The sequence below is a fragment of the Streptomyces sp. NPDC060027 genome (assembly GCF_042737005.1).
Classification (GTDB): domain Bacteria; phylum Actinomycetota; class Actinomycetes; order Streptomycetales; family Streptomycetaceae; genus Streptomyces.
In genome coordinates this window covers 1-57,671 of the sequence record NZ_JBHWVI010000027.1, presented here as the reverse complement: position 1 = coordinate 57,671, position 57,671 = coordinate 1, and the positions used below count along the sequence as shown (strand labels likewise).

46 protein-coding genes and 1 pseudogene (1 of these 47 running past the window's edge) are annotated in these 57,671 nt (G+C 71.5%); 28 read left to right on the top strand and 19 right to left on the bottom strand.

Features of this window, described 5'->3' with window-relative positions; all coding sequences use genetic code 11:
- Window positions 1–2,308, top strand: the 3' portion of a protein-coding gene (locus ACFWBT_RS09960) for an ABC transporter ATP-binding protein (RefSeq protein ID WP_385697835.1). 1,421 nt of this gene lie to the left of the window's left edge; 2,308 of the gene's 3,729 nt are visible here — the last part of the coding sequence; its start codon lies off the left edge, out of view; its stop codon occupies window positions 2,306–2,308.
- Here the strand turns inward: ACFWBT_RS09960 and ACFWBT_RS09955 are convergent.
- Window positions 2,292–2,768 carry a hypothetical protein gene (locus tag ACFWBT_RS09955; protein ID WP_385697833.1) on the bottom strand — a complete coding sequence of 159 codons (477 nt, stop codon included), beginning with the start codon at window positions 2,766–2,768 and terminating at the stop codon, window positions 2,292–2,294. The two genes, ACFWBT_RS09960 and ACFWBT_RS09955, sit on opposite strands and share 17 nt — an antisense overlap.
- A gap of 185 nt (window positions 2,769–2,953) precedes the next feature.
- Between ACFWBT_RS09955 and ACFWBT_RS09950 the strand changes: the two genes are divergently transcribed.
- Together ACFWBT_RS09950 and ACFWBT_RS09945 are read left to right on the top strand one after the other, a co-directional pair.
- Window positions 2,954–3,343, top strand: coding sequence for a hypothetical protein (locus tag ACFWBT_RS09950; RefSeq protein ID WP_385697845.1), 390 nt, complete (start codon window positions 2,954–2,956; stop codon window positions 3,341–3,343).
- Window positions 3,344–3,506: 163 nt separating this feature from the next.
- Entirely contained in the window at window positions 3,507–4,973 is a 1,467-nt protein-coding gene (locus ACFWBT_RS09945) for a S28 family serine protease (protein ID WP_385697831.1), read from the top strand.
- A 25-nt stretch (window positions 4,974–4,998) separates the two neighbouring features.
- On the opposite strand, the gene ACFWBT_RS09940 is transcribed toward ACFWBT_RS09945, so the two are convergent.
- Both ACFWBT_RS09940 and ACFWBT_RS09935 read right to left on the bottom strand, forming a co-directional pair.
- The gene (locus ACFWBT_RS09940; RefSeq protein ID WP_385697830.1) at window positions 4,999–5,628 is read right to left on the bottom strand and encodes a hypothetical protein; all 630 of its coding nucleotides are present in this window, start codon (window positions 5,626–5,628) and stop codon (window positions 4,999–5,001) included.
- Between the two features lie 110 nt (window positions 5,629–5,738).
- The gene (locus tag ACFWBT_RS09935) at window positions 5,739–7,607 is read right to left on the bottom strand and encodes a glycoside hydrolase family 3 protein (protein WP_385697828.1); all 1,869 of its coding nucleotides are present in this window, start codon (window positions 7,605–7,607) and stop codon (window positions 5,739–5,741) included.
- Window positions 7,608–8,411: 804 nt separating this feature from the next.
- Here ACFWBT_RS09935 and ACFWBT_RS09930 point away from each other — a divergent pair.
- Window positions 8,412–8,609: a DUF397 domain-containing protein gene (locus tag ACFWBT_RS09930; protein ID WP_385697827.1), complete on the top strand. Its 198-nt coding sequence runs from the start codon at window positions 8,412–8,414 to the stop codon at window positions 8,607–8,609.
- Here the strand turns inward: ACFWBT_RS09930 and ACFWBT_RS09925 are convergent.
- Together ACFWBT_RS09925 and ACFWBT_RS09920 are read right to left on the bottom strand one after the other, a co-directional pair.
- Window positions 8,566–9,450, bottom strand: a complete 885-nt coding sequence (locus ACFWBT_RS09925) for a helix-turn-helix domain-containing protein (protein ID WP_385697825.1) — start codon at window positions 9,448–9,450, stop codon at window positions 8,566–8,568. The two genes, ACFWBT_RS09930 and ACFWBT_RS09925, sit on opposite strands and share 44 nt — an antisense overlap.
- Before the next feature lie 383 nt (window positions 9,451–9,833).
- Complete coding sequence (locus tag ACFWBT_RS09920) at window positions 9,834–10,757, bottom strand: LysR family transcriptional regulator (RefSeq protein ID WP_385697823.1); 924 nt, start codon at window positions 10,755–10,757, stop codon at window positions 9,834–9,836.
- Window positions 10,758–10,873: 116 nt separating this feature from the next.
- Here ACFWBT_RS09920 and ACFWBT_RS09915 point away from each other — a divergent pair, with 116 nt between their 5' ends.
- The 3 genes from ACFWBT_RS09915 (at window position 10,874) to ACFWBT_RS09905 (ending at window position 14,401) form a co-directional block, all read left to right on the top strand.
- Complete coding sequence (locus ACFWBT_RS09915; protein ID WP_385697821.1) at window positions 10,874–11,779, top strand: EamA family transporter; 906 nt, start codon at window positions 10,874–10,876, stop codon at window positions 11,777–11,779.
- A 4-nt stretch (window positions 11,780–11,783) separates the two neighbouring features.
- Window positions 11,784–13,031, top strand: a complete 1,248-nt coding sequence (gene aroA, locus ACFWBT_RS09910; protein ID WP_385697820.1) for a 3-phosphoshikimate 1-carboxyvinyltransferase — start codon at window positions 11,784–11,786, stop codon at window positions 13,029–13,031.
- A gap of 110 nt (window positions 13,032–13,141) precedes the next feature.
- On the top strand, window positions 13,142–14,401 hold the full coding sequence (locus tag ACFWBT_RS09905) for a Gfo/Idh/MocA family protein (protein WP_385697818.1): 1,260 nt from the start codon (window positions 13,142–13,144) through the stop codon (window positions 14,399–14,401).
- Window positions 14,402–14,447: 46 nt separating this feature from the next.
- Here ACFWBT_RS09905 and ACFWBT_RS09900 read toward each other — a convergent pair whose 3' ends face one another.
- Entirely contained in the window at window positions 14,448–15,383 is a 936-nt protein-coding gene (locus ACFWBT_RS09900) for a LysR substrate-binding domain-containing protein (protein ID WP_385697816.1), read from the bottom strand.
- A gap of 74 nt (window positions 15,384–15,457) precedes the next feature.
- Between ACFWBT_RS09900 and ACFWBT_RS09895 the strand changes: the two genes are divergently transcribed.
- Window positions 15,458–16,072: an RBBP9/YdeN family alpha/beta hydrolase gene (locus tag ACFWBT_RS09895; RefSeq protein ID WP_385697843.1), complete on the top strand. Its 615-nt coding sequence runs from the start codon at window positions 15,458–15,460 to the stop codon at window positions 16,070–16,072.
- Window positions 16,073–16,124: 52 nt separating this feature from the next.
- Here ACFWBT_RS09895 and ACFWBT_RS09890 read toward each other — a convergent pair.
- The 3 genes and pseudogenes from ACFWBT_RS09890 to ACFWBT_RS09880 form a co-directional block, all read right to left on the bottom strand.
- Window positions 16,125–16,445 (bottom strand): annotated as a pseudogene (locus ACFWBT_RS09890) (sugar phosphate isomerase/epimerase family protein); the annotation flags it as partial.
- Between the two features lie 9 nt (window positions 16,446–16,454).
- Window positions 16,455–17,390 (bottom strand): GNAT family N-acetyltransferase, encoded by a 936-nt coding sequence (locus ACFWBT_RS09885; protein ID WP_385697814.1) that lies wholly within the window; start codon window positions 17,388–17,390, stop codon window positions 16,455–16,457.
- A 328-nt stretch (window positions 17,391–17,718) separates the two neighbouring features.
- Complete coding sequence (locus tag ACFWBT_RS09880) at window positions 17,719–18,768, bottom strand: LacI family DNA-binding transcriptional regulator (RefSeq protein ID WP_266758980.1); 1,050 nt, start codon at window positions 18,766–18,768, stop codon at window positions 17,719–17,721.
- Between the two features lie 309 nt (window positions 18,769–19,077).
- Here ACFWBT_RS09880 and ACFWBT_RS09875 point away from each other — a divergent pair, with 309 nt between their 5' ends.
- The 5 genes from ACFWBT_RS09875 to ACFWBT_RS09855 all read left to right on the top strand — a co-directional run bounded on the left by ACFWBT_RS09875 (window position 19,078) and on the right by ACFWBT_RS09855 (window position 26,293).
- On the top strand, window positions 19,078–20,229 hold the full coding sequence (locus tag ACFWBT_RS09875) for a Gfo/Idh/MocA family protein (RefSeq protein WP_385697812.1): 1,152 nt from the start codon (window positions 19,078–19,080) through the stop codon (window positions 20,227–20,229).
- Complete coding sequence (locus tag ACFWBT_RS09870; protein WP_385697810.1) at window positions 20,226–21,383, top strand: dihydrodipicolinate synthase family protein; 1,158 nt, start codon at window positions 20,226–20,228, stop codon at window positions 21,381–21,383. The genes ACFWBT_RS09875 and ACFWBT_RS09870 overlap by 4 nt, the downstream gene beginning before the upstream one ends.
- Window positions 21,380–22,210, top strand: coding sequence for a sugar phosphate isomerase/epimerase family protein (locus ACFWBT_RS09865; protein ID WP_385697808.1), 831 nt, complete (start codon window positions 21,380–21,382; stop codon window positions 22,208–22,210). The genes ACFWBT_RS09870 and ACFWBT_RS09865 overlap by 4 nt, the downstream gene beginning before the upstream one ends.
- A gap of 252 nt (window positions 22,211–22,462) precedes the next feature.
- Window positions 22,463–24,718, top strand: a complete 2,256-nt coding sequence (locus tag ACFWBT_RS09860) for an ATP-dependent RecD-like DNA helicase (RefSeq protein ID WP_385697806.1) — start codon at window positions 22,463–22,465, stop codon at window positions 24,716–24,718.
- A gap of 285 nt (window positions 24,719–25,003) precedes the next feature.
- Window positions 25,004–26,293, top strand: coding sequence for a citrate synthase (locus ACFWBT_RS09855; RefSeq protein ID WP_266758971.1), 1,290 nt, complete (start codon window positions 25,004–25,006; stop codon window positions 26,291–26,293).
- 585 nt (window positions 26,294–26,878) lie between these two features.
- On the opposite strand, the gene ACFWBT_RS09850 is transcribed toward ACFWBT_RS09855, so the two are convergent.
- The 3 genes from ACFWBT_RS09850 to ACFWBT_RS09840 all read right to left on the bottom strand — a co-directional run bounded on the left by ACFWBT_RS09850 (window position 26,879) and on the right by ACFWBT_RS09840 (window position 30,420).
- The gene (locus ACFWBT_RS09850) at window positions 26,879–29,131 is read right to left on the bottom strand and encodes a heavy metal translocating P-type ATPase (protein WP_385697804.1); all 2,253 of its coding nucleotides are present in this window, start codon (window positions 29,129–29,131) and stop codon (window positions 26,879–26,881) included.
- A gap of 92 nt (window positions 29,132–29,223) precedes the next feature.
- Entirely contained in the window at window positions 29,224–29,463 is a 240-nt protein-coding gene (locus tag ACFWBT_RS09845) for a heavy-metal-associated domain-containing protein (protein ID WP_385697802.1), read from the bottom strand.
- A gap of 282 nt (window positions 29,464–29,745) precedes the next feature.
- A complete protein-coding gene (locus tag ACFWBT_RS09840) occupies window positions 29,746–30,420 on the bottom strand; it encodes a TetR/AcrR family transcriptional regulator (protein WP_385697800.1) in 675 nt (224 codons plus the stop codon).
- A 166-nt stretch (window positions 30,421–30,586) separates the two neighbouring features.
- On the opposite strand from ACFWBT_RS09840, the gene ACFWBT_RS09835 reads away from it, so the two are divergent.
- Window positions 30,587–32,848, top strand: a complete 2,262-nt coding sequence (locus ACFWBT_RS09835) for an MMPL family transporter (RefSeq protein ID WP_385697798.1) — start codon at window positions 30,587–30,589, stop codon at window positions 32,846–32,848.
- Between the two features lie 42 nt (window positions 32,849–32,890).
- Window positions 32,891–33,934: a zinc-dependent alcohol dehydrogenase family protein gene (locus ACFWBT_RS09830; protein WP_385697797.1), complete on the top strand. Its 1,044-nt coding sequence runs from the start codon at window positions 32,891–32,893 to the stop codon at window positions 33,932–33,934.
- Window positions 33,935–33,967: 33 nt separating this feature from the next.
- Here ACFWBT_RS09830 and ACFWBT_RS09825 read toward each other — a convergent pair whose 3' ends face one another.
- From ACFWBT_RS09825 to ACFWBT_RS09810, 4 genes are all read right to left on the bottom strand, one after another.
- On the bottom strand, window positions 33,968–34,546 hold the full coding sequence (locus ACFWBT_RS09825) for a GNAT family N-acetyltransferase (protein ID WP_385697795.1): 579 nt from the start codon (window positions 34,544–34,546) through the stop codon (window positions 33,968–33,970).
- 176 nt (window positions 34,547–34,722) lie between these two features.
- Window positions 34,723–34,923, bottom strand: a complete 201-nt coding sequence (locus ACFWBT_RS09820; RefSeq protein ID WP_385697793.1) for a helix-turn-helix transcriptional regulator — start codon at window positions 34,921–34,923, stop codon at window positions 34,723–34,725.
- Between the two features lie 552 nt (window positions 34,924–35,475).
- On the bottom strand, window positions 35,476–36,378 hold the full coding sequence (locus ACFWBT_RS09815; RefSeq protein WP_385697841.1) for a helix-turn-helix domain-containing protein: 903 nt from the start codon (window positions 36,376–36,378) through the stop codon (window positions 35,476–35,478).
- A gap of 257 nt (window positions 36,379–36,635) precedes the next feature.
- A complete protein-coding gene (locus ACFWBT_RS09810; protein WP_385697791.1) occupies window positions 36,636–37,613 on the bottom strand; it encodes a sugar phosphate isomerase/epimerase family protein in 978 nt (325 codons plus the stop codon).
- Window positions 37,614–37,734: 121 nt separating this feature from the next.
- Here ACFWBT_RS09810 and iolC point away from each other — a divergent pair, with 121 nt between their 5' ends.
- From iolC to ACFWBT_RS09780, 6 genes are all read left to right on the top strand, one after another.
- Window positions 37,735–38,763, top strand: coding sequence for a 5-dehydro-2-deoxygluconokinase (iolC, locus tag ACFWBT_RS09805; protein ID WP_385697789.1), 1,029 nt, complete (start codon window positions 37,735–37,737; stop codon window positions 38,761–38,763).
- Between the two features lie 170 nt (window positions 38,764–38,933).
- Complete coding sequence (locus ACFWBT_RS09800; protein ID WP_385697840.1) at window positions 38,934–39,830, top strand: deoxyribose-phosphate aldolase; 897 nt, start codon at window positions 38,934–38,936, stop codon at window positions 39,828–39,830.
- A 7-nt stretch (window positions 39,831–39,837) separates the two neighbouring features.
- Window positions 39,838–40,680, top strand: a complete 843-nt coding sequence (gene iolB, locus ACFWBT_RS09795; RefSeq protein ID WP_385697787.1) for a 5-deoxy-glucuronate isomerase — start codon at window positions 39,838–39,840, stop codon at window positions 40,678–40,680.
- Window positions 40,677–42,560, top strand: a complete 1,884-nt coding sequence (gene iolD / locus ACFWBT_RS09790) for a 3D-(3,5/4)-trihydroxycyclohexane-1,2-dione acylhydrolase (decyclizing) (protein ID WP_385697785.1) — start codon at window positions 40,677–40,679, stop codon at window positions 42,558–42,560. Before iolB ends, iolD begins: the two co-directional genes overlap by 4 nt.
- Window positions 42,561–42,574: 14 nt before the next feature.
- Window positions 42,575–44,077: a CoA-acylating methylmalonate-semialdehyde dehydrogenase gene (gene mmsA / locus ACFWBT_RS09785; protein WP_385697784.1), complete on the top strand. Its 1,503-nt coding sequence runs from the start codon at window positions 42,575–42,577 to the stop codon at window positions 44,075–44,077.
- A gap of 466 nt (window positions 44,078–44,543) precedes the next feature.
- Complete coding sequence (locus ACFWBT_RS09780; RefSeq protein WP_385697782.1) at window positions 44,544–45,953, top strand: APC family permease; 1,410 nt, start codon at window positions 44,544–44,546, stop codon at window positions 45,951–45,953.
- Between the two features lie 43 nt (window positions 45,954–45,996).
- Here the strand turns inward: ACFWBT_RS09780 and ACFWBT_RS09775 are convergent, their stop codons facing one another.
- A complete protein-coding gene (locus tag ACFWBT_RS09775) occupies window positions 45,997–46,407 on the bottom strand; it encodes a GNAT family N-acetyltransferase (RefSeq protein ID WP_266758947.1) in 411 nt (136 codons plus the stop codon).
- A 116-nt stretch (window positions 46,408–46,523) separates the two neighbouring features.
- On the opposite strand from ACFWBT_RS09775, the gene ACFWBT_RS09770 reads away from it, so the two are divergent.
- The 4 genes from ACFWBT_RS09770 to ACFWBT_RS09755 all read left to right on the top strand — a co-directional run bounded on the left by ACFWBT_RS09770 (window position 46,524) and on the right by ACFWBT_RS09755 (window position 54,129).
- On the top strand, window positions 46,524–49,208 hold the full coding sequence (locus tag ACFWBT_RS09770; RefSeq protein WP_385697780.1) for an alpha/beta fold hydrolase: 2,685 nt from the start codon (window positions 46,524–46,526) through the stop codon (window positions 49,206–49,208).
- The gene (locus ACFWBT_RS09765; RefSeq protein ID WP_385697778.1) at window positions 49,205–50,068 is read left to right on the top strand and encodes an ABC transporter permease; all 864 of its coding nucleotides are present in this window, start codon (window positions 49,205–49,207) and stop codon (window positions 50,066–50,068) included. Before ACFWBT_RS09770 ends, ACFWBT_RS09765 begins: the two co-directional genes overlap by 4 nt.
- Window positions 50,069–50,227: 159 nt before the next feature.
- A complete protein-coding gene (locus ACFWBT_RS09760; RefSeq protein WP_385697776.1) occupies window positions 50,228–51,850 on the top strand; it encodes a von Willebrand factor type A domain-containing protein in 1,623 nt (540 codons plus the stop codon).
- A gap of 359 nt (window positions 51,851–52,209) precedes the next feature.
- Window positions 52,210–54,129, top strand: coding sequence for an AMP-dependent synthetase/ligase (locus tag ACFWBT_RS09755; RefSeq protein ID WP_385697774.1), 1,920 nt, complete (start codon window positions 52,210–52,212; stop codon window positions 54,127–54,129).
- 99 nt (window positions 54,130–54,228) lie between these two features.
- Here the strand turns inward: ACFWBT_RS09755 and ACFWBT_RS09750 are convergent, their stop codons facing one another.
- Window positions 54,229–54,633: a rodlin gene (locus ACFWBT_RS09750; protein WP_385697772.1), complete on the bottom strand. Its 405-nt coding sequence runs from the start codon at window positions 54,631–54,633 to the stop codon at window positions 54,229–54,231.
- Window positions 54,634–54,833: 200 nt separating this feature from the next.
- Window positions 54,834–55,244 carry a rodlin gene (locus ACFWBT_RS09745; protein ID WP_385697770.1) on the bottom strand — a complete coding sequence of 137 codons (411 nt, stop codon included), beginning with the start codon at window positions 55,242–55,244 and terminating at the stop codon, window positions 54,834–54,836.
- Between the two features lie 252 nt (window positions 55,245–55,496).
- On the opposite strand from ACFWBT_RS09745, the gene ACFWBT_RS09740 reads away from it, so the two are divergent.
- From ACFWBT_RS09740 to ACFWBT_RS09730, 3 genes are all read left to right on the top strand, one after another.
- Window positions 55,497–55,910 carry a rodlin gene (locus ACFWBT_RS09740; RefSeq protein ID WP_385697768.1) on the top strand — a complete coding sequence of 138 codons (414 nt, stop codon included), beginning with the start codon at window positions 55,497–55,499 and terminating at the stop codon, window positions 55,908–55,910.
- A 314-nt stretch (window positions 55,911–56,224) separates the two neighbouring features.
- Window positions 56,225–56,482: a chaplin gene (locus ACFWBT_RS09735; RefSeq protein WP_385697767.1), complete on the top strand. Its 258-nt coding sequence runs from the start codon at window positions 56,225–56,227 to the stop codon at window positions 56,480–56,482.
- Window positions 56,483–56,587: 105 nt separating this feature from the next.
- A complete protein-coding gene (locus ACFWBT_RS09730) occupies window positions 56,588–57,655 on the top strand; it encodes a chaplin (RefSeq protein ID WP_385697765.1) in 1,068 nt (355 codons plus the stop codon).
- Window positions 57,656–57,671 lie beyond the last annotated feature (16 nt).

The following is a 57,671-nucleotide window of genomic DNA, read 5'->3' as shown; positions in this document are numbered from 1 at the left end:
CGGAGGGCAGCGCCAGCGCGTCGCGCTCGCCCGCGCGATCCTCACCGACCCGCGGCTGCTCGTCCTCGACGACGCCACCTCCGCCGTGGACGCCCGGGTCGAGCACGAGATCCACGAGGCGCTGAAGCACGTCATGGAGGGCCGCACCACCCTGCTGATAGCGCACCGGCGCTCCACCCTGAACCTCGCCGACCGCATCGCCGTCCTGGACGGCGGCCGGCTCGCCGACATCGGCACCCACGACGAGCTCCAGGCCCGCTCCGCGCTCTACCGGCGGCTGCTCACCGACCCCGACGAGCTGGGCGGTGTCTCCCCGGGACACGCCCTGCCGGCGGCGCCGCGGGAGGACACGTCCGTACGTGACGAGCTGGACGCCGAGTTCGACGCCGAGCGCGGGGTGACGCCGCACCTGTGGACCGGCGACCGCGAGCCCAGGGACAACGCGCTCGCCGGGATGCCCGCCACCCCGGGACTCCTCGCGCAGGTCGAGGCGCTGCCCCCGGCCACCGACGTCCCGGACGTCGACGAGGCCCGCGCGGTCGCGGCCGAGGACTCCTACGGACTGCGCAGACTGCTGCGCGGCTTCGGGGCCCCGCTGCTCATCAGCCTCGCCCTGGTCGCCGTCGACGCGGTGATGACGCTGCTGCTGCCCATCCTGATCCGGCACGGCATCGACCAGGGAGTCACGCGGCTCGCGCTCGGCGCGGTGTGGGCGGCGGCCGCGCTCGCGCTGGTCACCGTGCTCGTCCAGTGGGCGGCGCAGATCGGCGAGACCCGGATGACGGGCCGGACCGGCGAGCGGGTCCTGTACGCGCTGCGCCTCAAGATCTTCGCGCAGCTCCAGCGCCTCGGCCTCGACTACTACGAGCGGGAGCTCACGGGCCGGATCATGACCCGGATGACGACCGACGTCGACGCGCTGTCCACGTTCCTGCAGACCGGGCTGGTCACCGCGTTCGTCTCCGTCGTCACCTTCTTCGGCATCATGGTCGCCCTGCTGGTGATCGACGTACAGCTGGCGCTGGTCGTCTTCATGGCGCTGCCGCCGCTGGTCATCGGCACGTTCTTCTTCCGCCGGGCGAGCGTCAAGGCGTACGAACTGGCCCGTGAGCGGGTCTCCGTGGTCAACGCCGATCTCCAGGAGTCGGTGTCCGGGCTGCGGATCCTCCAGGCGTTCCGGCGCGAGGACGCGAGCGCCCGGCGGTTCGCGGAGGGCAGCGACAGCTACCGCAGGGCCCGGATCCGCGGGCAGTGGCTGATCTCCGTCTACTTCCCGTTCGTCCAGCTGCTGGCCTCGGGGGCCGCGGCGGCCGTGCTGATCGTGGGCGCTCACCGGATCGACTCCGGCACGCTCACCACCGGCGCGCTGGTCGCCTACCTCCTCTACATCGACCTGTTCTTCGCTCCCGTGCAGCAGCTCTCGCAGGTCTTCGACGGCTATCAGCAGGCCACCGTCTCGCTGGGCCGCATCCAGGAGCTGCTCAGGGAGCCGACGTCGACGAAGGCGGCCGACGAGCCGCTGGAGGTGCGGTCGCTGCGGGGCGAGATCGCCTTCGAGGACGTCGGCTTCGCGTACGGACCGGCGGACGAGGCCCAGGAGGCGCTCAGCTCGGTGTCGTTGCGTATCCCCGCCGGGCAGACCGTCGCCTTCGTCGGGGAGACCGGCGCGGGCAAGTCGACGCTGGTGAAGCTGGTCGCGCGGTTCTACGACCCGACGGGCGGGCGGGTGACGGTCGACGGCACGGACCTGCGCGACCTCGACATCACCGCCTACCGGCACCGGCTCGGTGTCGTCCCCCAGGAGGCCTACCTCTTCCAGGGCACCGTCCGCGACGCGATCGCCTACGGCCGTCCGGGCGCCACCGACGCAGAGGTGGAGGCCGCCGCCCGCGCGGTCGGCGCCCACGACATGATCGCCACCCTGGACGGTGGCTATCTCCACGAGGTCGCCGAGCGCGGCCGCAACCTCTCCGCCGGCCAGCGCCAGTTGATCGCGCTGGCCCGCGCGGAACTGGTCGATCCGGACGTCCTGCTCCTCGACGAGGCGACGGCCGCGCTGGACCTGGCGACGGAGGCCCTGGTCAACCAGGCCACCGACCGGCTGGCGGGCCGCCGTACGACGTTGGTGGTCGCCCACCGGCTGACCACGGCCGCCCGAGCGGACCGGGTCGTGGTGATGGACCACGGCCGCGTCACCGAGGACGGCACCCACGACGAACTGCTCCGGCTCGACGGCCGATACGCCGCGTTGTGGCGGACGTTCGTGGGCGCCCCGGAACCCGAGGAGCCCGTCAGCTCCTCTGCTTGATGTCGGAGATTTTCTTCGTCGCCAGATCCGACTGCACCGTCAGATAGGTGTACGTCGGATGCCGGTCGGAGCCCCAGGTCAGCCGGACCGTCGACCACGTGTGCCCGGCGCCGCTGTCGCCCGGTGTCACCTTCCAGGCGCGCGGCACGTCCTGGGCGCGCAGCACCCCGTCGGCGTGCCGGCGGTTCTCCCAGGTCGTCAGGCGGGAGCGGAGCCCCGAGGTCAGGTAGAAGGACCGCAGCTGGGTGCTGAGGCGGCCCGAGCCGGAGTCGGTCACGGCGTCGATGTAGGAGCCGTAGAAGTCGGCCACGCGGTCGTAGGCGGGGCCGTTGCTCCCGCTGCGGGCGGGCGGTGGGGCGGTGGAGCGCGCGACGGCCGGTACGGAGGCACCGGCGGTGATCAGAAGGGCCGCGGCGACGAGTGCGCGGCCGGTCGTGCGGGAGGGCTTGATGCCGGACATGAACTACCGCCTTTCGTTTCCTGATCAGTTGGACCCCGGCTAAACGGGCACGGTTGCCCTGAAAAAGGAAAAGACCTCGCACGGGTGAAACAAGGATCGACAGCGGTGTCCCCGCGGTGCGCAACCATCCGCCGTACGTCCTGCGTCCGTACACCAGTACGCTGATTGCTGCGGGAGGGACGACAGTGGACAGTGGTGCGATACGCCGACGGCTGGCGCTCGGCGTGGCCGTGCTGACCGCGTCCGGGCTGCTCGCGCTCGTGAGCCCGGGGAGCGCGCAGGCCGCCGCCGCCTCCTGCTCGGGCCGCAAGGTCCGCACGCTGACCTTCGCGACCGGTTCCGTACGCGTGTACAAGCGCGGCGGCTATGTCTGCGCGGTGACCCTCCCCAAGGCGCACGGCTCCCGCAAGCGGATGTCCGTCAGCGTGCAGGCGCGCGGCGGCCGGCCGGTGATCGACTCGGGGCACTTCGCGCATCACGCGGGCCCGGTGACCGTGTACGCGGGCCACCGTTGCGTCCGGATCAAGGGCGCGGTCGGCTCGGGCTCCATGAGCTCGGGCTGGATCCTCTGCTGAGCCGTACCGCCTCGGTAACCCTCGCGTCCCGACGCCGCCGGCCGGCCCGGCATCCTCCGCCGCTTCACCGAAAGTCCACAGGGTTGGCCCAAGAACCCCTGGTGTCACAGGAGTTGCTCCGCTAGGTTCCGGCGGACATCTGCGTATTCCCAGGGGAGGGTGCATGCGCAAGGCGCTCAGATGGCTGCTGGCGCTCACCGTGCTCATAGGCACGATGAGCACGGCCGGGGCGGCCACCGCCGCCCAGCCGGAGGCCACCGGCACGACCGGCACGACCGGTACCACCGGCACGACCGACGAGGACATCCTGGACCGGCTTCTCGCGATCCCGGGCATGAGCCTGATCCAGGAGAAGCCGTACACCGGCTACCGGTTCTTCGTCCTGAACTACACCCAGCCGATCGACCACCGGCACCCGTCCAAGGGCACGTTCCAGCAGCGCATCACGGTGCTGCACAAGGACACCGCGCGCCCGACGGTCTTCTACACCGGCGGCTACAACGTCTCCACCACCCCGAGCCGACGCGAGCCGACCCAGATCGTGGACGGCAACCAGGTCTCGATGGAGTACCGCTTCTTCACGCCGTCCCGGCCCGACCCGGCCGACTGGTCCAAGCTCGACATCTGGCAGGCGGCCAGCGACCAGCACCGCATCTTCCGGGCCCTGAAGCCGGTCTACGGCAAGAAGTGGATCTCCACCGGCGGCTCCAAGGGCGGCATGACCGCCACGTACTACGAGCGCTTCTACCCGCGCGACATGGACGGAGTCGTCGCCTACGTCGCGCCCAACGACGTCGTCAACGACGAGGACTCGGCGTACGACCGCTTCTTCGCGGGTGTCGGCACCAAGGAGTGCCGCGACAAGCTGAACGCCGTGCAGCGCGAGGCCCTGGTGCGCCGGGAGCCGCTGGAGAGGAGGTACGCGGCGTACGCCGCCGACAACGGCTACACCTTCACCACGGTCGGCAGCCTCGACAAGGCGTACGAGGCGGTCGTCCTCGACTACGTGTGGGGCTTCTGGCAGTACAGCCTGCTGGCGGACTGCGACACGATCCCGGCGAACGCCAAGTCCGCCACCGACGACGCGATCTGGAACTCCGTCGACTCGATCTCCGGCTTCTCCTTCTACACCGACCAGGGTCTTGAGCCGTACACCCCGTACTACTACCAGGCGGGCACCCAGCTGGGCGCGCCGACGATCCACTTCCCGCACATCGAGAAGAGGTACCTCCGCTACGGCTACCAGCCCCCGCGGAACTTCGTGCCGCGCTCCGTCCCGATGAAGTTCCGGCCCTCGGCGATGCGTGACGTGGACGGCTGGGTCCGCCACCACGCGCACCACATGCTGTTCGTCTACGGCCAGAACGACCCGTGGGGCGCCGAGCGCTTCCGCCTCGGCTCCGGGGCGCGCGACGCGTACGTCTTCACGGCGCCGGGCCTGAACCACGGCGCCAATGTCGCGGGGCTCGTCGCCGACCAGAAGGCGCTGGCCACCGCCCGCATCCTCGCGTGGGCGGGTGTCGCCTCCGCGACGGTCCAGGCGAACCCGTCGGCGGCCAGGCCGCTCGCGGCGTTCGACGCGAAGCTGGACCGGCGTGACGTCGAACGCGACATGACGTTGCGTCCGTAGCGTCCCGGCTGCGCCCGCCCCCGGCTCACAGCGGGCGGGCGCAGCCCACCGGCCTGGCACCGCCGAGTTCGACGTAGAGCTCCGTGGCGGACGGGCACTCGGAGCGGGCCGTGACCGCCGACGTCACCTTGTACTCCGGGCTCTTCTCGCCGGTGCCGTCGCACGCCGTCTCGCGGACCTGCCCGCGGCCCGCGCCGTGGACGCAGTCGCCGACGACGGTGCGGGGACCTCCGCCGCCGCCCGGGTCGCCGGGGTGCGGGGGTTCGAGCTTGCGCATGCAGGCGTAGCCCCGCGGGACGGCGCCGTCGCCGTCCTCGTCGGAGGCGGGCCTGGACTCGCTGATGTGCAGGACGAAGTCCGTGGTCGCCGGGCAGGACGGGCCGTCCGTGACCTTGCCCTCGTAGCGGGCGATCACCCGGGCGGCGGCCCGTTCACTGGTGCAGGGCACCTCCGTGAAGCTGGTCGTGCCGAAGGAACTGCACTCGTCGCGGGCGAGGAAGACCGATCCGTAGCCGGAGGGGCGCGTCGAGGCCGGTGCCGGGCCGGGTCCGGCGCCCGAGTCGGACCAGCGGTCGCAGCCCGCGAGGGCGGCCGAGGCCAGCAGCAGGGCGCACAGCATTCCCCCGGTACGCCGACACACCGAGCTGGCCCGCATGGCTTCCCCCCAACCCCCGGCCCAGCGTGACCCGCCGGGGCGGGCACACGCCAGACACGTGGCTTCCTTTGGCTCACTTGGGGGTGGGGCTCCGGGTGGGCTGCGTACGGCTAGTACGTCAACCCGTACCCGATCGGATACAGCACCTGCGCCGGGTCGTCCGCCCGCTGCACCGGAACCGGCAGCTTGCCCCGCGGGTCCACCCGGCCGGCGATCACCCGGGCGGCGGCGCGCAGTTCCACGTCGGTCCAGGAGTAGGCGGCCAGACAGGCGCCGACACCGGGGAGCTGGGCGACGTCGTACGGGTTGCGGATGGCGACGGCGATCACCGGGACACCCGTCGCGAGGAGGCCCTCGACCAGGGTCTTCTGGGAACCGGTCGCCGTGACGTTGTACGTCCCGACGACCACCGCGTCCGCGTCGGCCGCCGCCGCGACGGCCTTGGCGATCGTCGCCGCCGAGGGTGCCGTACCCGTGGACAGGGCCGTCGCCGTGAAGCCCAGCTCGGTCAGCGCACCGGCGAGAACGGCGGTGGGCGGCCCGTCGGACAGTGAGGGGGAGGCGGGATCGGCGCCCACCACCAGCACCTTCGGGGTGCGTCGCCGGGACAGCGGGAGCAGCCCCTCCTTGTTGACCAGCAACGTGGTGGTGCGCTCGGCGATCCGGTCGGCCGTCCTGAGGTGTGCCGGGGTGCCGACCACACGGTCGACGGCCGCGTCCCGGACGTAGGGGTCGGTCAGCAGCCCGAGCTTCGACTTGAGCCGCAGGACGCGCAGGATCGACTCGTCGAGGCGGGCCTCGGTCAGCTCGCCGCCGCGTACGGCGTTGAGCACCGCGTTCCACGCGACGTTCAGGTCGGGCGGGTTGAGGAGCTGGTCGACACCGGCCTTGAGAGCGAGGACGGGGACGCGGTCGTCGCCGTATTTCGTGCGGACGCCCTCCATACCCAGCGAGTCCGTCACCACGACGCCGTCGTAGCCGAGTTCCCCGCGCAGGATGCCGGTGAGGATCGGGTGCGAGAGGGTCGCGGGGTCGCCGGCCGGGTCGAGCGCCGGAACCATGATGTGCGCGGTCATGATCGAGTCGATGCCGGCGCGGATCGCCGCCCGGAAGGGCACCGCGTCGAGGGTCGACCACAGTTCACGGCTGTGGGTGATGACGGGGAAGCCGAAGTGGCTGTCGACGGCGGTGTCCCCGTGGCCGGGGAAGTGCTTGGCCGTGGCCGCGACGCCCGAGCCCTGGTAGCCCTTCACCTCGGCCGCCACCAGGCCCGCCACCGCGTCCGGGTCGGCACCGAAGGAGCGGACACCGATCACCGGGTTGGCCGGGTTGACGTTCACATCGGCGACGGGGGAGTAGTCCTGGCGGATGCCGAGCGCGCGCAGTTCGGCCCCGCCGACGCGGCCCACCTCCCGGGCGTCGGCCCGCGAGCCGCCCGCGCCCAGCGCCATGGCGCCCGGGAACAGCGTCGCGGGCTTGCCCACCCGAGCCACTATCCCGTGTTCCTGGTCGGTGGAGATGAGCAGGGGCAGTCCGCGCGGCTGCTCCAGCGAAGCCCGCTGGATCCCGTTCGACAGCGCGGCGACCTGATGCGGATCGCGGGTGTTGTGCGCCCAGGAGAAGTAGATGATCCCGCCGACGCGGTACTTGGCGATCAGCTCGGCGGCCGTGCGGACGCCGATCTCCTTGAGGTTGGCGTCGATGTCGGCCTGGTCGGGCGCGGTGGCCGAATGGCCGTACACCCGCATCACGAACAGCTGGCCGACCTTCTCCTCCAGGGTCATCCGGGAGATGAGGGCGCGCAGTGCCTTGTCGCCGTGCGGGCCGGTCTCGGCCGCGTGGGCGTGGGGGCCCGCGGCCAGCGCGGCGGTGACGCCCGCGGTGGCCGCGAGAACCGTACGCCGGGAGGGTCTTGACGGTCTGTCCGGCTCGGTCGGCCCGGACGGTCTTGCGGTGCTTCCCGTGCTGGAGTCGCGCACAAGCGCTCCTTCCCTCGTGAAGGAAACTTCCGAGGAGCCACGAATATCCGGGAAGTTTCTTCCAGTCAAGGGTGTGCACAGTATCCGGGAAGGGGCCGTCACCGGCGCAGTTGGAGGGGGGCGCGCCGGTGACGGCGTGCTGTCGGCCGCAGGCGGCGGAGAGGGTTGGTCAGCGATCGCAGCCAGCAGCGAAGCCGACACCGCACCGCGGTGACTCATCCGGCAGCATGCGCATGGGACGAAGCCGTCAGGTGGTGGGTTCCCCTGTTCCGGGAATTCGGTACCGGTGTGTCTGCCGGGTTGCGAGGTGTCGGCCGACGGAGGCCGTGGCCCCCGTCGGCCCCTGGAACGGACGGATGCGCTACCTGCCCTGGACCCAGACCACGACCAGTGAGACGGCGGCTGTTCCGATGGCGGTTCCGATAGCGGCCGTGGCGCCGCGGATGGCGTGGCTGGCTGTCGCCCTTCCCCACGTGTCCCACAGTTTTCGTGCCGCTGTGAGGATGACGCGGGCGACAGAGTCGCTAGACTTCATGGGTGGAGTGCCCTTCTTGGATCATTGCGTGAGAGTGCTCTGCGCGGGAGCCCCTGGCCGGATGCTTGCCGGCAAGGCCTGGGGGCTCCCCTTTACGTTGTCGATCATTTCGACAACCGTCCGGGGTGGATAAGTCATCCTATGGTCGCATCGATCCATGAACCTCCGTTTTGCTGTACATGAGTGAATTAACTGCCCGAAATTCAACCTTGTCAGGGTTGAATGGATCACCCATAATTCTCCTTGCCCTCAGGTGAGGCATTGGAGGTATGGTGAGCCGTCCTGATTCGGTCTGGAAAAAGAGCAGCTACAGTGGGACGAGCAATTGTGTTGAAGTGGCGATTGCGGAAACTGTTCTGATCCGCGACTCGGGTGGATTCCGGGTTCCCTTCATTGAGTGCGGATCGGGTGCCTGGCGTTGCTTCATCCGGAATCTTGTCCTCCCGGGGGAAGGATGTCCCGACTGATTTCGACGGCGTAATTCCTTTCGACTTTCCAGAACGCGTCCAGATAGTCGGCCGGATCCTTCCGCTTGCTGGTCCGCGGAGTTTTCTCGCTGAGGATGACGTCGCCGTCGGGGTTTTCGAGGAACGTCACCAGGTCGTCGTCGGCGCTGGAGGACTCGAAGATGTGGCAGGGGCCCCGGAACAACGGATAGTAGGCGCCGGCTGTGAACGGCACGTAGAACACGTTCACGTTGGGTGTCTCGTTGATCCTGAGGAGTGCCTCGTGCTGCTGCCGCATGATGGCCGCGTTGCCGACCCGCCGGTGCAGCGCGGACTCGTCCAGGATGAAGAAGAACTCCGCCTCATCGGACTGCAGGATCTTCTGACGCTTCATGCGGAGGTCCACGCGCAGTTCGAGAACTTCGTCGCCGCCCTCCTCGCCGCCCTCGGCGATTCCCTGGAGGAGTGCCCTGGCGTATTCCTCGGTCTGCAACAGGCCGGGCACTACGTCACGTTCGTAGGCGCGGACGATCGAGGCGGATTCCTCGTAGGCGAGGAAGGTCTCGAATTCCGGAGTGATGACGGAGCGGTAGGCCGTGAACCATGACGGTTGCCGCGCGGCTTTGGTCAGGTCGATCAACTGCCGGGCTTCTTCGGATTCGATTCCGTATTCGGCGACAAGTGCCATGGCGTCGGTCACGCTCACGCCGATCCTGCCGTTCTCGATACGAATTACCTTGGACGGGCTCCAGCCGAACGTGTCCGCCACCTGGCGCTGGGTCAGCCCAGCTGTCTCCCGGGCCCTCTTGAGGCGGTCCCGAAGCCGCTGTCGCAGGATCATCGGGTTCTCTTGCACGGCCACAGCAGCCCTTTCCGTAGTGGACACAACAGTCGCCTCAACGTGCCTGGAGGCTGCTTCGTCACGCCCGACCAAGCAATCCCGACACGATGCGTTGTACCGATCGGTCCTGTGTCTTCCCCCTCCGGTGCGATCTGCGGGGCCCCAACGTGGCCCCTGCCGGACAGTCGCATTGCTCTCCCACTCGGTGCTCTCCGAGTGATGGCCATCCATCCCCTGCCCTATGCTTATATGACAGTGTGCTATGTAGCAGAATCTTCCAACGCACGACGCCGCGACGCAACCCCTGCCTGCGAATTCGCCGAAAAGGAGGAATCCACTGGGGCGGTTGAGGTTCGAGTGGTGAAAGAGTTTTTGATCTGCGGATTTCGAAGCGGGGATTCCGCTCAGCCGGCGCCGACGCGGTGGGCCGACACCGCCGGCCAGTGCGACCGAAGGGTGCGGACCGTCTCGGCGATGGCCGGCCGGCGCGCCGCCCCGGAGCGCCACAGCGCGTACAGGCGGCGGACGGGCAGGGGGTCGAGCGGTACCTCCACCACCCCGGCGGGCAGGGGGCCCCGGCCGAGGCGCGGGATGAGGGCGACGCCGAGGCCGGCGGCGACGAGGGCGACGAGGGTCGGGTTCTCCTCGGCCTGGTGGACGATGTCCGGCTCGTGTCCCGCCTCGCGCAGCGTGCGGACCAGCCAGTCGTGGCAGACCCGCCCCGGCGGCTGGCAGATCCACCGCTCACCGCCCAGCTCCTCCCGCCGTACGGAGGACCGCCCGGCGAACGGGTGCCCGGCGGGTACCAGCAGATCGCAGAGGTCGTCCCCGATCACCGCCTGTTCCACCCCCGGCGGGGCGGGCAGCGGTGCGATGTCCCAGTCGTGCGCGACGGCCATGTCGACCGCGCCCTTGGCGACCAGGTCGACGGACAGATGCGGGTCGACCTCCGTCAGGCGGGTGTCCAGGGCCGGATGCCGCGCGGCCAGATCGGCCAGGACGGCGGGCATCAGACCGCGCGCCGCCGAGGCGAACGCGGCCACGGTCAGCCGTCCCGCCGGCATCCCCCGGCGCTCCTCCAGCTCGGTCTCCGCCCGTTCCACGATCGCCAGCAACTCCTGTGCGGTGGTGGCGAGTTGTTCGGCCTGCTCGGTGAGCCGGACACCGCGTCCGCGCCGTTCCAGCAGGACGGTCCTGGTCTCCCGCTCCAGTTTCGCGATCTGCTGGGACACGGCGGACGGGGTGTAACCGAGCGCGGCCGCGGCGGCGCCGACCGTGCCGTGAACCGAGACGGCGTGCAGGGCGCGCAGGCGCTGGAGATCGAGCATGGGGGCCTCCCTGGTCGCGGCATCGCTCACCCCTCAGCTTACGTAAGCGTTGCTTCATCCATCCATGCAGATATTCGCGCTGGTGCTACATGGTGGGGGCGCCGGATGCTCGACGCATGCGACCCTCCCACATCAGCCTCGCCGTCCTCGTCGCCGCCGTCTGGGGCGTGAACTTCACCGTCATCGAGGTCGGACTCGACCACTTCCCTCCCCTGCTCTTCTCGGCCCTGCGCTTCCTGGTGGCAGCCCTGCCCGCCGTGTTCTTCGTCGGCCGCCCCAAGGTGGCGTGGAAGTGGATCGTGGCGGTCGGGGTCGCCCTCGGCGTCGCGAAGTTCGGGCTGCTGTTCATCGGCATGGACGCGGGGATGCCCGCCGGACTGTCGTCCCTCGTGCTCCAGATCCAGGCCGTCTTCACGGCGATCGCCGCCTTCGCCTTCCTCGGCGAACGCCCCACCCGCGTCAAGCTGTGCGGCATGGCGGTGGCCCTGTGCGGAGTGGGCCTGGCCGCCGTCGACGAGGGCACGGCCGGCCCCCTCGGCGCCTTCGCCCTGGTCATCGCGGCGGCGGCCTGCTGGGGCCTGTCCAACGTCCTCACCCGCAAGGCGTCCCCGCCCGACCCGCTGAACTTCATGGTGTGGGTGAGCACCGTCCCCGTCCTCCCGCTGCTCGGCCTGTCCCTGCTCACCGAGGGCCCCTCCCGCGATCTCGACGCCCTGCGCGCCCTGGACTGGCAGGGCGCCGGAGTCGTCGTCTACGTCGCCTGGATCACCACCGTCTTCGGATTCGGCGCCTGGGGCTGGCTGCTGCACCGGCATCCCGCGTCCACGGTCGCGCCCTTCTCGCTCCTCGTCCCGGTCTTCGGGATGTCGTCGGCGGCGCTGTTCCTGGGCGAGCCGATCGGCCCACTGCGGTGGGGAGCGGCGGCCCTGCTGGTGGGCGGGGTGGCACTCGCCTCGCGGGCGCCGCGCAAGGTCCAGTCGGCGGACGCTCCAACGCGGGGGCGGGTCGGGACGCCAGCATGACCACATGGCCGTTGTCGACATTCCCGGTTCCAAGTCCATCACCGCCCGCGCGCTCTTCCTGGCGGCGGCGGCCGACGGGGTCACCCGCCTCGTCCGCCCGCTCCGCTCGGACGACACCGAGGGCTTCGCGGAGGGCCTGACCTGGCTCGGCTACCGCGTCGGCCGGACCCCGGACGCCTGGCACATCGACGGCCGCCCGGGGGGTCCGGCGGTGGCCCGGGCGGACGTGTACTGCCGGGACGGCGCGACCACGGCCCGCTTCCTGCCGACGCTCGCCGCCGCCGGCCACGGCACCTACCGCTTCGACGCCTCCGCGCAGATGCGCCGCCGCCCGCTGGGACCCCTGTCGAAGGCGCTGCGCGACCTCGGCGTGGACCTGCGGCACGAGGAGGCGGAGGGCCACCACCCGCTGCGGATCGCGGCGTCAGGGGTGGAGGGCGGCACGGTCACCCTCGACGCCGGCCAGTCGTCCCAGTACCTCACCGCCCTCCTCCTGCTCGGCCCGCTGACCCGCACGGGCCTGCGCATCGAGGTCACCGACCTGGTCTCCGCGCCGTACGTCGGCATCACCCTCGCGATGATGCGCGCGTTCGGCGCGGACGTACGGGAGGAGAACGACGTCTTCGACGTGGCGCCCGGCGGCTACCGGGCCACCACCTACCCCGTCGAGCCCGACGCCTCCACCGCGAGCTACTTCTTCGCGGCGGCCGCCCTGACCGGCCGCGAGGTCACCGTCCGCGGCCTCGGCGCAGGGGCGCTCCAGGGCGACCTCGGCTTCGTGGACGTCCTGCGCCGGATGGGCGCGCACGTGGAGACCGGGTCCGACCGCACGACGGTGCGCGGCACCGGTGAACTGCGCGGTCTCACCGTCAACATGCGGGACATCTCCGACACCATGCCGACGCTCGCCGCCCTCGCCCCCTTCGCCTCGGGCCCGGTCCGGATCGAGGACGTCGCCAACACCCGGGTCAAGGAGTGTGACCGGCTGGAGGCCTGCGCCGAGAACCTCCGGCGGCTCGGCGTCCGCGTGGAGACCGGCCCCGACTGGATCGAGATCCACCCGGGCACCCCGGCCGCCGCCGAGATCACGACGTACGGCGACCACCGCGTCGTCATGGCCTTCGCGGTGACGTCGCTGCGCACCCCGGGCATCGGCTTCGACGACCCCGGATGCGTGCGCAAGACGTTCCCCGCCTTCCACGAGGTGTTCGGGGCGTGGGCCGCCGCCGGAGCCGCCGGGGAGGACGGCTGAGCGGGACCGGTGGGCGCCGCGGGCGTCTTGTCGCGGAGATCCCGGGCGGTTAGCTTCGCGACGGACGGCGCCAACCGCGCCTGCGACCCGACTGGGAAAGCGGTCCACAGATGCCTTCCGTCGCCCCCGTTGTCACACTCGCCGTCGTCGGTGCCGGAGACCGGGGCACCGGCCACGCGCGCTGGGCCCTGGACCGTCCGGACCGGGCCAAGGTGGTGGCCGTGGCCGAGCCGCGGGAGACCCGGCGGCGCCGGTTCGCGGCGGCCCACGCCCTGGAACCGGACGCCGCGGTGGACGACTGGCGGGTGCTGGCCGCCCGCGGCCGGATCGCGGACGCCGTGCTGATCTGCACCCTCGACCGCGAACACCTCGAACCCGTACTGGAGTTCGCGGCCCTCGGCTATCACGTCCTGCTGGAGAAGCCGATGGCCCTGACCGAGGACGAGTGCCGGCGGATCGTCGACGCGGTGGAGAGGGCCGGGGTGATCCTCGCGGTGGGGCACGTGCTGCGGTACACCCGGTACACCCGCGCCGTGAAGGAGGTCGTCGACTCCGGTCGGCTCGGTGACGTCGTCAACGTCCAGCACCTGGAACCCGTCGGCTTCTGGCACCAGGCGCACTCCTTCGTGCGCGGCAACTGGGGTCGTACGGAGCGGGCGACGTCCATGCTGATGGCCAAGTCGTGCCACGACCTGGACTGGTTGCAGTACATCCTCGGGCAACCCCCCGTACGCGTCTCCAGTTTCGGACGGCTCTCGCACTTCCGGCCCGAGAACAGGCCCGAGGGTGCCGCCGACCGCTGCCTGGACTGCGCGGTGGAGAGCACCTGCCCCTACTCCGCCCGGCGCGAGTACGGAGACCGGCTCGCCCGCGGCGAACACCACTGGCCGCTGAGCGTGCTGGTCGACGACTTCACCCCCGAGGCACTGGAGACCGCCCTGCGCGAGGGCCCCTACGGGCGGTGCGTGTACGCCTGCGACAACGACGTGGTCGATCACCAGGTGGTGTCGATGGAGTTCGCCTCCGGGGCCACCGCCACCTTCACCATGACCGCCTTCACCGAACAGGCCGACCGCCGGACCCGGATCTTCGGCACGCGGGGCGAACTGCGCGGCGACGGCGGCAGCGTGAGCGTCTACGACTTCCTGACCCGGACCGAGGAGGCCGTCGACCTCGCGGGCGTGGGCGGCATGGACGCGGCGGGCGGCCACGGGGGCGGCGACGCCGGGCTGATGGACTCCTTCGTCGCCGCCGTCGCCACCGGGAACCCCGACCTGGTGAAGTCCGGCCCGCGCGAGTCCCTGACCAGCCACCTCACCGTCCTGGCCGCCGAACGAGCCCGGTACGCGGGCACCGTCGAGGACGTATGACCGCTGGGGGCGACGGTGCGGTAGGGCGGCACCTCCGGCACGACGTTCACCCGAACAAGTCGGCCGCCGTGGATCGCAGTTGATCGAGTACGGCGGTCAGCACCGGGTCCGACTCGGCGCCCGCGCGGACGGCCGCGAAGACGTTCCGGGACGGTGGCGTCCCCCGCGTGGCCGGCAGGGCGAGCCGGCGGTGGGCGTACAGCGGGCGGACCAGCCGGGGGATCAGCGCCACGCCCCGGCCCGCCTCGACGAGGGCGGCCAGGGCGCCCCAGTCGTCCACGGCATACCGGATGTCCGGCGTGAAACCGGCGGCGGCGCAGACCGAGCGGGTCACCGCACCGCAGCAACTGCGCGCGTCGCCCACGATCCAGGGGTCGGTGGCGAGCTCCCGCAGCCCCACCCGCTCGCGGTCCGCGAGGCGGTGGCCGGCCGGTACGGCGAGATCCAGGACGTCCCGGAGCACGTCGACGCGGTGGTAGCGCCGGTCCGTGTGCGGGGGCGCGGCCGCGAAGTCGACGGCCACGGCGAGGTCGAGCTGCCCGGCGTCCAGCGCCGTGAACAGGTCCGGCGGCTGCGCCTCGACGACGTCGATCCGGACGTGCGGGAGCCGCTCGGCCAGCGCCGTCAGCGCGTCCGGGAGGAGGCCGAGGATGCCGCTGGAGAAGCAGCCGATCGTCACCGACCCGCGGCCGCCCCCGCCGTAGGCCACCAGATCGGCGCGCGCCCGCTCCAGTTGGGCGGCGATCAGATCGGCGTGCGCCAGCAGGACCTGCGCCTGCCCGGTCAGCCGGACGCCGCGGCCGTCCCGCTCGGTCAGCGGCGCGCCCAGCTCGCGGGCCAGCGCGGCGATCTGCTGCGAGACCGCCGAGGGCGTCAGACGCAGGGCCTGCGCGGTGCGGGCCAGACTGCCGCGGCGCCGCAGTTCGCGCAGCACGGTGAGGCGACGCAGGTCGACGGTGAAGGTCTCGCTTACTGGTTCCACCAAGAAAGATTAACTGGACCGAAAGGCCGGGAATCGGAAACCATCGGCCCATGAGTACGCCCACGAACACGCCCATGAACACGCGCGACACCGATGACCTCGCGGAACGCCCGCGCGCCTTCCTGATCCTGCACGGCTGGCAGAACCACCGTCCGGAAGGCCACTGGCAGCACTGGCTCGCCGGCCGGCTCGGAGAGCTGGGCCAGCACGTCACGTACCCGCAGTTGCCCGACCCCGACGACCCGGACCTGGAGGTGTGGCTGACGGAAGTGGCCCGCCATCTGGACGCGTTGGCCGGTGCCGAGCGGGTGGTCGTCGCCCACAGCGCCTCGGCCGTGCTGTGGCTGCACGCCGCCGCCCGCGGGCTGCCGGGTCCGGCCGGCGTCGACCGGGTGCTGCTCGTCGCCCCGCCGTCCGCCTCGGTCCTCGCGGGGCTGCCGGAGATCGCCGCGTTCGCCCTGACCGAGCTGGACTTCACGCTTCCCGGCCCCACCCGGCTGGTCGCGGGCGACGACGACCCGTACTGCCCCGAGGGCGCCGACACCGTCTACGGCGACCCCCTGGGCGTACCGACGCGGATGCTGTCCGGGGCCGCGCACCTCGACCTGGACGCCGGGTACGGACCGTGGCCCGCCGTGCTCGACTGGTGCCTCGACGGGACGGCGGAACTCACCGCCCGCGCGGGCTAGTGCCGCGACAGGCAACGTTCGCCCCGTCGCGAAAACGTTGCCTGCCGCGGCACTAGTGCGATGCGGCTTCGCTCAGCAGACGGGCCAGATGCTCACGTCCCGGGCCCAGCAGCGTGTCCAGCGGCGCCGCCGACTCGTACCACCGCTTCTCGTACTCCCAGCACAGCCACCCGTCCCACCCGCCGCGCACGAGCGCGTCCACGCACGCGCCGAGCGGCAGAACCCCCTCGCCGAGCGGCACCGGGGTCGTGGCCTCGGTCGACACGATGTCCTTGACCTGCACATACCCCAGGAACGGGGACAGCGCGGGGAAGGTCCGAGCCGGACTCTCGCCGCCCTTCCGGGCCCATGCCGCTCCGGGGCGGTGTCGCCCGGGGCCGCGTCACTCCGGGCCGGCGCGCAGGTCCAGCCGCCAGTCCTGGCCCACCAGATCCGCGCCGAAGGACCGGTGCGGCTTCTCGGCGACCAGGACGAAGCCGTGGCGCTGGTACAGGCGGCGGGCGGCGGCCAGGACGTCGTTGGTCCACAGGACGAGCTCGTGGTAGCCGACGCCGCGCGCGAAGCCGGTGACGGCCCCGACGAGACGGTCGCCGATGCCGAGACCCCGTGTCTCCGGCTCGACGAGCAGCAGACGCAGGCGGGCCGTGCCGGGAGCGTCGTCCCGTACGCACATCACGCACCCGACGGGCCGCCCGTCGAGCTCGGCGATCCACACCCGCTCCAGGTGGGGGTCGTGATCCTCGGCGAAGTCGGCGACGATCCTGGCGACCAGGCCCTCGTAGTCGGTGTTCCAGCCGTACTCGGCCGCGTACAGCGCCGCGTTGCGCTGCACGATCCAGCCGAGGTCGCCGGGGCCCGGTTCGCGCAGGACGACGTCCTCGCGGCCGGGCGCGGCCCGCCCGTCGCCCAGGAGCGTGCGCACCGTGCGCATCGCCTCCCCGAGTCGCGGCCGGTCGGTGAGGGGCACGGTCGCCAGCAGCGAGCCCACGGTCTGGCGCGCCCGCTCGTCGAGCAGCGCGGCGGCTTCCCGGCCGCGTGCGGTGAGCGTGATCCGCCGGCGTCGCGGGTCCTTCTCGGACGCGGCGCGCTCGACCAGGCCGTCCTGCTCGAACCTGTTCAGGATCCGGCTCAAATAGCCGGAGTCCAGCGAGAGTTCGGCCCGGATGTCGGCGGCGTCCGTCCGGGGCGTGTGCGCCAGTTCGTAGAGGACGCGGGACTCTGTCAGCGTGTACGGCGCGTAGAGATGGCGGCCGTAGTCGAGCGCGCCGATGACGTTCGTGTAGAAGCGGTTGAAGGAGCGGATGTCCTGGACGGTCATGATCGGCCCCGGAGGTCGGCTCTGGATGATCACAGTGGCCTGTTCGGCCGGATGGCTGACTCAGTCAGAGATGTTGCCCGCATCGAGCATAGAACCCCCACCCGCGCACCGCCTACCCCCGACCACACCCCGATCCGCCCCACACCGCAGCCCGTCCCGCGCCCCGTCCTCACAGGGCGCCGCACGTCAGCCGTGGGCGACCCAGGGGAGGGGCACGTCAGCCCCAGTGCACTCGGAAACCCTGCGCACCCGGGAAACTCCGCCCCCGTCGGGAACTCCGGTCCTGTCGGGAACCCAGGAACCCCCGAACCCCCGGGGACAGCAGACGTCAGTCCCGGGGAACCCCGGTGGACCCCCGCACCATCAGCTCCCCGCGCACCGTCGCGATCCCGCCCGGCGGCGGCTCCTCGCGGCCCATGGCGATGCGCCCGGCGCGGGCGCCCGCCTCGGAGAGCGGCAGCCGTACGGTCGTGAGGGCGGGCACGGCGTCGATGCTGAACGGCAGATCGTCGAAGCCCGCGACGGACACGTCGGCCGGGATACGCAGCCCCGAGTCGCGCAGGGCCGCGCACGCGCCCAGCGCCACGGTGTCGTTCGCGGCCACGACGGCCGTCAACGACGGGTCGCGGCGCAGGAGTTCGAGCGTCGCCTCGTAACCGGACCGGCGGTCGTAGCGGCCGTGCACGGTGCGCCGCGGGTCGTCCTCGATGCCGTGGGCGCCGAGCGCGGCGCGGTGGCCCTCCAGACGGTGGCGGGTCGTCGTGCGTTCCTCGGGGCCCGCGATGTAACCGAGCCGCCGGTGGCCGAGGCCGATCAGATGCTCGGTGAGCTGCTTGCCGCCGCCGCGGTTGTCGAAGGTGAGCGCGATCGCCTCGGGAGCCTCCGGCGCGGGCGGCCGTCCGCACAGCACGACCCGGGTCCCCGCCTCCGTCAGCCTGCGCAGCTTCGCGGCGACGGCGGTGGCGTGGGCGGCGTCCTCGATGGCCCCGCCGGTCAGCACGACCGCGGCGGCGCGCTGGCGCTGCAGAAGCGTGAGGTAGGTGAGTTCGCGCTCCGGGGAGCCGCCGGTGTTGCACACGACGCCGAGCCGTTCCCCGCCCGCTCGCCCCCCGGGGCCGCCGATCTCCGACTGGATCGCGGCCGCCATGATCCCGAAGAAGGGGTCGGCGATGTCGTTGACCAGGATGCCGACGAGGTCGGAGGTCGCCGCGGCCAGCGAGCTCGCGGGCCCGTTCAGCACATAGTCCAGCTCGTCCACCGCGCGCAGCACCCGCTCACGCGTGGAGGAGGCCACGGGATAGTTCCCGTTCAGCACGCGCGACACCGTCGCGGGAGAGACCTGCGCGCGGGCCGCCACGTCCGCCAGGGTCACCGTCATCTCGTCGTCCTCCGGTCGCGCATCTCGTCGTACCTCTTCGTACGTCTCGTACGTCGTCGTGCCTGGTCATGCCTCGTCGTACGGCGTCGAACGCGGAGTCGAAGGCCGAGTGCGCCGCGTCCCGTGGCCAGGGTCCGTGCAGACCATACGGCCATCGGCCCCCGTTGTTCGCCCCCTCGAACAACTCGTCTTTGCGGTGGTCTTGTCCAGACCGCTGCACAGAGGCTAGCTTCTCAGCAGTAGAAAGCGCTTGCTGTCACGCTCACCTGTTAAGCGTGCGCGGCGCCTGACGCGTACGAAGGGAATGACGTGACACGCAAGACGGTGCGTATCGCCATGAACGGCGTGACGGGGCGGATGGGCTACCGCCAGCACCTCGTCCGCTCGATTCTCGCCCTGCGTGACGAGGGCGGCCTCGACCTCGGCGACGGCACCGTGCTGTGGCCCGAGCCCGTCCTCGTCGGCCGCCGCGAGCGCGCCCTGAAGGAACTCGCCGAGCGGCACGGCCTGGAGCACTGGTCGACGGACCTGGACGCGGTCCTCGCCGATCCGGCCGTCGACCTCTACTTCGACGCCCAGGTGACGTCCGCCCGCGAGGAGGCCATCAGGAAGGCCGTCGCCGCGGGCAAGCACGTGTACACCGAGAAGCCGACCGCCACGGGCCTCGACGGAGCACTCGAACTGGCCCGCCTCGCGCACGCCGTCGGCATCAAGCACGGTGTCGTCCAGGACAAACTGTTCCTCCCCGGCCTGCTCAAGCTGAAGCGGCTCATCGACGGCGGCTTCTTCGGGCGGATCCTGTCCGTCCGCGGGGAGTTCGGATACTGGGTCTTCGAGGGCGACTGGCAGCAGGCCCAGCGGCCCTCCTGGAACTACCGCGCCGAGGACGGCGGCGGCATCGTCGTCGACATGTTCCCGCACTGGGAGTACGTCCTGCACGAGCTCTTCGGCCGCGTCACCTCCGTGCAGGCGCTCACCGCCACCCACATCCCGCAGCGCTGGGACGAGGGGGACAAGCCGTACGACGCCACCGCCGACGACTCCGCCTACGGCATCTTCGAGCTGGAGGGCGGTGCGGTCGCCCAGATCAACTCCTCCTGGGCCGTGCGCGTCAACCGCGACGAGCTCGTCGAGTTCCAGGTCGACGGCACGGAAGGATCAGCTGTCGCCGGACTGCGCAACTGCCGCGTCCAGCACCGCAGTTCGACCCCCAAGCCGGTCTGGAACCCGGACATCCCGGCCACCTACTCCTTCCGTGACCAGTGGCAGGAGGTCCCCGACAACGCCGAGTTCGACAACGGCTTCAAGGCCCAGTGGGAGCTGTTCCTGCGGCACGTCTACGCCGACGCCCCCTACCGCTGGGACCTCCTCGCCGGCGCCCGCGGCGTGCAACTCGCCGAGCTGGGCCTGAAGTCCTCGGCCGAGGGCCGCCGTCTGGAGGTCCCGGAGATCGCGCTGTGACCATCCGACTCCCGGGCGCCGACGGCCGGTTGCGGACCTACGCGCCGCGCACCGACCCCCTCGCCGTCCTCCCCGACGGGGCGCCCCTCGCCTCCCGCACGGTCTTCTCGGCCGCGCATGTCGTCGCCGACCCGTACGCGGACGTCTCGCCCGACGCGCCCGCCGCCGTCGACTGGGACGCCACGCTCGCCTTCCGGCGCCATCTGTGGTCGCACGGCCTCGGTGTCGCCGAGGCGATGGACACCGCCCAGCGGGGGATGGGCCTGGACTGGGCCGGGGCGGCCGAACTCGTCCGGAGGTCCTCGGCCGAGGCCCGGGCCGTCGGCGGCCGGATCGCCTGCGGCGTCGGAACGGACCAGCTCACCGGCCCGGCCACGCTCCACGAGGTGCGGGCCGCGTACGAGGAACAGCTCACCCTCGTCGAGGAGTCGGGCGCGCGGGCGATTCTGATGGCCTCCCGCGCGCTCGCCGCGGCCGCCGCCGGACCCGAGGACTACCTCGACGTCTACGGCCACCTCCTGCGCCAGGCCGCCGACCCGGTGATCCTGCACTGGCTGGGCCCGATGTTCGACCCGGCGCTGGAGGGCTACTGGGGGTCACCCGACCTGGACACCGCGACGGAGGTGTTCCTGGAGGTGATCGCCGCCCACCCGGACAAGGTGGACGGCATCAAGGTCTCGCTGCTGGACGCCCGCCGGGAGGTCGCGCTGCGCCGCCGCCTCCCGGACGGCGTCCGCTGCTACACCGGTGACGACTTCAACTACCCCGAGCTGATCGCGGGCGACGAGCAGGGCTTCAGTCACGCGCTGCTCGGCATCTTCGACCCGCTCGGTCCGGCGGCCGCCCGGGCCGTACGGGTCCTGGACACGGGCGACGTCAAGGGCTTCCGTGAACTCCTCGACCCCACCGTCGAGTTGTCCCGGCACCTGTTCCAGCCCCCGACCCGCTTCTACAAAACGGGCGTCGTCTTCCTGGCCTGGCTCGCGGGTCACCAGGAGCACTTCGCGATGGTGGGCGGCCTGCAGTCGGCGCGCTCGCTGCCCCACTTCGCGCGTGCCTACGAACTGGCCGACGGACTGGGCCTGTTCCCGAACCCGGAACGCGCCGAAGCACGGATGAAGACCCTGCTGGCCCTGTACGGAGTGACCTCATGAGCAGCCTCGCCCGATTCTCCGTCAACCAGATGACGGTCAAGCAGCTCTCGATGCCCGAACTGGTCGGATCCTGCGTGGAGATGGGCATCCCGGGCGTCGGTCTCTGGCGCGAACCCGTGCGGTCGTACGGCCTCGACGCCACCGCGAGACTCGTCCACGACGCGGGCCTGGCCGTGACCACCCTCTGCCGGGGCGGCTTCCTCACGGCGATCGACCCGGGGGAGCGGAAGCTCGCCCTGGACGACAACCGGGCGGCCGTCGACGAGGCCGCGACCCTCGGCACCGACACCCTCGTGCTGGTCTCCGGCGGACTGCCGTCCGGTTCGAAGGACCTGCACGGCGCCCGCGAGCGCATCGCCGACGCGCTCGCCGAGCTGGGCCCGTACGCGGCCTCCCGCGGCGTGCGCCTGGCCATCGAACCGCTCCACCCCATGTACGCCGCCGACCGCTGCGTGGTCTCCACCCTCGCCCAGGCCCTGGACCTCGCGGAACGCTTCCCCGCGGACCAGGTGGGCGTCACCGTCGACACGTACCACCTCTGGTGGGACGACACGGCCCCCGCCCAGATCGCCCGCGCGGGAGCCGGGGGCCGCATCCACACCTTCCAGCTCGCCGACTGGACCACTCCGCTTCCCGAGGGCGTCCTCAACGGCCGCGGCCAGCTCGGCGACGGCTCGGTCGACTTCCGCGCGTGGCGGGGCCACGTCGAGGCGGCGGGGTACTCCGGACCCATCGAGGTCGAACTCTTCAACGACGCGTTGTGGGCCCGGGACGGGCGCGAGGTGCTGGCCGAGACGGCGGCGAGGTTCGCGGAACACGCCGGGTAAAGAATCTTCGGAAGTCCGTGCAACCCTTCCCCGACTTCGCGGGTCGTACGTGGCATCAGGACTTCTGGAGGGGGATCTGGGGGGATCGCGGGGGTTCTGATACGGAGGGGAAAGCCGAGGGGCCCGGTCGACAGACCGGGCCCCTCGAATGCTTTCGAGCGCCGCGACCGGACCCGGGCGACCCGGACCGGCGCCGTCCCCGCTCGTCCACAGTGCCGGGTCGCTGTCGGAGGCGGGCGGTACCGTCGGATCATGTCCAATCAGGCGGGGGCCGCCCAGACCGGCGAGCGGCGACTGGCCACGCTGGAAGGCGTGCTCGAACGCATCACGTACGCCAACGAGGAGAACGGATACACGGTCGCCCGGGTGGACACCGGCCGGGGCGCCGGCGATCTGCTCACCGTCGTCGGATCGCTTCTCGGCGCCCAGGTCGGCGAGTCCCTGCGCATGGAGGGCCGCTGGGGCTCCCACCCGCAGTACGGCAAGCAGTTCACGGTGGAGAACTACACGACGGTGCTCCCGGCCACCGTCCAGGGCATCCGCCGCTATCTCGGCTCCGGCCTGGTCAAGGGCATCGGCCCGGTGTTCGCCGACCGCATCACCCAGCACTTCGGACTGGACACCCTGCGGATCATCGAGGAGGAGCCGAAGCGGCTCATCGAGGTCCCGGGACTCGGCCCCAAGCGCACCGGGAGGATCGCCGACGCCTGGGAGGAACAGAAGGCGATCAAGGAGGTCATGCTCTTCCTCCAGACCGTCGAGGTGTCCACCTCCATCGCGGTCCGTATCTACAAGAAGTACGGCGACGCGTCGATCTCGGTCGTGAAGAACCAGCCCTACCGCCTGGCGTCCGACGTCTGGGGCATCGGCTTCCTCACCGCCGACAAGATCGCCCAGTCCGTCGGCATCCCGCACGACAGCCCCGAGCGGGTGAAGGCCGGCCTTCAGTACGCCCTGTCCCAGTCCACCGACCAGGGCCACTGCTACCTCCCCGAGGAGCGGCTGATCGCGGACGCGGTGAAGCTGCTCCAGGTCGACACGGGCCTGGTCATCGAGTGCCTGGCCGAGCTGGCCGCGCCGGCGGAAGAGGGCGAGGACCCCGGTGTCGTACGGGAGAAGGTCCCCGCCTCGGACGGCGGCGACCCGGTGACGGCCGTCTACCTGGTGCCCTTCCACCGCGCGGAACTCTCGCTCTCCGCACAGCTGGTGCGCCTGCTGCGCAGCGACCGTGACCGGATGCCCGGCTTCCACGACGTGGCCTGGGACAAGGCCCTGGCCTGGCTGAAGGGGCGTACGGGCACGGAGCTGGCCCCCGAGCAGGAGGCGGCGGTCCGGCTCGCGCTCACCGAGAAGGTCGCCGTGCTCACCGGAGGCCCGGGCTGCGGCAAGTCGTTCACGGTCCGCTCGATCGTGGAACTGGCCCGCGCCAAGGGGGCCAAGGTGGTTCTCGCCGCCCCCACCGGCCGTGCCGCCAAGCGGCTCGCCGAGCTGACCGGAGCCGAGGCCTCCACCGTGCACCGGCTCCTGGAGCTCAAGCCGGGCGGCGACGCGGCGTACGACAAGGACCGGCCGCTGGACGCCGACCTGGTGGTGGTCGACGAGGCCTCCATGCTCGACCTCCTGCTCGCCAACAAGCTGGTCAAGGCGGTGCCCCCGGGCGCCCATCTGCTCTTCGTCGGCGACGTCGACCAGCTGCCGAGCGTCGGCGCGGGCGAGGTGCTGCGCGATCTGCTCGCCGACCGCGGCCCGGTCCCGGCGGTCCGCCTCACCAAGGTCTTCCGCCAGGCCCAGCAGTCCGGGGTGGTGACCAACGCGCACCGGATCAACTCCGGGCAGCACCCGCTCACCGACGGCATGAAGGACTTCTTCCTGTTCGTCGAGGACGACACCGAGGAGGCCGGGCGGCTCACCGTGGACGTGGCGGCCCGGCGGATTCCGGCCAAGTTCGGGCTCGACCCGCGCCGGGACATCCAGGTCCTCGCTCCCATGCACCGGGGCCCGGCCGGCGCGGGCCACCTCAACGGCCTGCTCCAGCAGGCCATCACCCCCGGCCGCCCCGACCTCGCCGAGAAGCGGTTCGGCGGCCGGGTCTTCCGGGTCGGGGACAAGGTCACCCAGATCCGCAACAACTACGAGAAGGGCGAGAACGGCGTCTTCAACGGCACCGTGGGCGTCGTCACCTCGCTCGACGCGGTCGAACAGCGTCTGACGGTGCGGACGGACGAGGACGAGGAGGTGCCGTACGAATTCGACGAACTCGACGAGCTCGCCCACGCCTACGCGGTGACCATCCACCGCTCCCAGGGCAGCGAGTACCCGGCGGTGGTGATCCCGGTGACCACGGGCGCGTGGATGATGCTCCAGCGCAATCTGCTCTACACGGCGGTTACCCGGGCCAAGAAGCTGGTCGTCCTCGTCGGTTCGCGCAAGGCGATAGGCCAGGCGGTGCGTACGGTGTCCGCGGGACGCCGGTGCACGGCCCTGGACTTCCGGCTGTCCGGCGCGTGAAGCGACGCCTCTTCGCCGGGTGAACCGGGCTGTTCGGTGGCCGAACGGGGCCATTCGGGCGCGAGACGCGGCCCATCACAAAAAATGATCGATCAAACGAGTCATGAAGGTCACAGAACACTTCCAGTTGCTGGACGAACGGGGCAGGATGAGCAGGTTGGCGGCACTCAGTGCCGCCAATAGGCCCAATGGTCGACCCCGAGTGCACTCTCCAGGGCCAAATGGGGGATGGTAGAGACAGTCAGGGCACCTCGAAGAAGAGGCACAACGTCGGTGAGGGATGACGTGAGCGACAACTCTGTAGTACTGCGGTACGGCGATGGCGAGTACACCTACCCGGTGATCGACAGCACCGTCGGCGACAAGGGCTTCGACATCGGCAAGCTCCGCGCCCAGACCGGTCTGGTGACGCTGGACAGCGGGTACGGCAATACCGCCGCCTATAAATCCGCGATCACCTATCTCGACGGTGAGCAGGGCATCCTCCGGTACCGCGGCTACCCGATCGAGCAGCTGGCCGAGCGTTCCACCTTCCTGGAGGTGGCGTACCTGCTGATCAACGGTGAGCTTCCGAACGTCGACGAGCTCTCCACCTTCAAGAACGAAATCACGCAGCACACCCTGCTGCACGAGGACGTCAAGAACTTCTACAGGGGCTTCCCGCGCGACGCCCACCCGATGGCGATGCTGTCCTCGGTCGTCTCGGCGCTGTCGACCTTCTACCAGGACAGCCACAACCCGTTCGACGAGAAGCAGCGCAACCTCTCCACGATCCGGCTGCTCGCCAAGCTTCCGACGATCGCGGCGTACGCCTACAAGAAGTCGATCGGCCACCCCTTCGTCTACCCGCGCAACGACCTCGGGTACGTCGAGAACTTCCTGCGCATGACCTTCTCGGTCCCCGCCCAGGAGTACGAACTCGACCCGGTCGTCGTCTCCGCGCTGGACAAGCTGCTCATCCTGCACGCGGACCACGAGCAGAACTGTTCGACCTCCACCGTGCGTCTGGTCGGCTCCTCGCAGGCGAACATGTTCGCCTCGATCTCCGCCGGCATCTCCGCCCTGTGGGGCCCGCTGCACGGCGGCGCCAACCAGTCGGTCCTGGAGATGCTGGAGGGCATCAAGGCCAACGGCGGCGACGTCGACTCCTTCATCCGCAAGGTGAAGAACAAGGAGGACGGCGTCCGCCTGATGGGCTTCGGCCACCGGGTGTACAAGTCCTTCGACCCGCGCGCCAAGATCATCAAGGCGGCGGCGCACGACGTCCTCTCCGCTCTCGGCAAGTCCGACGAGCTGCTGGACATCGCCCTGAAGCTGGAGGAGCACGCGCTCTCCGACGATTACTTCGTCTCGCGCAACCTCTACCCGAACGTCGACTTCTACACCGGCCTGATCTACCGCGCCATGGGCTTCCCGACCGAGATGTTCACGGTCCTGTTCGCCCTCGGCCGGCTGCCGGGCTGGATCGCCCAGTGGCACGAGATGATCAAGGAGCCCGGCTCCCGCATCGGCCGCCCGCGTCAGATCTACACGGGTGTCGTCGAGCGCGACTTCGTGCCGGTCGAGGCTCGCTGACGCCTGCACGACTGATCGCCGGGTCCCGTACGGGGGCCCGGCGATCTTCGTACCGAAGCAGAAAAACGGAAAGCGCCCTGCTACTGGTCCCCCCACGGGCCGGCAGTCAGGGCGCTTTCCTTGTCCCGGTGCGGATTCCCCCCACGGGATCCGGCCGGGCGTCTGTGGGACAGCGCCTGAATCGCTGTGTGCCGGCACGGGGCCGACGGTGAGCCGAGCGAGCGTGAACTCGCTGTACTGCGGTGGTGCGGTGCGATCTGCCGGGACGCGTACGGATCGGGAGGGCCGCTCAAAGCTCCCCGGTGTACGTGCCCCGGCGACGCAATTTCCGGGAACGTCCCCCAAGACATCCCCAGATGCCAGTCACGCCCCCCAAGACGCTTCTGACATCGCCAAACTTAGACCGACGAACCCCTTCGATGGTTACGTTCACGTCACTGTGATCTGTGTCTCTTGCATATGTCCTGAAGATAGGCAAGAGCCCCGATATGGGAATCGGGAACCAAGCGTAAGGAAGATGCGCGAGCCTTGTGAAGAGCTTATGTGAGCCTCCCGTTGGACTCTAGGGGGACTCATGCATCGTCGTCACGAGAATGCTCTGAGTCGAAGGCTGTTCGTGACCACGAACACGGACGAGAAGGCCATCGCCGCCCCCGCGATCATGGGGTTCAGCAGGCCCGCAGCGGCCAGCGGCAGCGCCGCCACGTTGTAGCCGAAGGCCCAGACCAGGTTTCCCTTGATCGTCGACAGGGTGCTGCGCGCCAGCCGGATCGCGTCCGCGGCCACCCGCAGGTCCCCGCGCACCAGCGTCACATCGCTCGCCTCGATCGCGGCGTCCGTCCCCGTGCCCATCGCGAGGCCCAGATCGGCGGTGGCGAGCGCGGCCGCGTCGTTCACCCCGTCGCCGACCATCGCGACGGTCCGGCCCTCGCCCTGGAGCCGCCGCACCACGGCGACCTTGTCCTCGGGCAGCACCTCGGCGAGCACCTCGGCGGAGCCGATGCCGACCGCCCGCGCCACGGCCTCGGCGACCGCCCGGTTGTCCCCGGTCAGCAGCACCGGCGTGAGCCCGAGGGCACGCAGCTCGCGGACGGCCTCGGCGCTGGTCTCCTTGATCGTGTCGGCGACGGTCAGGATGCCCACCGCCACGCCGTCCCGGGCGACCACGACCGCCGTACGGCCCTCCGTCTCGGCCGCGCTCTTCGCGCCTGCAAGCGCCTTCGGGAGCTCGTCCGGGAACCGGCCGACGGTGACGTCGTGGCCGTCCACCCGCCCGCGCACTCCCCGGCCGGGCACGTTCTCGAAGCGTTCCGGTACGGGAAGGGCTCCCACGCGCTCCTGAGCGCCTGCCGCGATCGCCCGGGCGATCGGATGCTCGGAGGCGTGTTCCAGGGCTCCGGCGAGCCGCAGGACGTCCTGCTCGGCGGTGCCGTCGGCGACGTACACCTCGTGCAGGCTCATGCGTCCCGTGGTGACCGTGCCGGTCTTGTCCAGGACGACCGTGTCGACGCGGCGCGTGGACTCCAGGACCTCGGGGCCCTTGATGAGGATGCCGAGCTGGGCGCCGCGGCCGGTGCCGACCAGCAGGGCGGTCGGAGTGGCCAGGCCGAGCGCGCACGGGCAGGCGATGATCAGGACCGCGACGGCGGCGGTGAAGGCGGCGACGGTGTCGCCGGTGACGGCGATCCAGGCCCCGAAGGTGCCGATCGCGACGAGCAGCACGACGGGCACGAAGACCCCGGAGATCCGGTCGGCGAGGCGTTGCACCTCGGCCTTGCCGTTCTGCGCGTCCTCGACGAGCCGGGCCATCCGCGCGAGCTGGGTGTCCGCTCCGATCCGGGTGGCCTCGACGACGAGCCGGCCCCCGGCGTTCACGGTCGCACCGGTGACGGTGTCCCCGACGGTCACGTCCACCGGCACCGACTCGCCGGTCAGCAGGGACGCGTCGACGGCCGACGCGCCCTCCACGACGGTCCCGTCGGTGGCGACCTTCTCGCCCGGCCGTACGACGAAGCGGTCGCCGACCGCCAGCCGTTCCACCGGGACGCGGACCTCACGGCCGTCCCGCAGGACGGCGACGTCCTTGGCGCCGAGCTCCATCAGCGCCCGCAGCGCCGCCCCCGCGCGCCGCTTGGAGCGGGCCTCCAGGAAGCGGCCGAGCAGGATGAACGCGATGACGCCCGCGGCGACCTCGAGATAGAGCGTGGACGCCCCGTCCGTACGGGAGACGGTGAGCTCGAAGCCGTGCCGCATGCCCGGCATCCCCGCGTCGCCGAAGAACAGCGCCCACAGGGACCAGCCGAACGCGGCGAGCGTGCCGACCGAGACCAGGGTGTCCATGGTGGCCGCGCCGTGCCGCGCGTTCGTCAGGGCGGCACGGTGGAAGGGCAGCCCGCCCCAGACCACGACGGGGGCGGCGAGCGTCAGCGAGAGCCACTGCCAGTTGTCGAACTGCAGGGCCGGGATCATCGACATGAGGACGACGGGCAGGGCGAGCAGTGCGGAGACGGTCAGACGCCCGCGCAGCGCGGCCGTTTCGGGATCGTCGTCGGCGGGCGGTGCCGTCCCCTCGGGCGCCACGGTCGTCACGGGCGGCGGGGGTTCCTCGGCGGTGTAGCCCGTCCTCACGACGGTGGCGATCAGATCGGCCACCCGTACCCCCACGGGGTACGAGACCTTGGCCTTCTCCGTCGCGAAGTTGACGGTGGCGGTGACGCCGTCCATCCGGTTGAGCTTCTTCTCGACGCGGGCCGCGCAGGAGGCGCAGGTCATCCCGCCGATGGAGAGCTCGACCTCCGAGGTCGTGCCTATGGGTGTCTCGGGTGCTGCGGTGGTCATGGTCCGGCTCCAGGAATGAGCCGGGCCGCGCGGAGCCGGTATCAGCCGGTCGGCACGGCCCGGTACGGAGGAGGGGGGCTGCTGGGGTCCGCTCAGGCCGGGCCGACGAGCTCGAAGCCCGCCTCGTCCACCGCGGCGCGGACGGCGTCCTCGTCGAGCGCGGCCCCGGAGACGACGGTGACCTCGCCGGTCGAGGCGACGGCCTTCACCGAGGTGACGCCGGGGAGCTCGGAGATCTCGCTGCTGACGGAGCCTTCACAGTGTCCGCAGCTCATCCCGCTCACCTGGTAGACGGCGGTGACGGAGCCCGGGGTGTCGGTCTGCGCGGTCATGGCGTTACTCCTCGTCGAGGCGTCCGGTGCGTGCGTGCGTGAGTGTGAGGGAGGGGCCCCTGGGGACCCAGGGTTCTCCTCGATGGTCACCACACTATACCCCTAGGGGGTATTAATCCAAGCGAGGCCGGGTGTGCCCGGCGGCTGATTCCGGGTCGCGGATCGCCGATCGATTTGTCCGAACCCTATGGCAAAGATCCCTGATGTCGCGGACGGGAAGGCTGGCGCCGTCGATGCCTGGTGCGTCAGGTACGTCAGGTCCTCCGGTGCGTCCGGCGGGACTCAGCGGCCGACGGGGTGCTCGTCCCCGAGGATCGGCTCCAGGTAGCGGTGCATGACCGTCTTCAGCTCCGTGACGTAGGCGCCCCGCTCGGCGCCCTCGTGGGACATGATCAGGGTGAGGCCGGCCTTGAAGAGATGGAGCGTCATGTTCGCCGTGCGGGCGCGCTCGTCGGGCGGGAGGTCCGGCACGCGGGTCGCGATCATCTCCTCGACGCGGGCGAGGAGGGTGCAGTGCACGCTGCCGATCTCCTCGACGATCGGTCCCGGGATGTCGGGGCCGTGCATCAGGACGGCGAAGGCCGGGTTCTCGACGTTGAACGCGATCAGCGGGTCGAGGACCGCGTCGAGCATCCGGCCCAGCGGGAGGCCGATGTTCTCCGGTGTGAGCGCCTGTCCGTGCGACCGGGCCCAGTGCTCCAGCAGCTGGTCGCCGAGGCCGACCGCGATGGCTTCCTTGTTCGGGAAGAATTGGTAGAGGGTGCCGGGTGAGACGCCGGCCTCGCGGGCGATGGCGTTCGTGCTCGCCGCCGTGTAGCCGGACTGGCAGAACACGGAGGCCGCCGCCTCAAGGAGCTGGGCGATGCGGCGCTCGCCGCGGGCCTGCCTGCGGCGCGGCTTCTCCTCGGCGCGCTGCTGCCGCGTCGGTGGCTCCTCGGCCTGCTGCTTCTCGGGCACGGGTTATCCCCAGCTTCTCGGGACGCGATTGACAAACACGAGTGGTCGCTCGCATTCTTGAAAAACGCGAGCGATGACTCGTGTTTGCCATTCTATGGCAATGGGCGATCCATGCTGCCTGCACGGATGCGGGCCATCAGGATCACGGTGAAGGGGACACCGCATCATGTCCGAAGTCGACGACGCGAGTGACGGACCCGGAGCGAGGTCCGGCGAGGGCTCGGGGGCGGGCGGGCGCGCGCGGCCAGGGGGATGGACCCGGTTCGTGACCGCGCGGCCACGGCTCTCCCTGCTCGTGGCCCTCCTGCTGACCGCGCTCGCCGTGGTCGCGGGCAGCGGGGTCGCCGACCGGCTGGGCAGCGGAGGCTGGGAGGACCCGACCGCGCAGTCGACGTACGCGACCAAGGCGCTGGAGCGGGAGTTCCCCGCCTCACAGCCCAATCTGCTGCTCCTTCTCGACGCGGGCGCCGCCTCGGTCGACGACCCCTCAGTCGCCGCAGAGGCCAAGCGGCTCACGGCACGCCTGGCCACCGAGCGGGGTGTCACGGGCGTCGGTTCCTACTGGCAGTCAGGTTCCCCCGCGCTGAAGGCGCGTGACGGCCACGAGGCGCTGATCGCCGCGCACATCACCGGCGACGAGAAGACCGCGGCCGACACCCTGGACCGACTCGCACCGTCCTTCCGCGGAAGGAGCGGACCCGTCGAGGTCGAGGTCGGCGGACCGATCGCCGTGCGGCACGAGATGCAGACGACCATCCGCGAGGACCTGACCAGGGCCGAGATGATCGCCCTTCCGGTGACCCTCCTGCTGCTGGTCATGGTGTTCGGGAGCGCCGTCGCGGCCCTGCTGCCGCTCGGGGTCGGCATCATCGCGATCCTCGGCACCAACGCCGTGCTGCGCGGACTCACCGAGGTCACGGACGTCTCGGTCTTCGCGATGAACCTGACGACGGCCCTCGGTCTGGGTCTCGCCATCGACTACGCCCTGTTCATCGTCCGCAGGTTCCGCGAGGAGCTGGCCACCGGCGCCCCGCCGCGCACCGCGGTCGGCACCACCCTGCGCACGGCGGGCCGCACGGTGCTCTTCTCCGCCCTCACCGTCGCGGTGTCTCTGGCCGCGATGCTGCTCTTCCCGCAGTACTTCCTGCGCTCCTTCGCCTACGCCGGCATCGCCGTGGTGCTGCTCGCCGCGGCCGCCGCCCTGATCCTGCTCCCCGCGGCGCTGGTGCTCCTCGGTGACCGGGTGAACTCCCTGGACCTGCGGCGCCTGTTCCGGCGCGGAGGGCCGCGTCCGGCCGACGGCGGGGCCGCCTGGGGACGCATGGCCTCCCTCGTGATGCGCAGGGCACCGCTCTTCGCGGTGGCCACCACGGTCGGCCTCATCGTCCTCGGACTGCCCTTCCTGGGCGTGAAGTTCGGCACGGCCGACGACCGTCAGCTGCCCTCGGGCGCGGAGTCGCACATCGTCCAGCAGCACATCCGCGACGGCTTCCCGGGCAGTCCCGGCGGAGGTCTGGAGGTCCTGGCCGAGGGAGCGGCCACCCCGACCCAGTACGCCCGGTACAGGGAGCGGATCGCCGCCCTGCCCGAGGTGCTGCGTGTGGACGGGCCCCTGGTGAAGGGCGACGCGGCGTACTTCACGGTCCTGCCGAAGGGCGAGGCCGTGGACGAGGGGGCCCAGCGGCTGGTGGGCGAACTCCGGGCGACGGCCGCTCCGTTCGACACCTCCGTGACCGGCACGGCGGCCGTCCTGGTCGACTCCAAGCACGCGATAGCCGACCGGTTGCCGTGGGCGGCCGCGTTCATCGCGATCGTCACGCTGCTCCTGGTGTTCCTGCTGACCGGCAGCGTGCTGATCCCGGTCCAGGCGGTGCTGCTCAACGCGCTCAGCCTGACCGCGATGTTCGGTGCGGTGGTCTGGGTCTTCCAGGACGGCCATCTCTCCGGCCTCCTCGACTTCACCAGTTCCGGTTCGATCGAGACGACCCTCCCGGTCCTGATGTTCTGCGTCGCCTTCGGGCTCTCCATGGACTACGGCGTCTTCCTCCTCTCCCGTATCAAGGAGGAGTACGACCACACCGGCGACCACCGGGAGGCGGTCCGCTTCGGGCTCCAGCGCACCGGAGGGCTCATCACCGCCGCCGCGGTCATCCTCGCGGTGGTGATGGTCGCCATCGGCACCTCCCGGGTCGCCAACACCAAGATGCTCGGCCTGGGCATCGCGCTCGCCGTGCTGATGGACGCGATGGTCGTCCGCAGCCTGCTGGTCCCGGCGGTCATGCGCCTGACCGGCCGGGCCACCTGGTGGGCGCCCGGACCGCTGCGGCGCTTCCACGACCGGTTCGGACTCAGCGAGGGGGAGGCGCCGGATGCGGCCCCGGCACCGGCGACCGAGCCCGGCCGGGACAAGGCGGGCGCGCGCGGATAGCGTTCCCGGGGAAGGTGATCTCCGGGCGGAGGGCGGAAGCCGATGCGGGCAGTGGTGTTCGAGCGGTACGGGGAGCCGGCCGAGGTGCGGGAGGTGGCGGACCCGGCGCCCGCGGAGCACGGGGTCGTGGTGCGCGTCGAGTCCACGGGGCTGTGCCGGAGCGACTGGCACGGCTGGATGGGCCACGACCCGGACATCACGCTGCCGCATGTTCCGGGGCACGAACTCGCCGGGGTGGTCGAGGCGGTGGGTGCCCGGGTGACCGGCTGGCACCCCGGCGACCGGGTCACCGTCCCCTTCGTCTGCGCCTGCGGAAGCTGTCCCGCGTGCGCGGCGGGCGACCAGCAGGTGTGCGAGCGGCAGACCCAGCCCGGGTTCACGCACTGGGGTTCCTTCGCCCGGTACGTGGCGCTCGACCACGCCGACGTGAACCTGATCGCGGTGCCGCCGGAGCTGTCCTTCGCGACGGCTGCCTCGCTGGGCTGCCGGTTCGCCACGGCGTTCCGGGCGGTGGCCGCCCAGGGAAGGGCGGCCGCGGGGGAGTGGGTCGCGGTGCACGGCTGTGGCGGTGTCGGCCTCTCGGCGGTGATGATCGCGGCGGCCTCCGGGGCCCGGGTCGTGGCCGTCGACGTGTCACCCGCGGCGCTCGATCTCGCGCGGAAGTTCGGGGCGGCGGAGTGCGTGGACGCCTCTGCCGTGGCCGACCCGGCGCAGGCGGTCCGTGAACTGACCGGCGGTGGCGCGCATGTGTCGCTGGACGCCCTCGGATCGCCCGCCACCTGCGCGGCCTCGGTGAACGGTCTGCGCCGTCGCGGCCGGCACGTCCAGGTCGGCCTGCTGCCCTCCCCGACCGGTACGACCCCCGTCCCGATGGCCCGTGTGATCGGCCTCGAACTCGAACTCCTCGGCAGCCACGGCATGGCCGCCCACGCCTACCCGGCGATGATGGAACTGGTCCGTGCCGGGACGCTCCGGCCCGACCTCCTGGTGACGTCCACCATCACACTGGACGCGGCACCGGCCGCACTGGCGGCCATGGGTTCGGCACCGGGCTCGGGGGTGACCGTCATCGAGCCGTGGAGCTGACGGTCCGTGGGCCGATGGTCCGTGGGCCGGTGGTCAGTGAGCCGTGGGGCCGGCGGGGTGTCCCCGGTGGGCGGCCCACTCATGGGCGAGGACCGACATCCGTACGGCGTCGATCCACTCGCCGTCGTGCAGGAGCGTCTGGCGCTCGACCCCCTCGGCCACGAAGCCGGCCTTCTCGTAGGCGCGGCGGGCCCGGGGGTTGAACGCGAAGACGTACAGCGAGACGCGGTGCAGGGCCAGTTGCTCGAAGGCGTGTCCGACGATCAGCCGGGTGGCCTCGGTGCCCAGTCCCCGGTCCCGGCCCCGGGGGCCGATGAGGATGCGGAACGTGCAGTTGCGGTTGTGCCGGTCCCACTCGTTCAGGACGGCCTCGCCGACCAGTTCACCGGTGGCGCGGTCCACCACACCGAGGTCCAGCCGGTCCGGCTGTTCGCCGCGCGTCGCGTACCAGGAACGCAGCCGCTCCGGCCCGAACTCCTCGTCCGGGCTGCCGGTGAGCCGCAGGACCTCGGGGTCGGCCAGGATCTCCGCCATCACCGGGGCGTCGTCCACGGTGAACGGTCGCAGCAGGGTCTTCTCGCCGGTGAGGACGGGTTTCACGGAGAAGGTCACCGTTGGATCATCGGCGGGCGACCGGCACGGCGGCAAGCGAATTGGGGCGGTGCCCCACCCGGAGGCGAGGCACCCGGACATGAAGGGCCCGGAGATGAGGCTCCCGGAGGCGAGACGCCCGGAGACGAGTCGCCCGGAAGCGAGACGCCCGGAGTTGAGGCGTCCGGTGGAAGGGGTCAGTCGTCTCTGCGGGCCCGGTTTCCCGGTCGCGAGGCGACCCAGGACCGGACGGTGTCCGCGTACCAGTAGGGCTTTCCGCCCTCGACATGGTCGGGCGGCGGCAGCAGCCCGTGCTTGCGGTAGGAGCGCACCGTGTCCGGCTGCACCTTGATGTGCGCCGCGATCTCCTTGTACGACCAGAGCCTGCGGTCGGTCATGAGGGGCACCTCCCTGCGCGCGCCGCGGCGGCGGCCTGGGGGCGGCCGTCGGGGGAGCCGGGCGCTGCGCTGGTGATCACAAAGCCTGTGCCCCGTGAACGACGCGGCGCGAGGGCAGGGCAGTGGCTGTTGACCGGGTGTTACGCAAGACCCGCGTACACGCGACATGTGTGACACGAAGGTGTTTTTTGTGACACGCGTGACGCATTGGTCGCCGAGGGACGGGATTTCGTCATGCCGGTGACGCCGGTGACGCCGGTGACGCCGGTGACGCCGGTGACGCCGGTGACGCCGGGGGCGTCGCCGGGGGCGGAGGCAGGACCGGAAGGGCCGGGCCCTTTCCCGAACGCTCATCGTCGTTCGAGCGGAGGGACGCCCCCGACGCCCCTGCCGGCGGGCCCGGCCCACCGGCTCCCCGCGCCCCGCATCCCCCCGGGGTCCGCGGCCGGAAATCACAGCCTGCCGTCGGTGCCGTCCGGTGGTCTTGGAGAAAATCGCCCTCCGGTCGATCGCGTTCCGCTCCGGAGCGGGTGTGCTTCGGGCCGTTCGGGGTCAGCCCGGGAGCGGGCGTGCCCGGTCCGCCGCGCCGAACAGGGGAGAGGGCGGCGCGCTCCGGCCGGGGGAGAGCACCAGACTGGTCGCCTCGCCCGCCACCCGCTCGTCCCCCGGCGGAGCGGACGGCGAGGCCCGCGGAGCCGTCCGCGCGGCGGTGAACCCGCGCGGAGTGCACCCGGTCATCGCCCTGAACTCCCTGCTCAGGTGGGCCTGGTCGTAGTAGCCGCAGGCCGCGGCCGTCTCGGCCTGGGAGCGGCCCGACGCGAGCAGCCGCCGTGCCCGCTGGAGCCGCAGCACCCGGGCGGCGGCCTTCGGCCCGAGCCCGATCTGTTCCCGGAAGCGTCTCTCCAACTGCCGTACGCTCCAGCCGACCTCGTCGGCCAGGCGCGGCACCGGGATGGCGCCCCCGGTCCCGCGCAGCCGGTTCCAGGCCCGCACCACCCGCGCCGAAGTCGGCGTTCCCGCCCCGGCCCAGCGGGCGAGTGCGTCGTCGAGCAGCCCGAACCGTTCCGCCCAGTCGGGCAACGCGGCCAGCGCGGCGCGGAGTTCGCCGACACTGCCCCAGCGGTCACCGCCCGCGGGCGTGCCCAGCGGGTGGGGCAGCTCGTCGGGGTCCACGGTCCGGTCCGTCAGTTCGTACTGCGGGGTGCCGAACAGGGTGAAGGCCGCCCACGGCATGAGCAGTACCTCGATGCCCGACAGCCGTCCGCCGTGCTCGCCGACGGCCGCGGTGGTGGCCGGCCCCGAGAAGACCGACACGAGGGTGGCCGGGGGCCGGCCCGAGCGGGTGACGCGCACCGGCTGGTCGAACCCCAGGAACAGTGTCGCCGCACCGATCGGGGCCTCCAGCCGGCGCCGCGGGCCGTCGAGGGCGAGCCGGATGCCGCGGTAGCCGACCACGCCGGGCCGCAGGCGCGGGTGGGGCGGCGCGACGGCGGTCTCCCAGGAACCGCCCGGTCCGTCCCCCGCCCGCAGGACGAGTTCCGCCGCTGCCCGGGTGACAGCCCCTTCCAGGGTCCGCGTGACGGCCCCCGCCGCCGCCCGGCCGGCAGCCCCTTGTGTCACTCGTGTGGCGGCCCCCGCCCGGCGGGGACGCCCGGGCGGCCCGCAGGACCCGCCGGGCCCCGAGCGCTCGTCGGGTCCTCCGGGCGCGGAGGTCATGCCCCGCAGGACCTCAGGAACGCCCGGGTGCGTCGGGCGATCGGCAGTGGCTTGTCCGGCGGACACGGGTACATGTCCTGCTCGACGATCGCGAAGAGCTCGACGCCGAGCTGCTGCGCGGCGGCGAGGACGGGCTCCAGCGCCGGGACGCCGGACGGCGGTTCGCACATCACGCCGCGCGCGACGGCCGGCCCGAACGGCACCTCCTCGGCGCGGACTCCGGCCAGCACCAGCGGGTCCACCTGCTTGAGGTGGAGGTAGCCGATGCGTTCGCCGTACGTCTCGATGAGCTTGACGCTGTCGCCGCCGCAGTAGGCGTAGTGGCCCGTGTCCAGACACAGCGACACCAGGGAGGAGTCGGTCGCGTCGAGGAACCGCGTCACGTTCTCCTCGCTGTCGATGTGCGTGTCGGCGTGCGGGTGGACGACGATCCGCAGCCCGTAGCGCTCGCGCACCTCATGGGCGAGCCGCTCGGTCTGGGCGGTCAGATTGCGCCACTGGGTCGGCGTCAGCGTGCTGTCCTCCAGCACCGCGCCGGTCTTGTCGTCGCGCCAGAAGGCCGGGATGACGACGAGATGCTCGGCACCCATCGCCTGGGTGAGCGCCGCGATGTCCGAGACGTGTGCCCAGGTGGACTCCCAGACGTCGGGACCGCGGTGCAGCCCGGTGAAGACCGTGCCCGCCGAGACGGTGAGCCCGCGTCGTGCGGTCTCCTCCTTGAGGACGTCCGGATCGGTGGGCAGATAGCCGTACGGGCCGAGTTCGATCCACTCGTAGCCCGAGCCGGAGACCTCGTCGAGGAAGCGCCGCCAGGGGACCTGCTGCGGGTCGTCGGGGAACCAGACGCCCCAGGAGTCGGGAGCCGAACCGATCCGGATGCGCGACAGTGAGGACGGAGGCGACGACCGCGGTGACGACTCCGGCGAGGGCCCGGACCCGGGCCGCGGCGATGACTGAGGTGGCAACGACGTCATGGGCGTCAGCTTCCGGCGGCTCCGGGGAGGTGTCAAGGGCTCGTCCGAATGTCTGGACAAAACATTGACAGGCTCCGCGGGCGGGACTAGACCTGGGGACAGCCGTAGGGAAGGGAACTCGATGGCGTACGAGCTGATCACCATGGGGCGGATCGGCGTGGACCTCTACCCGTTGCAGACGGGAGTCCCGCTGGCCCGGGTGACGTCCTTCGGCAAGTTCCTCGGCGGCTCGGCGACCAACGTCGCGGTGGCGGCCGCGCGGCTCGGACGGCGTACGGCCGTCATCACCCGGACGGGCGACGATCCCTTCGGGGCCTATCTGCGCGAGGCGTTGCGCGACTTCGGCGTCGACGACCGCTGGGTCACCGCGGTCCCCGGGCTGCCGACCCCGGTCACCTTCTGCGAGATCTTCCCGCCGGACGACTTCCCGCTCTACTTCTACCGGCAGCCCAAGGCCCCCGACCTGGAGATCGACGCCCACGAACTCGACCTCGGCGAAGTGCGCGCAGCCCGCGTCTTCTGGATGACGGGCACGGGGCTGAGCGCGGAACCGAGCCGCACGGCCACGCTCGCCGCCCTGGCCCACCGGGCCCGGTCCGGTACGACGGTCTTCGACCTCGACTGGCGCCCCATGTTCTGGGGGGACGCGGCGGGGAAGAACGCGGCCGGGAAAAGCACGGCCGGGAGGAACGGAGCTCCGCACGACACGGCGCGGAAGGACCTCGCCGCCTCGGCGCGCCCCTTCTACGCGGAGGCCCTGCGTCACGCCACCGTCGCCGTCGGCAATGTCGACGAGGTCGAGATCGCGACGGGCGAGCGCGAGCCGCACGCCGCCGCCGACGCCCTCCTCGAAGCCGGTGTCGAACTCGCCGTGGTGAAACAGGGCCCCAAGGGTGTGCTCGCCGTCCATCGCGACGGCACCCGGGCCGAGGTCCCGCCGCTCCCGGTCGAGGTGCTCAACGGCCTCGGCGCGGGAGACGCGTTCGGCGGCTCCCTCTGCCACGGACTGCTCGCCGGCTGGGACCTGGAGCGGGTCATGCGCCACGCGAACGCGGCGGGCGCCATCGTCGCCTCCCGACTGGAGTGCTCCTCCGCGATGCCGACGCCGGACGAGGTCGACCAGGCCCTCGCGGCGGGAGCGGTGCGGTGAGGGCGGGCCACGTCGGGGGAGCCCGCCACGAACAGGGCGGCGAGGCACCCCCGCCCCACGAGGCGGTCGAACACGCCCGGGCGGGCGTGCCGGAGAACACCGAGCCCGCCGGTGCCCCGCCCGACGGACCGCACTCCGCCACCCCCGTCACCCCCACCGCCTACGACCGTCTGCGCCCGTCGTCCCCCCGTGTCGACGTCCTCGCCCTCGTCCAGGTCCGTGCCCGACACCCCGAGGCGATCGCCGAGGCCGCCGCGCGGCGGGTGCGGCGGCCCCTGGTGGACGGCTCCGGACGGCTGATGATCGTCGCCGCGGACCACCCGGCGCGCGGCGCGCTGGCCGTCGGCGACCGGAGGCTGGCCATGGCGGGGCGCGCCGACCTGCTGGAGCGGCTGTGTCTCGCGCTCTCCCGCCCCGGCGTCGACGGCGTGCTCGCCACCGCCGACCTCCTCGACGACCTGCTGCTGCTCGGCGCGCTCGACGGCAAGGTGGCCATCGGCTCGATGAACCGGGGCGGACTCGCGGGTTCGGCCTTCGAGCTGGACGACCGGTTCACCGGGCACCGCCCGAAGGACCTCGAGCGGCTCGGGTTCGACGCGGGCAAACTGCTGCTGCGCATCGACTACGACGATCCGGGCTCGCTGCGCACCCTGGAGTCCACGGCCCGGGTGATCGACGACATGGCCGAACGTCAACTTCCGGTCTTCGTCGAACCGTTCCTCTGCCGTCGCCGGGAGGACGGTACCCTGCGCAACGATCTGAGCGCCGAGGCCGTCACCAAGTCGATCGCCATCGCCAGTGGCCTGGGCGGCAGTTCGGCGTACACCTGGCTGAAGGTCCCCGTCACCGAGAACCCTGACGACATGGCCCGCGTCATGGAGACCTCCACGCTGCCCGCCGTCCTGCTCGGGGGCGATGTCGGTGAGGACCAGGAGGGTGCGTACGAGAAGTGGCGCGGGGCGCTCCGGCTCCCCACCGTGCAGGGCCTGGTGGTGGGCCGTTCGCTGCTGTACCCCGCGGACGGCGATGTCGCCGCGGCCGTGGACACCGCCGTAGGACTGCTGTGAGGGCCGCATGAGCCGTCCGAGCAACGAGCTGTACGTGCCCAGGGGCACCACGGCCGACGCGTACTACGCCCTCGACATCGATCCCGGGCGGGCAGGCTGGACCCACAGCAGTCTGCGGGTCGTGGAACTGGCGCCCGGTGGCACCCACACCTTCACCACCGGGGACAGTGAGTGGATCGTGCTCCCGCTCAGCGGCGGCTGCACGGTGCGCGCCAAGGACGGCATGGAGCAGGAAGAGTTCCAACTCCTGGGCAGAAGGAGCGTGTTCGACGGAGTCTCCGACTTCGCGTACGTGCCCCGTGAGGCCCGGGTCCAGATCGCCTCCGGCGTGGGAGGCCGCTTCGCCCTGGCAGGAGCGAAGTGCGAGCGCCGACTCCCCGCCCGCTACGGCCCCGCGCCGGAGGTTCCCGTCGAAGACCGCGGCAGCGGCGACTGCGCCCGCCAGGTGCGCAACTTCGCCGCCGCCGACGTCTTCGACTGCGACCGGCTGATCGCCGTCGAGGTGATCACCCCTGGCGGCAACTGGTCCTCGTATCCGCCCCACAAGCACGACGAACACCTGCCCGGTGTCGAGTCGCGGCTGGAGGAGATCTACTACTTCGAGATCGACGGCCCGAACGGTTTCGGCTATCAGCGCGTATTCCCTTCCCGTGAGGGCGGTTCCGACGTCCTCGCCGAGGTCCGCACCGGCGATGCCGTCCTCGTCCCCGACGGATGGCACGGTCCGTCCATCGCCCAGCCCGGCCACGCCATGTACTACCTGAACGTCATGGCGGGGCCGGGCGGGGACAGGGAGTGGCGGATCCGCTTCCACCCGGGACACGTAGAAAGCACAGGGGGATACCGATGACCTCGACGACGAGGCTGACGGTCGCACAGGCGCTGGTGCGGTTCCTGGCCGCGCAGTACACGGAACGGGACGGCGAGCGACGCCGCCTGATCGGCGCCACCTGGGGCATCTTCGGCCACGGGAACGTCGCCGGGATCGGCCAGGCGCTCGTCGAGTACGCCGACGAGATGCCGTACCACCAGGGGCGCAACGAACAGGCCATGGTGCACGCGGCGGTCGGCTACGCGCGCCAGTGCGGCCGGCTGTCGGCGCACGCCGTGACCACCTCCATCGGGCCCGGCGCCACCAACCTCGTCACCGGCGCCGCGCTCGCCACGATCAACCACCTCCCGGTGCTGCTCCTGCCCGGCGACGTGTTCGCGACCCGCCCCGCCGATCCGGTGCTCCAGCAGCTCGAAGTCCCCTTCGCCGGGGATGTGTCGGTGAACGACTGTCTGCGCCCGGTGTCGAAGTACTTCGACCGGATCAGCCGCCCCGAAGCCCTGATCCCGGCGGCCCTCCAGGCGATGCGCGTGCTCACCGACCCCGTCGACACCGGCGCCGTCACGCTCGCGCTGCCCCAGGACGTGCAGGCGGAGGCGTACGACTGGCCCGAGGAGTTCTTCGCCGAGCGGACCTGGGCCGTGCGGCGCCCGGCGGCCGACGCCGGTGAACTGGCCGGTGCCGTCGCGGCGGTCCGCCAGGCCCGGCGTCCGCTGATCGTCGCGGGCGGCGGTGTCCACCACAGCCGTGCGGAGGAGGCGCTCGCGGAGCTCGCCTCCGCCACCCGCATCCCCGTCGCCTCCACCCAGGCGGGCAAGGGCTCGCTGCGCTGGGACCACCCCCAGGACGTCGGCGGCATCGGCCACACCGGCACGGCGACCGCCGACGAGCTCGCCCGCACCGCCGACCTGGTGATCGGTGTCGGCACCCGCTACACCGACTTCACCACCGCCTCCGGCACCCTCTTCGGCGCGTCGGGTGTCCGCTTCCTCAACCTCAACATCGCTCCGTACGACGGCCACAAGCTCGCCGGCACACCGCTGATCGCCGACGCGCGCGCCGGTCTCGAAGCGCTCGGCGAGGCGCTGCTGATGCACAAGCACCGCGCCGAGCCGGCGTACGTCACCGAGTACACGGACGACAAGGAGCGCTGGGAGTACCGCGTCGACGCGGCCTACGAGGCCGAGGACGTCGACATCCGGCCCACCCAGCCGCAGGTCCTCGGCGTCCTGGACGAGCTGGTCACCGAGGACGACATCCTGATCAACGCGGCCGGCTCGCTCCCCGGCGACCTGCACAAACTGTGGCGGGCCCGGTCGCGGGACCAGTACCACGTCGAGTACGGCTATTCGTGCATGGGCTACGAGATCCCGGCCGCGATCGGTGTACGGATGGCGGCCCCGGACCGGCCCGTGTGGGCGCTGGTCGGCGACGGCACCTATCTGATGATGCCGACCGAGATCGTCACCGCGGTCCAGGAGGGCGTCGCGATCAAGGTGATCATCCTCCAGAACCACGGGTACGCCTCGATCGGCGGTCTCTCCGAGTCCGTGGGCGGCGAGCGGTACGGCACGGCGTACCGCTACCGGGCCGGGGACCGTACGTACACGGGGGCGCCGCTGCCGGTGGATCTCGCGGCCAACGCGGCCAGCCTGGGCATGCGCGTCCTACGCGCGAAGACCGTGCGTGACCTGCGTACCGCCCTGGCCGAGGCGCGCGACGCGGACACTCCCACTTGTGTCTACGTGGAGACCGAAACGGCAGACACAGTGTCGGGCGCGCCCCCGGCCCAAGCCTGGTGGGATGTACCTGTGGCCGAGACCGCGACCCGATCGTCGGCGGTCAAGGCACGTGAGGAGTACGACCGGCACGTCGCCGCCCGACGCCGCCATCTGTGAAGGAGTGCATGGCCATGACGAAGACCGTCGACCACTGGATCGCCGGCAAGACCGTCGAGGGTGCGTCGGGTACGTACGGGCCGGTCACCGACCCGGCGACCGGCGCCGTGACCACGAAGGTCGCGTTCGCGAGTGTCGAGGAGGTCGACGCCGCGGTCGCCGCCGCGAAGGACGCGTACGCGACCTGGGGACAGTCCTCGCTGGCCAAGCGGTCCACGATCCTGTTCAAGTTCCGCGCGCTGCTCGACGCCAACCGGGACGCGATCGCCGAGCTGATCACCGCCGAGCACGGCAAGGTGCACTCGGACGCGCTGGGCGAGGTCGCCCGCGGTCTGGAGATCGTCGACCTGGCGTGCGGGATCACCGTGCAGCTGAAGGGCGAGCTGTCGACCGAGGTGGCCTCCAAGGTCGACGTGGCGTCGATCCGCCAGCCGCTCGGTGTCGTCGCGGGCATCACGCCGTTCAACTTCCCGGCCATGGTGCCGATGTGGATGTTCCCGCTCGCCATCGCGTGCGGCAACACCTTCGTCCTCAAGCCGTCCGAGAAGGACCCGTCGGCCGCCATGAAGCTCGCCGAGCTGCTGGCCGAGGCCGGTCTGCCCGACGGTGTCTTCAACGTCGTGCACGGCGACAAGGTGGCCGTCGACCGTCTCCTGGAGCACCCGGACGTCAAGGCGGTGTCCTTCGTGGGCTCGACGCCGATCGCCCGCTACATCCACACCACCGCCGCCGCGAACCACAAGCGCGTCCAGGCCCTGGGCGGCGCCAAGAACCACATGCTGGTCCTGCCGGACGCCGACCTGGACGCGGCCGCCGACGCCGCCGTCTCCGCCGCGTACGGCTCGGCCGGCGAGCGCTGCATGGCGATCTCCGCGGTCGTGGCGGTCGGCTCCATCGGCGACGAGCTGGTGGACAAGATCCGCGAGCGCGCCGAGAAGATCAAGATCGGTCCCGGCAGCGACCCGACGTCCGAGATGGGTCCGCTGATCACCGCCGCCCACCGCGACAAGGTCGCCTCGTACGTGACGGGCGCCGCCGACCAGGGCTCCGAGGTCGTCCTCGACGGCACGGGCTACACGGTCGAGGGGCACGAGGACGGCCACTGGATCGGCCTCTCGCTCCTGGACCGCGTGCCGGTGACGGCGGACGCGTACAAGGACGAGATCTTCGGCCCGGTGCTGTGCGTGCTGCGCGTGGACACCTACGACGAGGGGGTGGCGCTGATCAACGCGTCGCCCTTCGGCAACGGCACCGCGATCTTCACCCGGGACGGCGGCGCCGCCCGTCGCTTCCAGCTGGAGATCGAGGCGGGCATGGTCGGCGTGAACGTGCCGATCCCGGTGCCCGTCGGCTACCACTCCTTCGGCGGCTGGAAGGACTCCCTCTTCGGGGACCACCACATCTACGGCAACGACGGCACGCACTTCTACACCCGCGGCAAGGTCGTCACCACCCGCTGGCCGGACCCGTCGGAGGCGCCGACGGGCGTCGACCTGGGCTTCCCGCGCAACCACTGAGGCGCCCCCGGTGCCCCGCCCCTCGTCCGGGGGGCGGGGCACCGTCGCGTTTCGGGCCCCTGCCGGCCGCGGGGGCCCACCTCGGAGTGACGCCGAAGTCCTCGCCGTCCACGGGCGTCCGGAGTGCGGACCAATCCTGGCGAATTTCGAGACCCCGACTGCGGTTCTCGTCATGGAGTGATGAAACGGGTAGCGCAGGGAAATTGACGATGTTTCCTTGGAAAGCAAGGTCATGATCCGCTAGGTATTGATGATTGCAACATAGTGGCGTTGAAGCCTGGGAAAGTTATGTGATGTGGGCTGCTCCGCTACTGCGGATTCCGTAGGTAAACGGCCATTGACGCAACGGTTTCCGTCAAGGTTCCATCAGCGCGGGAGCGGACGAGAAGCAGCACGACGCGAGCCGCCGGAGGCGATAGCGCTCCCGCCCGAACCACCTGACGCACGAGTCGATCGGAACCGCTTCATGACCGACACGCTCCGCCCTGTCGAGACGGCCGTCCCGGACGCCGCCCCCACGGCGACCGGGAACCCCCAAAAGCTCAAGCGCTCCATCGGCATCGTCGGCGGCACCCTGCTGACGCTCTCGTGCGTGACACCCGCCTCGACGCTGTTCGTCGTGGTTCCCGACCTGTTCTCCTCGCTCGGCACGGCGACCGCGCTGACCATCGCGATCGGCTCCCTGCTCTGTATCGCCGTGGCGCTCTGCTACTCGGAGCTGGGCACCCTCATCCCCAGCGCGGGCGGCGAGTACGCCATGGTCTCCACGATGGCCGGACGTCTCGCGGGCTGGCTCGTCTTCGTGCTCTCCCTGCTGGTCGTCATGATCGTGCCGCCGGTGATCGCGATGGGCACGGCCGACTATCTGGCGCCCATCGTCCATCTGAACCCCTCGGTCGCCGGCGCCGCCGTGATGATCCTGGCCACCCTCGCCGGCCTGCTCGACCTGCGCGCCAACGCCTGGATCACCGGAATCTTCCTGGTCCTCGAGGTCATCGCCGCGGCGCTCGTGGCGGTCCTGGGCTTCGCCCACAGCGAGCGGGGCGTCGGCAGCCTGGTCTCGATGCAGGTCGCCGACTCCGGCGGCCACACGGACACCGTGACGGCCATGCTGGTCGTCTCCGGGCTCGCCATCGCCCTCTTCATCACCCAGGGCTTCTCGACCGCGGTCTACCTCTCCGAGGAACTGGAGAACCCGCGCCGCAACGTCGCCCGTACCGTCCTCGCCACCCTCGCCATCTCCACCGTCATCATCCTGGTGCCGGTCGTCGCGATCACCATGGGCGCCTCCGACCTGTCGGCCCTGACCGGCGGCGACATCAGCGGCATGGTCACGGCCTGGTCCAACTCGGCCGTCGGCACCTTCGTCAGCCTCTGCGTCGCCCTCGCGATCATCAACGCGGGCATCGTCATGGTCATCCAGAACTCGCGCGTCCTGTTCGCCTCGGCCCGCGACAAGGCGTGGCCCGGCCCGGTCAACGAGGGCCTGTCCCGGCTCGGCCGGTTCGGCTCCCCCTGGGTCGCCACGCTGCTGGTGGGCGTCCCCGGCGCCGCCCTCTGCTTCGTCAACCTGGACACCCTGTACGGCGTGACGGGCGTGTCGGTGACGGCCATGTACCTGCTCGTCGCGGTCGCCGCGCTGCTCGCCCGGCGCGGCCACCACCGCCACACGCCCGCCTGGCGGATGCCGCTGTGGCCCGCGGTACCGGTCCTGCTGATCGCGGTCCTCGCCTACATCCTCACCCAGCAGGAGACGGTCTACCTGCTGTGGACCGGCGGCATCACCGCGGTCGCCACCCTCTACTGGGCCTTCTACCTGCGGCCCCGCCGCGACACCCGCTGGCTGGTGTCGATCCCCGAGGACGCGGAGGCATAACGGCGCGGCACGCCCCGCCGGACCCGGCCCCGCCCCGGCGGCCTCAGCCGAAGTCCCACGTCACCACCGTGCACGTCCCGTCGTCCTTGCCACCCGCGCTGCGGTAGGTGGCGAGGGCGACGTCGTTCCCGGTGTCCACACCGACCCACATCCCGTAGCAGCCGCGTTCCCTGGCCAGGGCGGAGAGTTCGCGGATCAGCGCCCGCCCGGTGCCACGCCGCCGGAACACCTCGGCCACCGCCAGCTCGTACAGGAACATCTCGGTGCCCTTGTCGGGGTGGACCGTCTCCACGCCGCTGATGAAGCCGACGGGGACCTCGCCCTCGTAGGCCAGGTACAGGTGGTGCCCCCGGGTGTCCAGGAACCGCCGGGCCCACTCGGGACGCACGGGATGGTCGAAGAGGTACTCGGCGGCGGTCAGTTCCTCGACAGTGGTGGCGCGGCGCATCTCCATGGGGCGTTCGTACCACGGACGCGGTACGCCGGACCCGTGCCGTACTCCCGTGGGAGGGGCACGGGTTCAGCCCGGCGGCTGCCCCGGTCGCCGGCGGGCGCCCGTACCGTTGAGGCATGGATCTTCGACTGCCCCGGCCGCGCGGGCCGCTCCGGGGGCGCCTCCCCGCTCGCACCACGGCGCGAGCCCGCGGCAGATGGGCGGCCGCCGTCGCGGCCGTCGCGCTGCTCGCCGGAGCGGGCACCTGGACCGCCGTCGCCGACGACGGCGCTCCCGCCGTGCACCGCGCCGACCACGTCATGGCCATGGACGGCGGGGTGCGGCTCGACACCTCGTACTTCACCGCGGGCCCCTCCTCGCAGCGCCGCCCCGCCGTCCTCCTCGCGCACGGCTTCGGCGGCAGCAAGGCCGACGTGCGCGGCGAGGCCGAGAAGCTCGCCCGCGACGGGTACGCGGTGCTGACCTGGTCGGCGCGCGGCTTCGGCGAGTCCACCGGCAGGATCGGGCTGAACGACCCCAAGGGCGAGGTCGCCGACGTCTCCCGGCTCGTCGACTGGCTCGCCCGGCGGCCCGAGGTCCGGCTGGACGGGAACGGCGACCCGCACGTGGGCGTCACGGGCGCCTCGTACGGCGGGGCCGTCTCCCTGCTCGCCGCCGCGAACGACCGGCGCGTCGACGCGATCGCCCCCTCCATCACGTACTGGAACCTCGCGGACGCCCTGTTCCCGAACGGCGTGTTCAAGAAGATCTGGACGGGCCTCTTCATCAACTCCGGCGGCGGCTGCGACCGGTTCCGGCCCGAACTGTGCGCGATGTACAACCGGGTCGCGGAGTCCGGGAAGCCGGACGCGGCGGCGACGAAGCTGCTCCAGGAGCGCAGCCCCTCCGCCGTCGGCGACCGCATCAAGGTGCCCACCCTCATCGTGCAGGGCCAGTCCGACTCCCTCTTCCCGCTCGGGCAGGCCGACGCCATGGCCAAGGCGATCAAGGCCAACGGCGCGCCCGTGGACGTCGACTGGATCTCCGGCGGCCACGACGGCGGCGACCGTGAGACGGACCGCGTCACCTCCCGGGTCGGCTCCTGGTTCGACCGCTACCTGAAGGACGACAAGGGCGCCGACACGGGCCCCGCCTTCCGCGTCACCCGCACCGGAGGCATCGACTCCACCGACGGCGCCGCCCTGCTGCGCGGCGCGAGCGCCGACACCTACCCCGGGCTGGACAGCGGCCGGCACGCGGTCACGCTGACCGGCCGCGAGCAGAGCTTCGAGAACCCGGCCGGCGCCAGCCCGCCCGCCATCTCCGCCCTGCCCGGCCTCGGCGGCTCGGGCGGCCTCACCCAGCTCTCCTCCCTCGGCGTCGGGGTCTCCCTCGACTTCCCCGGCCAGTACGCCCGGTTCGAGTCCGCGCCCCTCCGCGACGACCTGCGGATCACCGGCTCGCCGACGGCGACCGTGCACGTCAGGTCGAGCACCGACGACGCGGTCCTCTTCGGGAAGGTGTACGACGTCGGTCCGGGCGGCACCCAGCAGGTGCTGCCCTCCCAACTGATCACCCCGGTCCGCGTCGAGGGCGCGAAGACCGGCAAGGACGTGACCCTCACCCTCCCCGCCGTCGACCACGAGGTCCGGAAGGGCCACCGGCTGCGCCTGGTCCTCGCCTCCACCGACCTCGGCTACGCCTCCCCGGCGGCCCCGGCGACGTACACCGTCTCCCTGAAGGGCGACCTCCGGGTGCCGACCGCCCCCGGAGTGACGACCGCCGCCGCGCCGCTGCCCGCCTGGGTGTGGTGGCTGCCGCTCGCCGGCGCGCTGACCGCCCTGGCGCTGCTGGTCACCGGCCGCCGCCGCACGAGCGCCCCGGCCCCCGATCCCGGGTCCGCCGAAGTCCCGCTCCAGATCACCGGCCTGAGCAAGCGCTACGCCAGGTCCGCGGACCGGTACGCGGTACGGGAGCTGTCGTTCCGGGTGGAGAAGGGCCAGGTCCTCGGCCTGCTCGGACCGAACGGCGCGGGCAAGACCACCACCCTGCGCATGCTCATGGGCCTCATCAAGCCCGACGACGGCGAGATCCGCGTCTTCGGGCACGCGATCCGCCCCGGCGCGCCGGTCCTCTCCCGGGTCGGGGCCTTCGTCGAGGGCGCGGGCTTCCTCCCGCACCTGTCCGGCCGCGAGAACCTGGAACTGTACTGGCGGGCCACCGGCCGTCCCCCCGAGGACGCCCACCTGGAAGAGGCCCTGGAGATCGCCGGACTCGGCGACGCCCTCGCCCGCGCGGTGCGCACCTACTCCCAGGGCATGCGCCAGCGCCTCGCCATCGCCCAGGCCATGCTCGGCCTCCCGGACCTGCTGATCCTGGACGAACCGACCAACGGCCTCGACCCGCCGCAGATCCGCGAGATGCGCCAGGTGATGATGCGCTATGCCGCCGCGGGCCGCACGGTCATCGTCTCCAGCCATCTCCTCGCCGAGGTCGAGCAGTCCTGCACCCACCTGGTGGTCATGGACCGCGGCCGGCTCGTCCAGGCGGGCCCGGTGTCCGAGATCATCGGCTCCGGCGACACCCTGCTCGTCGGCACCGGCTCACCCGTCGACGAGCCGGTCGTCGAGAAGGTGGGCGCCCTGCCGGGCGTGTCCTCGGCCGTCGCGACCGACGACGGGCTGCTGGTCCGTCTCGACGCCGACGGCAGCGCGCAGCGCCTGGTCGTGGAGCTCGTACGCCTCGAAGTACCGGTGGCGTCGGTGGGACCCCACCGACGCCTGGAAGACGCGTTCCTCACCCTGATCGGAGGCTCCGCATGAGCACGCTCGTCGAGCGGACCGAGACCGCGGACGGGTACCGCGCGCGCCGCACGCTCCCGCTGCGCGTCGAGCTCCTGCGCCAGTTGAAGCGCCGCCGCACCCTGGTGATGGGGGCGATTCTCGCGGCCCTGCCCTTCGTCCTGCTCGTGGCGTTCGCCATCGGCGGCCAGCCCGGCGGGCGCAACGGCCGGGTCACGCTGATGGACACGGCCACCGCGTCGGGCGCCAACTTCGCCGCGGTGAACCTGTTCGTCTCGGCGGGCTTCCTCCTGGTGATCCCGGTCGCGCTGTTCTGCGGCGACACCATCGCCTCCGAGGCAAGCTGGTCCTCGCTGCGCTACCTGCTGGCGGCCCCCGTGCCGAGAGCCCGGCTGCTGTGGTCCAAGCTCACCGTCGCCCTCGGGCTCAGCCTCGCGGCGATGGTCCTGCTGCCGGTCGTCGCGCTGGCCGTGGGCACCGCCGCCTACGGCTGGGGGCCGTTGGAGATCCCCACCGGCGGCGCGCTCTCCGCGGGCACCGCCGCCCAGCGGCTGCTCGTCGTGATCGCGTACATCTTCGTGTCCCAACTGGTCACCGCGGGGCTCGCGTTCTGGCTGTCGACGAAGACGGACGCGCCGCTCGGCGCGGTCGGCGGCGCGGTCGGCCTGACCATCGTGGGGAACGTCCTCGACGCGGTCACCGCCCTCGGGCACTGGCGCGACTTCCTGCCCGCCCACTGGCAGTTCGCCTGGGCCGACGCCGTCCAGCCGACCTTGGAGTGGGGAGGGATGATCCAGGGCACGGCGATCTCCGTAACGTACGCACTCGTCCTGTTCGCCCTGGCCTTCCGCGGTTTCGCGCGCAAGGACATCGTGTCTTAGGTCTCCGGAAGATCACCGACCGGTCTCGAAGCCCCTCCGCCGTGGCCGCTTCGAAATCCTTCCGCAACGCATCCGAGCGCTCATACCGGCCCCCTCGGCCGTCACAGTCACACATGTCGGCCCACACAAGGGCCGTACGCCGAGGGGGCACAGATGGGGATGAACCACATACAGACGGCGGCGGACGCAGGCCGCCCACGCGGGGGCGCGCGGAAGGCGGGCCTACGACGGCTCAGTGCCTCGCTGCTCGCCCTGACGGCGGCGGGCGCGGTGCTGCTCACCGGATGCGGTGCGGGCGGCGGCAACTCCTCGGACAGCGACGGGAAGAAGTCCGGCGACCGCAGCAACCTCCCGCTGCCGGCCCCCGTCCAGCCGTCGGGCGGCGCGGCCGAACGCGACCAGGAGGGCGAGCAGTCGGACGCCCCCGATGTCGCGCCGTCGCCCGACTACCTCTCCACCTTCGCCCTCGACGTCGACACCGCGTCGTACGGCTACGCCCGCCGCGCCCTCGCGGGCGGCCGGGTCCCCGACCCCTCCACGATCCGGCCCGAGGAGTTCGTCAACAGCTTCCGTCAGGACTACGAACGCCCCGACGGCAACGGCTTCTCGGTCACCGTCGACGGCGCCCGCACCGACGACGAACGCTGGTCCCTCGTCCGGGTCGGTCTCGCCACCCGTGCCGCCGAGAGCGAGCGCGAACGCCCGCCCGCCGCCCTCACCTTCGTCATCGACATCTCGGGTTCCATGTCCGAGCCGGGCCGTCTCGACCTGGCCCGGGAATCCCTGGACGTGATGACGGACCGGCTGCGCGACGACGACTCGGTCGCCCTGGTGACCTTCAGCGACGAGGCCGAGACCGTGCTGCCGATGACCCGGCTCGGCGACCACCGCGGCCGTGTCCACAAGGCGATCGACCGCCTGGAGCCGACCGACTCGACCAACCTCGGCGCCGGCGTGAGGACGGGGTACGCGACCGCCGTCGAGGGGCTGCGCGAAGGCGCCACCAACCGGGTCGTCCTGATCTCCGACGCCCTCGCCAACACCGGTGACACGGACGCGGACAGCATCCTCGAACGGATCTCCGCCGCCCGCCGCGAGCACGGCATCACCCTCTTCGGTGTCGGTGTCGGCAGCGAGTACGGCGACGCCCTCATGGAACGCCTCGCCGACAAGGGCGACGGCCACACGACCTACGTCTCCAGCCGCGACGAGGCCCTCACCGTCTTCTGCGACCAGCTCCCGCAGAACATCGACCTCACGGCACGCGACGCCAAGGCGCAGGTCGCCTTCGACCGCGAGACCGTCGAGCAGTTCCGGCTGATCGGCTACGACAACCGCAAGGTCGCCGACGAGGACTTCCGTGACGACCGGGTGGACGGCGGCGAGGTGGGCCCGGGCCACACGGTCACCGCGCTCTACGCCGTCCGCACCCGCCCCGGCGCCTCCGGCCCTCTCGCCACCGCGACCGTCCGCTGGCTCGACCCCGACTCCCGCGCCCCGCACGAGGAGTCCGGCCGCCTGGAGACGGGCTCCCTCCGTGACGGTGTCTGGACCGCGTCCCGCTCCTTCCAAGTCACCGCCGTGGCGGCCTACTTCGCCGACGCCCTGCGCTCGGGCGACGCCCGCTGGAGCTCGCTGCCCGGTGGCCTCCCGCTGGGCGAACTCGCCTCCCGCGCCCGCGATCTGGCGAACGACTCCGAAGACAAGGACGTCACCGCTCTCGCCACCGCGATCGGCCAGGCCGACGAACTGGACGTCTGCGCCACGGGCTGCACACGGTAGCCACCCTGCCCGGCGGCTAGGGCCACCCTCCCTGGCCGCCTGGGCCGCCCTGCCCGGTTGCTCGGGCCCACCCTCCCCGGGCCGCCCTGCCCGGCTGCTTGGGCAACCCTCCCTGGCCGACCTCCCCGGCTGCCCCGCCTCCCGGGCTGCCCCGGCCTCCCCGCCCTCCCGGGCCGTCCCGGCCGCCCCGGCTGCCCCGGCGCCGCCGGGGCAGCCGTCGGCTCGTTCGCCACCTGCTCGTGGGCCGCCCATCGGGCGGGGGAACGGCCTGCGGGGACGGATCGTGCGCGATCCATTGAAATTCCGTTACGCGTGGGTAAGTTGACGCCGGAGTAAGGACCCTGCGACCGGGAGCCGTGATGGGTGTACGCAAGGATCTGAAACGGGCGAAGCGACACGCCGGCCTCGCGAGCCGCAGCCGCGTGGAACTGGTCAAGGACGAGAGCGGTACGGTCCGCGAGGCACGCACCGCCACCCTGGCACCCACCCCCACCTCCGGCAGCACGGCCGACCTGCCGTTCACCAACGCGGCCGAGGCGCCCGACGCGATCGTGCTGCGTTGGCCACGGCAGGGCTCCTGGGCCCCGGTGACCGCGGCCGCCTTCGTCCGCGAAGTCACCGCCACGGCCAAGGGGTTGATCGCGGCGGGCCTCGAACGGGGCGGCCGGGTCGCGGTGATGTCCCGTACGCGCTACGAGTGGACGGTCCTCGACTTCGCCGTCTGGGCGGCGGGCGGCCAGACCGTCCCCGTCTACGCGACCTCCTCCGCCGAGCAGGTGGCGTGGATCGTCCAGGACTCGGACGCGCGCTTCGTGATCGTCGAGACCCCCGGGAACGCGGACACCGTGGCCACCGGCACCGCCCGCCGGTCCGAACCTCCACGCGTCTGGCAGCTCGACGCGGGCGCCCTCGCCGAACTCGCCTCCCTGGGACGGGACATCAGCGACGAGGAGGTCGTCAAGCGGCGCGCCGCGCTGACCCCCGAGACCGTCGCGACGATCTGCTACACCTCCGGGACCACCGGCAGACCCAAGGGCTGCGTCCTCACCCACGCCAACCTGTACGCCGAGGCCGCCAACACGGTGGAGCTGCTGCACCCCGTCTTCCAGGCGGTCACCGGTCGGACCGCCTCGACGATCCTCTTCCTCCCGCTCGCCCACATCATGGGCCGCACCCTCCAGATCGCCTGCCTGATGGCCCGGATCGAGCTGGGTCACTGCCCGAGCATCAGGCCCGACGAACTCCGGCCCGCACTGCGGGAGTTCCGTCCGACGTTCCTGGTCGGCGTCCCGTATCTCTTCGAGAAGATCCACGCCACCGGGCGCGCCACCGCCGAGAAGATGGGCCGCGCCGCCTCCTTCGACCGCGCCGACCGCGTCGCCGTGCGCTTCGGAGAGGCGTATCTGCACAAGTTCCTCGGCAGGGGCAAGGGCCCAGGGCCCGGCCTGTACGCGGCCTGGGCGCTCTACGACCTGCTGGTCTACCGCCGTATCCGCAAGGAACTCGGCGGCCGCGCGCACTACGCCATCAGCGGCGGCTCCCCGCTCGACCGCGACCTCAACCTCTTCTTCTACGCCGCCGGAATCCTCGTCTACGAGGGCTACGGGCTGACCGAGACGACCGCCGCCGCCACCGTCGTCCCGCCTCTCCGGCCCCGCCCCGGAACCGTCGGTCCGCCGGTCCCGGGCACCGCCGTCCGTATCGCCGACGACGGCGAGGTGCTCATCAAGGGGGGTGTCGTCTTCGGCGCCTACTGGAACAACCCGGCGGCGACCGACGCCGTCCTGACCGACGACTGGTTCGCCACCGGCGATCTCGGCGCCCTGGACCAGGACGGCTATCTCACGATCACCGGCCGCAAGAAGGACATCCTCATCACCACGGGCGGCAAGAACGTCTCGCCCGCCGTCCTGGAGGACCGGCTGCGCAGCCGCGCGCCCGTCGGCCAGTGCCTCGTCGTCGGCGACAACCGCCCGTTCGTCGCGGCCCTGATCACCCTCGACGCCGAGGCGGTGGCCCACTGGCTCGCCGTCCGGGGACTCCCCGCGGACACCCCGGCGCGGGACGTCGTCCGTGACCCGCGGATGCGCGCCGACGTCCAGAAGGCCGTGGACCACGCCAACCAAGCCGTCTCCCGGGCCGAATCCATTCGCGCGTTCGCTTTGGTGGAAGGTGATTTCACGGAGGACAACGGTCTGCTCACGCCGTCCCTGAAGGTGAAACGGCACGCGGTGACGGCGCTGTACGCGGCCGAGATCGAGACGCTGTACGGGAGTTGAGGAAGCCACTGCCCCGGACACGGGCACAGCCACTGCCCCGGACACGGGAACAGCGGGCCGCTCCCGAGGAGTGACCCGCTGTCCGTGGTGCCGAGGTGATCAGCTGCCGACGGCGCCGTTGCCCGACAGGACCGGGATGTTGTCCAGGATGTGCGAGAGCGGCTCGTCGCCCTTGGCCTGGGTGGAGTTCTCGGTGCACTGCTGGTTCTGCGGGGCCGAGAGGACCGGGACGTCCTGGAGGCCGATCTGCGCCAAGCCGGCGATGTTCTGGACGTTGAGCTTGGCCGGCAGGCCGACGCAGGGCTTGTTCAGCGAGCCCTGGACCAGCGCGAGCTGGGGGCTCAGGTCGCCGTGCGTGGCCTGGTTGCCGTACTTCTGGACGGAGCCGTTGCCGTTGACGGTGGTGACACCGCCGTCGTTGCCGATGGCGAGCGCCTGGGGCGCGGCGGCGGAGACACCGGCGATGGAAGCGGCGATGGCCGCGGTCGCCCAGAGCTTCTTCATGTTCGTTTGCCCTTTCGGAGAGCGACTCCGAACGGAGCCGCGTCATGATCAACAGTGCTGCGGATGGAGTGGTTGCGGGGTGTCCCCGGGATGGGTCACGGGGTACCCGGGGCCGACACGTCGCCGCCGCTGTCGTCGTGGAGGTGACAGCGGCAGCGGGCCGCCGGGAGTGCCGGAAGCCCGCTGTGCGCGGCGGTGGGTCAGCTGCGGCTGGCGCCGTTGCCCGAGAGGACCGGGATGTTGTCCAGGATGTGCGAGAGCGGCTCGTCGCCCTTGGCCTGGGTGGAGTTCTCGGTGCACTGCTGGTTCTGCGGGGCGGACAGGATCGGCACGTCCTGGAGGCCGATCTGCGCCGCGCCGAGCACGTTCTGGGCGTTGAGCTTGGCCGGCAGGCCGATGCAGGGCTTGTTCAGGGACCCCTGGATGAGCGCCAGCTGCGGGCTCATGTTGCCGTACGTGGCCTGGTTGCCGTAGATCTGCGCGGCGCCGTTGCCGTTGGCGGTGTTGACACCGTTGTCGTTGCCGATGGCCAGCGCCTGCGGCGCGGCGGCAGCCGAGGCTCCGACGACGGAAGCGGCGATCGCCGCAGCAGCCATAACCTTCTTGATCACTTGCTGATCCCTTCTGGAGAAACCCCGTCCACCGGAGCGATCTGGACAACTGGCCCCTGTACTGCATAGTTGCTCCGATTCACCCCAATGGCCCATGCGGATGGTGTGACGGTCACTTTCTCGGGCCAGAGGTTGCGTGATTCGGACAGGTCGGACAGTCCGATCGGGTGACGTCGCGCAACCATTCCCACCGGCTCCGGTTGGGGTGGGAGCAGGGAATGCGTGTCACAGGTAGGAAAGGAACCCGGAGAAATGCTCAAGAAGGCAATGGCCGTGATGGCTGTCGCGGCTTCCGTCGTCGGTGTCTCGGCGGCGGCCGCCCCGCAGGCGCTGGCCATCGGCAACGACGAGGGCGTCACCACGGTGAACGGGAACGGTGCCGAGCAGACGTACGGTAACGCCCTGACCAAGGGCGACCAGAGCCCCCAGCTCTCGCTCGTCCAGGGCTCCCTGAACAAGCCCTGCGTCGGCCTGCCGGCCAAGGTCAACGCCCAGAACGTGCTCGGCCTGCTGGCACAGGTCGGCGCCCAGGACGTGCCGATCCTGTCCGCCCCGCAGAACCAGCAGTGCACCGAGAACTCCACCCAGGCCAAGGGCGACGAGCCGCTCTCGCACATCCTGGACAACATCCCGGTCCTCTCGGGCAACGGCGCCAGCCGCAGCTGACCCGCCGGCCTCGGCCCGGGTCGCGCGTCGTGTTCCGGCGGGCGGCCCGGGCTTTGTTGTGCGTTCCCGTCATTCGTGTGAAATCCATTTCTGTCGAGTTGACTTTCTCTCCCGGGTGAAACGCTTCTTCCCCCGGAGGACCGTTTCGCCTGGTGTGAAGCTTCCGTGCTCATTCGGTGCGGGGCGATTCGAGTGAATTCCCAATTGGCCTACGTTCCACAGTTTCTTGGGCCAGCCATCCCTCGTTTACAGCCTGCAGGTCATGATGCGAGCCGCTCAAGTTGCGCTCGCTCGGCTTCGGCCGACAAAGGGGCATGACCGCAGAGAAGGGAAAGCACGTGAAGCACAAGAAGAGCGCTGCTGTCGTCGCCGGCGCGATCATGGCCATGGGTATGGCTGCCCCGGCCTTCGCGGACTCGGGCGCCCAGGGTGCCGCCGTCCACTCTCCCGGTGTCCTCTCGGGCAACGTGGTCCAGGTCCCGATCCACATCCCCGTCAACGTGTGCGGCAACTCGATCAACGTGATCGCCCTGCTGAACCCGGCGATCGGCAACCGCTGCGCCAACGACTGACGTTTCGGCACTTCAGCCGCTCCGGCTGTGCCACGGCCGGCCTGGGACCGCCTCATCGGTCCCAAGGCCGGCTTCCTCACTTCTACCAGCAGGAAGAAAACAAGAGTGCGACAGAACCTGAGTAGGGGAGTGGTCGTGGCCGCGGCCGCGACGGGCTTCGTGTCCCTGTACGCCAGTCCGGCCCTCGCGGACTCGAACACGACCGCGACCGCCTCGGACTCGCCCGGCGTGGTGTCGGGGAACAACGTCCAGGTCCCGGTGAACGTGCCGCTGAACGTCTGCGGCAACACGGTCGACGTCGTCGCCGCGCTGAACCCGGCCTTCGGCAACTCCTGCGCCAACGGCTCGGGTTCGCACGGCCGGCACACCGCGCCGCAGCACGCCGTCCATCCCGAGGCCGGCTCCGGACAGTACTCCGGACAGCAGGCCGGACACGGCTCGGGACGCGTTCCGGGACAGGGCGCCCATCACGGTGGCACCGACCACTCGGGCGGCGGCCGCGGCGGCCACGGCGGATACGGTGAACACAGCGGTTACACCGGTCATGACGGCGGTTACGGCGGTCATGACGGCGGCTACGGCGGTCACAACGGCGGTTACGGCGGTTCCGGCTACGGCGACTCGGTATACGGGGACTCCGGATACGGGGACTCCGGCCGGAGCCACTCCGGGCACGGAGGTTCGGGGTACGGCAACTCGGGCGGTCACCACGGCGGTTGGAGCGGCGCCTCGTCGTCCGGCGGGGCGCACGGTTCGCCGGGTGTCCTGTCGGGTGACCACGCCGCGGCACCGGTGGACGTCCCGATCGAGCTCTGCGGCGACACCTTGGACGTGATCGGCCTGGGGAACCCCGTGTTCGGCAACGAGTGCGGCCACCAGCACCCCCACGGGACGCCCCCGCACGCCCCTTGCCCCCCGCCGCACACGCCCCCGCCGCCGGTTCATGAGCACCCGCCGACGGGGACTCCGTACACGCCCGCCTCGTACACCCCGCCCGTCAAGGTCCACGAGCAGCCCCCCGCCCCGCCCGTCACGGTGCACAGCCAGTACACCCCGCCCACGCTGGCGGAGACCGGCGGTGAGGGCCTGCTCGCCACCTCGGCGGCCAGTGCCGCCCTGCTGGCGGGCGGCACCGTGCTGTACCGGCGAGCCCGGGTCGCGTCCCGTCCGTGACGCTCCGCTCCCGGGT

Coding starts and splice junctions, on each gene's coding strand:
- ACFWBT_RS09955 (WP_385697833.1), bottom strand. CDS start 2,768: ATGTCCGGCATCAAGCCCTCCCGCACGACCGGCCGCGCACTCGTCGCC.
- ACFWBT_RS09945 (WP_385697831.1), top strand. CDS start 3,507: ATGCGCAAGGCGCTCAGATGGCTGCTGGCGCTCACCGTGCTCATAGGC.
- ACFWBT_RS09940 (WP_385697830.1), bottom strand. CDS start 5,628: ATGCGGGCCAGCTCGGTGTGTCGGCGTACCGGGGGAATGCTGTGCGCC.
- ACFWBT_RS09930 (WP_385697827.1), top strand. CDS start 8,412: ATGGTGAGCCGTCCTGATTCGGTCTGGAAAAAGAGCAGCTACAGTGGG.
- ACFWBT_RS09920 (WP_385697823.1), bottom strand. CDS start 10,757: ATGCTCGATCTCCAGCGCCTGCGCGCCCTGCACGCCGTCTCGGTTCAC.
- ACFWBT_RS09915 (WP_385697821.1), top strand. CDS start 10,874: ATGCGACCCTCCCACATCAGCCTCGCCGTCCTCGTCGCCGCCGTCTGG.
- aroA (WP_385697820.1), top strand. CDS start 11,784: ATGGCCGTTGTCGACATTCCCGGTTCCAAGTCCATCACCGCCCGCGCG.
- ACFWBT_RS09905 (WP_385697818.1), top strand. CDS start 13,142: ATGCCTTCCGTCGCCCCCGTTGTCACACTCGCCGTCGTCGGTGCCGGA.
- ACFWBT_RS09895 (WP_385697843.1), top strand. CDS start 15,458: ATGAACACGCGCGACACCGATGACCTCGCGGAACGCCCGCGCGCCTTC.
- ACFWBT_RS09885 (WP_385697814.1), bottom strand. CDS start 17,390: ATGACCGTCCAGGACATCCGCTCCTTCAACCGCTTCTACACGAACGTC.
- ACFWBT_RS09880 (WP_266758980.1), bottom strand. CDS start 18,768: ATGACGGTGACCCTGGCGGACGTGGCGGCCCGCGCGCAGGTCTCTCCC.
- ACFWBT_RS09865 (WP_385697808.1), top strand. CDS start 21,380: ATGAGCAGCCTCGCCCGATTCTCCGTCAACCAGATGACGGTCAAGCAG.
- ACFWBT_RS09860 (WP_385697806.1), top strand. CDS start 22,463: ATGTCCAATCAGGCGGGGGCCGCCCAGACCGGCGAGCGGCGACTGGCC.
- ACFWBT_RS09850 (WP_385697804.1), bottom strand. CDS start 29,131: ATGACCACCGCAGCACCCGAGACACCCATAGGCACGACCTCGGAGGTC.
- ACFWBT_RS09845 (WP_385697802.1), bottom strand. CDS start 29,463: ATGACCGCGCAGACCGACACCCCGGGCTCCGTCACCGCCGTCTACCAG.
- ACFWBT_RS09835 (WP_385697798.1), top strand. CDS start 30,587: ATGTCCGAAGTCGACGACGCGAGTGACGGACCCGGAGCGAGGTCCGGC.
- ACFWBT_RS09830 (WP_385697797.1), top strand. CDS start 32,891: ATGCGGGCAGTGGTGTTCGAGCGGTACGGGGAGCCGGCCGAGGTGCGG.
- ACFWBT_RS09820 (WP_385697793.1), bottom strand. CDS start 34,923: ATGACCGACCGCAGGCTCTGGTCGTACAAGGAGATCGCGGCGCACATC.
- ACFWBT_RS09810 (WP_385697791.1), bottom strand. CDS start 37,613: ATGACGTCGTTGCCACCTCAGTCATCGCCGCGGCCCGGGTCCGGGCCC.
- iolC (WP_385697789.1), top strand. CDS start 37,735: ATGGCGTACGAGCTGATCACCATGGGGCGGATCGGCGTGGACCTCTAC.
- iolB (WP_385697787.1), top strand. CDS start 39,838: ATGAGCCGTCCGAGCAACGAGCTGTACGTGCCCAGGGGCACCACGGCC.
- iolD (WP_385697785.1), top strand. CDS start 40,677: ATGACCTCGACGACGAGGCTGACGGTCGCACAGGCGCTGGTGCGGTTC.
- mmsA (WP_385697784.1), top strand. CDS start 42,575: ATGACGAAGACCGTCGACCACTGGATCGCCGGCAAGACCGTCGAGGGT.
- ACFWBT_RS09780 (WP_385697782.1), top strand. CDS start 44,544: ATGACCGACACGCTCCGCCCTGTCGAGACGGCCGTCCCGGACGCCGCC.
- ACFWBT_RS09775 (WP_266758947.1), bottom strand. CDS start 46,407: ATGGAGATGCGCCGCGCCACCACTGTCGAGGAACTGACCGCCGCCGAG.
- ACFWBT_RS09770 (WP_385697780.1), top strand. CDS start 46,524: ATGGATCTTCGACTGCCCCGGCCGCGCGGGCCGCTCCGGGGGCGCCTC.
- ACFWBT_RS09765 (WP_385697778.1), top strand. CDS start 49,205: ATGAGCACGCTCGTCGAGCGGACCGAGACCGCGGACGGGTACCGCGCG.
- ACFWBT_RS09760 (WP_385697776.1), top strand. CDS start 50,228: ATGAACCACATACAGACGGCGGCGGACGCAGGCCGCCCACGCGGGGGC.
- ACFWBT_RS09755 (WP_385697774.1), top strand. CDS start 52,210: ATGGGTGTACGCAAGGATCTGAAACGGGCGAAGCGACACGCCGGCCTC.
- ACFWBT_RS09750 (WP_385697772.1), bottom strand. CDS start 54,633: ATGAAGAAGCTCTGGGCGACCGCGGCCATCGCCGCTTCCATCGCCGGT.
- ACFWBT_RS09740 (WP_385697768.1), top strand. CDS start 55,497: ATGCTCAAGAAGGCAATGGCCGTGATGGCTGTCGCGGCTTCCGTCGTC.
- ACFWBT_RS09735 (WP_385697767.1), top strand. CDS start 56,225: ATGACCGCAGAGAAGGGAAAGCACGTGAAGCACAAGAAGAGCGCTGCT.